Origin of the sequence: Natronobacterium haloterrestre (genome assembly GCF_900112205.1) — an archaeon.
Classification (GTDB): Archaea; Halobacteriota; Halobacteria; order Halobacteriales; family Natrialbaceae; genus Natronobacterium; species Natronobacterium haloterrestre.
Genome location: NZ_FOKW01000001.1, coordinates 1 through 56,810, shown reverse-complemented (window position 1 = coordinate 56,810; position 56,810 = coordinate 1). Strand labels below are relative to the sequence as shown.

At 63.8% G+C, this 56,810-nt stretch carries 50 protein-coding genes, 4 tRNA genes, 1 other RNA gene and 5 pseudogenes (1 of these 60 running past the window's edge); 34 read left to right on the top strand and 26 right to left on the bottom strand.

Features of this window, described 5'->3' with window-relative positions:
• On the bottom strand, positions 1–268 hold the beginning of the coding sequence (locus BM113_RS00295) for a M24 family metallopeptidase (RefSeq protein WP_089784352.1). The gene continues 1,007 nt to the left of window position 1, outside the view; the window shows 268 of its 1,275 coding nt (coding positions 1–268); it begins with the start codon at positions 266–268; the stop codon falls past the left edge of the window.
• Between the two features lie 81 nt (positions 269–349).
• Here BM113_RS00295 and BM113_RS00290 point away from each other — a divergent pair, with 81 nt between their 5' ends.
• Together BM113_RS00290 and BM113_RS00285 are read left to right on the top strand one after the other, a co-directional pair.
• Positions 350–1,066: an EthD domain-containing protein gene (locus tag BM113_RS00290; RefSeq protein WP_089784350.1), complete on the top strand. Its 717-nt coding sequence runs from the start codon at positions 350–352 to the stop codon at positions 1,064–1,066.
• A 90-nt stretch (positions 1,067–1,156) separates the two neighbouring features.
• Entirely contained in the window at positions 1,157–1,924 is a 768-nt protein-coding gene (locus tag BM113_RS00285) for an IclR family transcriptional regulator (protein WP_089784348.1), read from the top strand.
• A 69-nt stretch (positions 1,925–1,993) separates the two neighbouring features.
• Here the strand turns inward: BM113_RS00285 and BM113_RS00280 are convergent, their stop codons facing one another.
• The 3 genes from BM113_RS00280 to BM113_RS00270 all read right to left on the bottom strand — a co-directional run bounded on the left by BM113_RS00280 (position 1,994) and on the right by BM113_RS00270 (position 5,105).
• Positions 1,994–2,881 carry an amidohydrolase family protein gene (locus BM113_RS00280; protein WP_089784346.1) on the bottom strand — a complete coding sequence of 296 codons (888 nt, stop codon included), beginning with the start codon at positions 2,879–2,881 and terminating at the stop codon, positions 1,994–1,996.
• Positions 2,882–3,377: 496 nt separating this feature from the next.
• On the bottom strand, positions 3,378–3,773 hold the full coding sequence (locus tag BM113_RS00275; RefSeq protein WP_089784344.1) for a PLD nuclease N-terminal domain-containing protein: 396 nt from the start codon (positions 3,771–3,773) through the stop codon (positions 3,378–3,380).
• Between the two features lie 195 nt (positions 3,774–3,968).
• Positions 3,969–5,105, bottom strand: coding sequence for a thiolase family protein (locus tag BM113_RS00270; RefSeq protein ID WP_089784342.1), 1,137 nt, complete (start codon positions 5,103–5,105; stop codon positions 3,969–3,971).
• Between the two features lie 150 nt (positions 5,106–5,255).
• Between BM113_RS00270 and BM113_RS00265 the strand changes: the two genes are divergently transcribed.
• Both BM113_RS00265 and BM113_RS21715 read left to right on the top strand, forming a co-directional pair.
• Complete coding sequence (locus BM113_RS00265; RefSeq protein WP_089784340.1) at positions 5,256–7,205, top strand: beta-propeller domain-containing protein; 1,950 nt, start codon at positions 5,256–5,258, stop codon at positions 7,203–7,205.
• A gap of 188 nt (positions 7,206–7,393) precedes the next feature.
• A pseudogene (locus tag BM113_RS21715) lies at positions 7,394–7,513 on the top strand (IS5/IS1182 family transposase); the annotation flags it as partial.
• A 668-nt stretch (positions 7,514–8,181) separates the two neighbouring features.
• Here the strand turns inward: BM113_RS21715 and BM113_RS22130 are convergent.
• The 4 genes and pseudogenes from BM113_RS22130 to BM113_RS21700 all read right to left on the bottom strand — a co-directional run.
• Positions 8,182–9,336, bottom strand: coding sequence for a hypothetical protein (locus BM113_RS22130; RefSeq protein ID WP_177209066.1), 1,155 nt, complete (start codon positions 9,334–9,336; stop codon positions 8,182–8,184).
• A 163-nt stretch (positions 9,337–9,499) separates the two neighbouring features.
• Positions 9,500–9,811 (bottom strand): P-loop NTPase family protein, encoded by a 312-nt coding sequence (locus BM113_RS00255; RefSeq protein ID WP_143095788.1) that lies wholly within the window; start codon positions 9,809–9,811, stop codon positions 9,500–9,502.
• Positions 9,812–10,108: 297 nt separating this feature from the next.
• Positions 10,109–10,906, bottom strand: coding sequence for a helix-turn-helix transcriptional regulator (locus tag BM113_RS21705; RefSeq protein ID WP_143095787.1), 798 nt, complete (start codon positions 10,904–10,906; stop codon positions 10,109–10,111).
• Positions 10,907–11,138: 232 nt separating this feature from the next.
• Positions 11,139–11,246: pseudogene (locus BM113_RS21700) on the bottom strand (IS110 family transposase); the annotation flags it as partial.
• 415 nt (positions 11,247–11,661) lie between these two features.
• Between BM113_RS21700 and BM113_RS00245 the strand changes: the two are divergent.
• Positions 11,662–12,354 (top strand): DUF5806 family protein, encoded by a 693-nt coding sequence (locus tag BM113_RS00245; RefSeq protein WP_089784336.1) that lies wholly within the window; start codon positions 11,662–11,664, stop codon positions 12,352–12,354.
• Between the two features lie 54 nt (positions 12,355–12,408).
• On the opposite strand, the gene BM113_RS00240 is transcribed toward BM113_RS00245, so the two are convergent.
• Together BM113_RS00240 and BM113_RS00235 are read right to left on the bottom strand one after the other, a co-directional pair.
• Positions 12,409–13,032, bottom strand: a complete 624-nt coding sequence (locus BM113_RS00240) for a DUF7529 family protein (protein WP_089784334.1) — start codon at positions 13,030–13,032, stop codon at positions 12,409–12,411.
• Between the two features lie 107 nt (positions 13,033–13,139).
• Positions 13,140–13,892 carry a lipoyl protein ligase domain-containing protein gene (locus tag BM113_RS00235; RefSeq protein WP_089784333.1) on the bottom strand — a complete coding sequence of 251 codons (753 nt, stop codon included), beginning with the start codon at positions 13,890–13,892 and terminating at the stop codon, positions 13,140–13,142.
• Between the two features lie 61 nt (positions 13,893–13,953).
• Between BM113_RS00235 and BM113_RS00230 the strand changes: the two genes are divergently transcribed.
• A complete protein-coding gene (locus BM113_RS00230; RefSeq protein WP_089784331.1) occupies positions 13,954–14,856 on the top strand; it encodes a DUF8155 domain-containing protein in 903 nt (300 codons plus the stop codon).
• 9 nt (positions 14,857–14,865) lie between these two features.
• Here the strand turns inward: BM113_RS00230 and BM113_RS00225 are convergent, their stop codons facing one another.
• Both BM113_RS00225 and BM113_RS00220 read right to left on the bottom strand, forming a co-directional pair.
• Positions 14,866–16,299 carry a serpin family protein gene (locus BM113_RS00225; protein ID WP_089784329.1) on the bottom strand — a complete coding sequence of 478 codons (1,434 nt, stop codon included), beginning with the start codon at positions 16,297–16,299 and terminating at the stop codon, positions 14,866–14,868.
• A 158-nt stretch (positions 16,300–16,457) separates the two neighbouring features.
• Positions 16,458–17,849: a cytochrome P450 gene (locus BM113_RS00220; RefSeq protein WP_089784327.1), complete on the bottom strand. Its 1,392-nt coding sequence runs from the start codon at positions 17,847–17,849 to the stop codon at positions 16,458–16,460.
• A gap of 169 nt (positions 17,850–18,018) precedes the next feature.
• On the opposite strand from BM113_RS00220, the gene BM113_RS00215 reads away from it, so the two are divergent.
• The 7 genes from BM113_RS00215 (at position 18,019) to BM113_RS00185 (ending at position 25,429) form a co-directional block, all read left to right on the top strand.
• Positions 18,019–18,516, top strand: a complete 498-nt coding sequence (locus BM113_RS00215) for a PaaI family thioesterase (RefSeq protein ID WP_089784325.1) — start codon at positions 18,019–18,021, stop codon at positions 18,514–18,516.
• Between the two features lie 224 nt (positions 18,517–18,740).
• On the top strand, positions 18,741–20,666 hold the full coding sequence (gene nosZ / locus BM113_RS00210) for a TAT-dependent nitrous-oxide reductase (protein ID WP_089784324.1): 1,926 nt from the start codon (positions 18,741–18,743) through the stop codon (positions 20,664–20,666).
• Positions 20,667–20,673: 7 nt separating this feature from the next.
• Positions 20,674–21,588: a hypothetical protein gene (locus BM113_RS00205; protein ID WP_089784322.1), complete on the top strand. Its 915-nt coding sequence runs from the start codon at positions 20,674–20,676 to the stop codon at positions 21,586–21,588.
• On the top strand, positions 21,585–22,964 hold the full coding sequence (nosD, locus tag BM113_RS00200; RefSeq protein ID WP_089784320.1) for a nitrous oxide reductase family maturation protein NosD: 1,380 nt from the start codon (positions 21,585–21,587) through the stop codon (positions 22,962–22,964). Before BM113_RS00205 ends, nosD begins: the two co-directional genes overlap by 4 nt.
• Positions 22,945–23,925: an ABC transporter ATP-binding protein gene (locus BM113_RS00195; protein ID WP_089784318.1), complete on the top strand. Its 981-nt coding sequence runs from the start codon at positions 22,945–22,947 to the stop codon at positions 23,923–23,925. The genes nosD and BM113_RS00195 overlap by 20 nt, the downstream gene beginning before the upstream one ends.
• Positions 23,922–24,839 carry an ABC transporter permease gene (locus BM113_RS00190; RefSeq protein WP_089784317.1) on the top strand — a complete coding sequence of 306 codons (918 nt, stop codon included), beginning with the start codon at positions 23,922–23,924 and terminating at the stop codon, positions 24,837–24,839. The genes BM113_RS00195 and BM113_RS00190 overlap by 4 nt, the downstream gene beginning before the upstream one ends.
• Positions 24,836–25,429, top strand: a complete 594-nt coding sequence (locus tag BM113_RS00185) for a nitrous oxide reductase accessory protein NosL (protein ID WP_089784315.1) — start codon at positions 24,836–24,838, stop codon at positions 25,427–25,429. The genes BM113_RS00190 and BM113_RS00185 overlap by 4 nt, the downstream gene beginning before the upstream one ends.
• A gap of 48 nt (positions 25,430–25,477) precedes the next feature.
• Here BM113_RS00185 and BM113_RS00180 read toward each other — a convergent pair whose 3' ends face one another.
• The 4 genes and pseudogenes from BM113_RS00180 to BM113_RS21695 all read right to left on the bottom strand — a co-directional run bounded on the left by BM113_RS00180 (position 25,478) and on the right by BM113_RS21695 (position 28,725).
• Positions 25,478–25,723, bottom strand: a complete 246-nt coding sequence (locus BM113_RS00180; protein WP_089784313.1) for a hypothetical protein — start codon at positions 25,721–25,723, stop codon at positions 25,478–25,480.
• Between the two features lie 68 nt (positions 25,724–25,791).
• Entirely contained in the window at positions 25,792–25,959 is a 168-nt protein-coding gene (locus tag BM113_RS22125; protein WP_177209065.1) for a hypothetical protein, read from the bottom strand.
• A 340-nt stretch (positions 25,960–26,299) separates the two neighbouring features.
• A pseudogene (locus BM113_RS22555) lies at positions 26,300–26,714 on the bottom strand (ISH3 family transposase); the annotation flags it as partial.
• 679 nt (positions 26,715–27,393) lie between these two features.
• Entirely contained in the window at positions 27,394–28,725 is a 1,332-nt protein-coding gene (locus tag BM113_RS21695) for a chymotrypsin family serine protease (RefSeq protein WP_143095786.1), read from the bottom strand.
• A 147-nt stretch (positions 28,726–28,872) separates the two neighbouring features.
• Between BM113_RS21695 and BM113_RS00165 the strand changes: the two are divergent.
• The 5 genes and pseudogenes from BM113_RS00165 to BM113_RS00145 form a co-directional block, all read left to right on the top strand.
• Positions 28,873–29,476, top strand: a pseudogene (locus BM113_RS00165) (IS5/IS1182 family transposase); the annotation flags it as partial.
• Between the two features lie 95 nt (positions 29,477–29,571).
• On the top strand, positions 29,572–30,072 hold the full coding sequence (locus tag BM113_RS22120) for a hypothetical protein (protein ID WP_177209064.1): 501 nt from the start codon (positions 29,572–29,574) through the stop codon (positions 30,070–30,072).
• Between the two features lie 740 nt (positions 30,073–30,812).
• Positions 30,813–31,766, top strand: a complete 954-nt coding sequence (locus tag BM113_RS00155; RefSeq protein ID WP_089784310.1) for an extracellular solute-binding protein — start codon at positions 30,813–30,815, stop codon at positions 31,764–31,766.
• Positions 31,763–32,581, top strand: coding sequence for an ABC transporter permease (locus BM113_RS00150; RefSeq protein ID WP_089784308.1), 819 nt, complete (start codon positions 31,763–31,765; stop codon positions 32,579–32,581). Before BM113_RS00155 ends, BM113_RS00150 begins: the two co-directional genes overlap by 4 nt.
• A complete protein-coding gene (locus BM113_RS00145) occupies positions 32,578–33,660 on the top strand; it encodes an ABC transporter ATP-binding protein (protein WP_089784306.1) in 1,083 nt (360 codons plus the stop codon). Before BM113_RS00150 ends, BM113_RS00145 begins: the two co-directional genes overlap by 4 nt.
• 95 nt (positions 33,661–33,755) lie before the next feature.
• Here BM113_RS00145 and BM113_RS00140 read toward each other — a convergent pair whose 3' ends face one another.
• Positions 33,756–34,334, bottom strand: coding sequence for a cysteine hydrolase family protein (locus tag BM113_RS00140; protein WP_089784304.1), 579 nt, complete (start codon positions 34,332–34,334; stop codon positions 33,756–33,758).
• Positions 34,335–34,442: 108 nt separating this feature from the next.
• Here BM113_RS00140 and BM113_RS00135 point away from each other — a divergent pair, with 108 nt between their 5' ends.
• Positions 34,443–36,275 (top strand): Hvo_1808 family surface protein, encoded by a 1,833-nt coding sequence (locus tag BM113_RS00135; RefSeq protein ID WP_245757943.1) that lies wholly within the window; start codon positions 34,443–34,445, stop codon positions 36,273–36,275.
• A 59-nt stretch (positions 36,276–36,334) separates the two neighbouring features.
• Positions 36,335–37,492 carry a nicotinate phosphoribosyltransferase gene (locus BM113_RS00130; RefSeq protein WP_089784302.1) on the top strand — a complete coding sequence of 386 codons (1,158 nt, stop codon included), beginning with the start codon at positions 36,335–36,337 and terminating at the stop codon, positions 37,490–37,492.
• A 275-nt stretch (positions 37,493–37,767) separates the two neighbouring features.
• Here BM113_RS00130 and BM113_RS00125 read toward each other — a convergent pair whose 3' ends face one another.
• The gene (locus tag BM113_RS00125) at positions 37,768–38,367 is read right to left on the bottom strand and encodes a TIGR00296 family protein (protein WP_007140945.1); all 600 of its coding nucleotides are present in this window, start codon (positions 38,365–38,367) and stop codon (positions 37,768–37,770) included.
• A gap of 222 nt (positions 38,368–38,589) precedes the next feature.
• Here BM113_RS00125 and rnpB point away from each other — a divergent pair.
• Positions 38,590–39,050, top strand: an RNA gene (gene rnpB / locus BM113_RS00120) — RNase P RNA component.
• Positions 39,051–39,073: 23 nt separating this feature from the next.
• Here rnpB and BM113_RS00115 read toward each other — a convergent pair.
• Together BM113_RS00115 and BM113_RS00105 are read right to left on the bottom strand one after the other, a co-directional pair.
• The gene (locus tag BM113_RS00115) at positions 39,074–40,054 is read right to left on the bottom strand and encodes an alpha/beta hydrolase family protein (RefSeq protein ID WP_089784300.1); all 981 of its coding nucleotides are present in this window, start codon (positions 40,052–40,054) and stop codon (positions 39,074–39,076) included.
• 411 nt (positions 40,055–40,465) lie between these two features.
• Positions 40,466–40,538, bottom strand: a tRNA-Arg gene (locus BM113_RS00105).
• Between the two features lie 338 nt (positions 40,539–40,876).
• Here BM113_RS00105 and BM113_RS00100 point away from each other — a divergent pair.
• From BM113_RS00100 to BM113_RS00090, 3 genes are all read left to right on the top strand, one after another.
• Entirely contained in the window at positions 40,877–42,328 is a 1,452-nt protein-coding gene (locus BM113_RS00100) for a single-stranded DNA binding protein (protein WP_089784298.1), read from the top strand.
• A gap of 64 nt (positions 42,329–42,392) precedes the next feature.
• Complete coding sequence (locus tag BM113_RS00095; protein ID WP_089784296.1) at positions 42,393–42,824, top strand: histone; 432 nt, start codon at positions 42,393–42,395, stop codon at positions 42,822–42,824.
• Between the two features lies 1 nt (position 42,825).
• The gene (locus BM113_RS00090; protein WP_089784295.1) at positions 42,826–43,869 is read left to right on the top strand and encodes a histone deacetylase family protein; all 1,044 of its coding nucleotides are present in this window, start codon (positions 42,826–42,828) and stop codon (positions 43,867–43,869) included.
• A gap of 1 nt (position 43,870) precedes the next feature.
• Here the strand turns inward: BM113_RS00090 and cca are convergent, their stop codons facing one another.
• The gene (cca, locus tag BM113_RS00085; protein WP_089784293.1) at positions 43,871–45,307 is read right to left on the bottom strand and encodes a CCA tRNA nucleotidyltransferase; all 1,437 of its coding nucleotides are present in this window, start codon (positions 45,305–45,307) and stop codon (positions 43,871–43,873) included.
• A 150-nt stretch (positions 45,308–45,457) separates the two neighbouring features.
• Between cca and BM113_RS00080 the strand changes: the two genes are divergently transcribed.
• Positions 45,458–45,530 (top strand) — tRNA-Asn (locus tag BM113_RS00080).
• On the opposite strand, the gene BM113_RS00075 is transcribed toward BM113_RS00080, so the two are convergent.
• Both BM113_RS00075 and BM113_RS00070 read right to left on the bottom strand, forming a co-directional pair.
• A complete protein-coding gene (locus BM113_RS00075; protein WP_245757966.1) occupies positions 45,492–46,517 on the bottom strand; it encodes an NAD-dependent epimerase/dehydratase family protein in 1,026 nt (341 codons plus the stop codon). The genes BM113_RS00080 and BM113_RS00075 overlap by 39 nt on opposite strands.
• A complete protein-coding gene (locus tag BM113_RS00070; RefSeq protein ID WP_089784291.1) occupies positions 46,510–47,685 on the bottom strand; it encodes an SDR family NAD(P)-dependent oxidoreductase in 1,176 nt (391 codons plus the stop codon). Before BM113_RS00070 ends, BM113_RS00075 begins: the two co-directional genes overlap by 8 nt.
• 306 nt (positions 47,686–47,991) lie before the next feature.
• Between BM113_RS00070 and BM113_RS00065 the strand changes: the two genes are divergently transcribed.
• The 6 genes from BM113_RS00065 (at position 47,992) to BM113_RS00040 (ending at position 53,342) form a co-directional block, all read left to right on the top strand.
• Positions 47,992–48,960 carry a glycosyltransferase gene (locus BM113_RS00065; RefSeq protein WP_089784289.1) on the top strand — a complete coding sequence of 323 codons (969 nt, stop codon included), beginning with the start codon at positions 47,992–47,994 and terminating at the stop codon, positions 48,958–48,960.
• Positions 48,961–49,047: 87 nt separating this feature from the next.
• Positions 49,048–50,355 carry a CobW family GTP-binding protein gene (locus BM113_RS00060; RefSeq protein ID WP_089784287.1) on the top strand — a complete coding sequence of 436 codons (1,308 nt, stop codon included), beginning with the start codon at positions 49,048–49,050 and terminating at the stop codon, positions 50,353–50,355.
• A 58-nt stretch (positions 50,356–50,413) separates the two neighbouring features.
• Positions 50,414–51,007, top strand: coding sequence for a MogA/MoaB family molybdenum cofactor biosynthesis protein (locus BM113_RS00055; protein WP_089784286.1), 594 nt, complete (start codon positions 50,414–50,416; stop codon positions 51,005–51,007).
• Between the two features lie 129 nt (positions 51,008–51,136).
• Complete coding sequence (locus tag BM113_RS00050; RefSeq protein WP_089784284.1) at positions 51,137–52,066, top strand: replication factor A; 930 nt, start codon at positions 51,137–51,139, stop codon at positions 52,064–52,066.
• 1 nt (position 52,067) lies between these two features.
• Positions 52,068–52,697, top strand: a complete 630-nt coding sequence (locus BM113_RS00045) for an RPA family protein (RefSeq protein ID WP_089784282.1) — start codon at positions 52,068–52,070, stop codon at positions 52,695–52,697.
• 225 nt (positions 52,698–52,922) lie between these two features.
• Positions 52,923–53,342 carry a DUF8146 domain-containing protein gene (locus BM113_RS00040; protein ID WP_089784280.1) on the top strand — a complete coding sequence of 140 codons (420 nt, stop codon included), beginning with the start codon at positions 52,923–52,925 and terminating at the stop codon, positions 53,340–53,342.
• A gap of 57 nt (positions 53,343–53,399) precedes the next feature.
• Here the strand turns inward: BM113_RS00040 and BM113_RS00035 are convergent, their stop codons facing one another.
• Positions 53,400–53,855 carry a DUF5814 domain-containing protein gene (locus BM113_RS00035; protein WP_089784278.1) on the bottom strand — a complete coding sequence of 152 codons (456 nt, stop codon included), beginning with the start codon at positions 53,853–53,855 and terminating at the stop codon, positions 53,400–53,402.
• Positions 53,856–54,049: 194 nt separating this feature from the next.
• Between BM113_RS00035 and BM113_RS00030 the strand changes: the two genes are divergently transcribed.
• A tRNA-His gene (locus BM113_RS00030) sits at positions 54,050–54,121 on the top strand.
• Between the two features lie 338 nt (positions 54,122–54,459).
• Positions 54,460–55,038: a carboxymuconolactone decarboxylase family protein gene (locus BM113_RS00020; protein WP_089784274.1), complete on the top strand. Its 579-nt coding sequence runs from the start codon at positions 54,460–54,462 to the stop codon at positions 55,036–55,038.
• 8 nt (positions 55,039–55,046) lie between these two features.
• Here BM113_RS00020 and BM113_RS22990 read toward each other — a convergent pair.
• Positions 55,047–55,200: pseudogene (locus BM113_RS22990) on the bottom strand (cupin domain-containing protein); the annotation flags it as partial.
• A gap of 193 nt (positions 55,201–55,393) precedes the next feature.
• On the opposite strand from BM113_RS22990, the gene BM113_RS00010 reads away from it, so the two are divergent.
• On the top strand, positions 55,394–56,128 hold the full coding sequence (locus BM113_RS00010; RefSeq protein WP_089784272.1) for a potassium channel family protein: 735 nt from the start codon (positions 55,394–55,396) through the stop codon (positions 56,126–56,128).
• 317 nt (positions 56,129–56,445) lie between these two features.
• Here BM113_RS00010 and BM113_RS00005 read toward each other — a convergent pair.
• Positions 56,446–56,519 (bottom strand) — tRNA-Phe (locus BM113_RS00005).
• Between the last annotated feature and the right edge of the window lie 291 nt (positions 56,520–56,810).

Genomic DNA, 56,810 nt, shown 5'->3' with positions numbered 1-56,810 from the left:
CGGCGGTGTCCCAGTGGACGACGTCGCCCGCCTCGGTCAACAGGGTGTAATGGTCGGCCCCGCTGCCGCCGGTCATCGCCAGCCCCGTCACGTACCGGATGTTTGGGTCCGAGAGCAGGAGCATCGCGCCCAGATCGGTGTCCCGGAGTCGCTCGAGGGCCCGTTCCTTGCGCTCCCTGCGGAGCCGCTGTGTGTCGATCCGCTGTTCCCAGTCGACGGCCTGGGTCCCGCGGGTGCCCTCCATGAACGAACGGTCGTCGAACGTCATGCGTACTCCTACCAAACCGACGATCATAAATTGTGGTCCCGCCCCCGACGTTTATTATACTGTGAACGATATTCGCTTGTTATGTACAAGCACGTCGCACTCCTGGTCCGCCAGGACGGCATGTCCCACGGGGAGTTCGTCGACTACTGGCAGACCGAACACACGCCGATCGCGAGGGAGATCGAAGGCGTCGTTCGCTACCAGCAGGTGCTCCCCACCGAGCCGGAACACGCCGAGTTCGACGGGCTTGCGGAGCTGTACTTCGAGGACCTCGAGGACCTCCACGCCGCGCTGGGCAGCCCCGGCTCGCGGGACTACGACCCGACGAAGGATGTCGCCGCCCGAGCACGAGAGGACGTCGACAACTTCCTGGCGATCGACGAGCGCCCGCGGTTCATCGGCGAGGAGATCGTCCAGAAAGACGAGGTCGACGGCGATACCGACGGCCTCTACAAGCACTCGGCGTTTCTCGTCCGCCAGGAGGGGATGAGCCACGAGGAGTTCGTCGACTACTGGCAGGAGAACCACACCCCCATCGCCCGAGAGATCGAGGGCGTCGTGAAGTACAACACGATCCTGCCGACCGACCCCGAGAACACCGAGTTCGACGGCGTCGCCGAACTGTACTTCGAGGACCTCGATAAACTGTACGACGCGCTCGGCAGCGAGGGATCCCGCGACTACGACCCCGACAAGGGCAAGGCGAAGGAGGCCCGCGAGGACGTCGACAACTTCCTGGCGATCGACGAACGGCCGCGGTTCATCGGCCGGGAACGGCTGGTGAAAGACGAGCCCTGAACGAGTCGACCGGGGGAGTGAACCGGCCACCCGGCGCTGCGTTCGAGTAGCGGGAACAGGCTTTTGTAACGACGAGATGATCGGTACCGTATGGCAAACGAGTCGACCCATCGACCGGTCGAAACCGTCGAGACCGCGTTCGACCTCGTCGACGCGCTCAAGGAGCGCGACGGCGCGGGCGTCTCCGCGCTCGCCGACGACCTCGGGCTCGCCAAGAGCACGGTTCACCGGCACCTGCGGACCCTCGAGGAGCGCGGGTTACTCGTCCGCGAGGGGGACGACTACCGGCTCAGTACGTGGTTCCTGGATTACGGCGTCCACGCGCGGAACCGCCGGCCGGTCGTCGAGGTCGCCAGGCCGAAGGTGGACGAACTCGCCGCGGAGACGAACGAGAAGGTCTGGTTCGTGCTCGAGGAGCACGGGCTGGGCGTCCACGTCTACGGTGCGGAGGGGAAACACTCCGTCAAGACCCACGCCCGGATCGGTCGACGGACGCCGTTGCACCAGTTCGCCGCCGGGAAGGCGATCCTGGCGTTCCTCCGGGAGGAGCGCGTCGCCGAAATCCTCGACGAGCACGGATTGGCGGGCCAGACTCACAGGACGATCACCGACCGCGACGAACTGCTCGAGCAACTCGAGGCGATCCGCGAGCGCGGCTACGCGTTCAACCGCGAGGAGTCGGTCGCCGGCGTTCACGCGGTCGGCGCGCCGGTCAGGGAGGAGGACGGGACGGCGGTCGGCGCGATCAGCGTCGCCGGGCCCGCCAACCGCCTGCGGGGTGAACTGTTGACCGACGAACTCCCGGACCTCCTGCTCGGGGCGGCCAACGAGATCGAGATCAACCTCGCCCACTCGTAGGACGAGGTTTGGGCCGGGGTCGGGGCCGGAGACAGGGTCAGGGTGGGTCTCGAACGAGACGAACGACCGTCAGTCGATCGAGATCCCGCATTCCGCGAAGAACTCGTGGGCGTTCTCCCAGAGGATCTTCCGCTGAACCTCCTCGTCGAAGTCCAGTTCGGCGAACTGCTCGAGCCATGGTCCGGGCTCGAGCATCGGGTAGTCGGTGCCGAACATGACCGTGTCCGACAGCAGCGTCTTCGCGTAGTGAAGCACCTGATCGTCGATGTAGCGGGGCATCCACCCCGAGAGGTCCATGTAGACGTTACCCTTCTGCTGACAGATGGCGAGTTGTTCTTTCTCCCAGGGGTAGGCGGGGTGGGCGATGAGAATCCGCAACTCGGGGTAGTTCGCCGCCACGTCGTCGATCAGCATGGGGTTGCCGTACTTGATCTTCAGGCCGCGACCGCCGGGCGAACACGCCCCGAGCGTCGAGTTGCCGCCGTGGAAGACGACGGGAACGCCCAGATCCTCGATGGTCGACCACAGGTTCTCGTGTTCGGGATCGGAGGGGTCGAACCCCTGAGCGATCTGCTGGAACTTGAACCCCGAGAGGTCCAGATCCTCGACGCAGCGGATCGCCTCCTCGACGCAGTCGTCTTTCAGCGGGTCGACGGAGCCGAACCCGACGAAGAAGTCGTCGTACTCGTCGCGTACCTCGGCGACGTAGTCGTTCGGGACGGGCGGGTTCCCGGTGTTCGTCTCGGCGTCCCACCCGAGCAGGACGGCCCGGTCGACCCCCGCGGCGCGGTACTCCTCGAGCATGTTCTCGTAGGTGTCGGTCTCGAGTTCCGTGCCGAACCTGTCGGCAGCGTCGCGCATCATCTGCCCGCCGGCGTCGTGGAGGAACTCGCTGGTCGGCTGGTGAGCGTGCATGTCGATGGCCCGCGGCTCCTCGAGCACTGAAGGCGAACCCATGGGCCGGGTTACGATACGCTGATATATGTATGTTCACTGTTCGCACGGGACTGGGGACTGGGGACTGATATCGGGAATACGACATCCACAGAATATCATATAATGAACTATTAGACAAATATCACAGAATACAGTTATATTATTAGAAGTGAATCCTCATCGAGACCACTATATACAAAACCACCTCAAAACCCCTATTGAAGGCTTTTCCAGCAATTTTGATCTTTAGACACTCGATCGACTTTTCCCACCACTTTCGTGGATTGTTTGCCGTTCTTAGGGACTAAGCGATCCACATACCAGGACCTACTGAATCGAGGTCTCTTCTCTACCCCCGAATATATGACCGTACGAATATAGGTATTTGATTTCGATGTTTCTACACACCCACCGATCGATAACTCGCTGATGGGCCACCGATCGACTGGTCGCGCAGCGCTCGAGCCCGCAGCTACCGACCTCGAAAGCACGGGAGCGCCAATGCACCGAAAGAACGCTATCTGGGGTCGGTCGACTCGCTCCTCTCCCCGTCTCGAGGGCCACGCTCGCGCCCGTCGGTCCCGTCCCGTTCCTGCTCCCGCTCTTCCGTCATCTCGTCTTCCGGCGACAACCGATCGTCACCGCGGGACGGAAGTGGCGCGTCGTCGGCCCGCGAGGGATGGATGTTGAAGTTCTTCCCCCGGTAGGGATCGGTCTCCGGATCGTAGGACAGCTCGCTGCGCTCGAACAGGTAAATGAAAAAGCCGAACAGCGGGACGAGAAAGGCGATCACGGCCCACTTCGCGCGGGGCTCGAGGCCGACTCTCCCGGCGTCGTAGTAGGTGAACGCCGTCAGGCCGAGGTGCCAGGCGGCCGGGATCCCGACGATGACGGCCAACAGGAGCCTGCTCATACGCCCGCTACGGCTCGAGGGTACTAAACGACCGGCCAAACTGGGGGTAGTGGACCTCGAACTCGATCGCCGCACCCTGCCGCGATCACCTTTTGTCTCGGCCGCTCTGCTCGCTCTGCTCGCTCCGCTCACTTCGCTCACTTCGCTCCCGAGCGGGCTCGCAAAACCTGGACCAAAAGGCCCCGAACGGCCGCCTCAGTTGACCTCGAACTCGATCGCCGCACCCTGTCCGAAGCCGACACACAGCGTCGCCAGACCGAGGCCGCCGCCACGCTTCTGAAGCTCGTGGATCAGCGTGACGGGGAGGCGCGCGCCGGACGCCCCGAGCGGGTGACCGATCGCGATCGCACCGCCGTTGACGTTGAAGATCTCGGGATCGATGCCGAGTTCGTCACGGGAGTAGATCGACTGGCTCGCGAAGGCCTCGTTCAGTTCGACGAGGTCGTACTCGTCGATGTCGCGGCCGTTGCGCTCGAGCAGGCCCCGCGTCGCGGGCACCGGACCGATGCCCATGATCGTCGGGTCGACGCCGGCGACGTTGTTCATCCCGACCTCGGCGAGGATCTCGAGGCCGTGCTCCTCGGCGAAGGCCTCGCTGGTGACCAGCAGGGCGGACGCGCCGTCGGAGATCTGGGAGGCGTTGCCGGGCGTGACGGTGCCGTCGGACTTGAAGACGGTCGGCAATTCGGCGAGTTTCTCGGGGGTCGTGCCGGGACGGATGCCCTCGTCCTTGGAGACGATGCCATCGTCGGTCTCGATCGGGACGATTTCGTCGTCGAACCGACCCTCCTCGGTCGCCTCGACGGCGCGCTGCTGGCTCCGGGCCGCGTACTCGTCCTGCTGCTCGCGGCTGATGTCGAACTCCTCGGCGACGTTCTCGGCGGTCATCCCCATCTGGAGTTCGCCCATGTTGTAGAGTTCGGCCATCTTGGGGTGGACGTTGTGGGTGTTCTCCCCCATCGAGACGCGGCTCATGTTCTCGACCCCGCCGGCGATGATGGCGTCGCGGTTGCCGGCCGCGATGGCGTCCGCCGCCGAGATGACCGCCTGCATCGACGAGGCACACCAGCGGTTGATCGTCGTCGCGGGGACGCTCTCGCCGAGTTCCGAGAGGAGCGAAATGACCCGCGCCACGTTGTTGCCCTGCTCGCCGCGCTGCTGGGCACAGCCCCACATCAGGTCGTCGATCTCCTCGCCGGAGAGCCCCGTTTCGGCGAGGATTTCGTCGATCAGCGGCACCGAGAGGTCCTCGCTTCGGAGGTCCGCGAACGCGCCGTCTTCTTTGCCCTGTGGCGTTCGAACCGCCTTCGCGACGACTGGCGTCTGTGTCATATACTACCGAACATCCTTCACGGACTTAAATTCGGTCGAACTCGAGGTGATGCGTCGAGAGTTTACGGCCAACCCCACGCCTCGAGGTTGCCTGAAACGCACGTTTCACCTTGCGCTACCGTATTAGTTCGGCGTATCGTCCCCGGAGATATGAGCGACAGAACGACGTTGATCGCCATCGCCTTCGCGGCGCTGCTCGTGGGGTCGGTCGTCGGTGCCGGCCTCGCGGGGCTGGCTGCCGACGCGAACGCCGCCGACTCGACGACAGCCGGACCGCTCGGCGACTCGAGCGAGCCGGAACTGACGACGTTCGAGTCCGAATCGGAGTTCGAACAGTACTTCCGGCAGGACCGATCGCGGGCCGTCACGCTCGGCGGTCCGCCGATCGTCCGCGGGAGCGACGACGTGGCCGACGACGTCGAAGTCGAGGAGGACGCAGCCGCCGGTGGTGCCCCCGACGACGCCGCCGACGAGGCGTACACCACCTCGAGCAGGGAGACGACCGACGAACGCCGCCACTCCGAGACGAACGTCCAGGAGGAAGCCCTCGACGAACCGGACGTCCTGAAGACCGACGGGCAGTCGGTCTACTACGCCGACTACCGGTACACCTCGCGCTGGAGCGAGACGAGCGTCGTCGACGTCAGTGACCCCGCCGACCCCGAACCCGTTGCGTCGATCCCGCTGTCCGGCGACCTGTTGCTCGTCGAAGACACACTCGTCGTCCTCGGCGACGATGCGGCCGCCGGCTACGACGTAAGCGATCCGGCAGATCCCGACCGCCTGTGGCGCGAAGACCTCGGCGCGGAGATCGAGACGGCGCGGCTCTACGACGGCGACCTCTACCTCGTGCTCGTCGATCGTCCGGGTAGCGATCCGTGTCCGATCGAACCCTACGGCGACCGCGCCGTCGAGTGTACTGACGTCGTGCGGCCCGACGCACCCGCGAACGCGGACGCGGTCTACACCGCGGCCCGGGTCGATCCCGAGACGGGAAGCCTCGAGAGCCAGGAGAGCGTCGTCGGCTCCCGCGGGTTGTCGGCGACCTACGTCTCCGAGAACGCGATCTACCTCTCGTACACTCGCACGACCTCCCAGTACGAACTGCTGCAGTCGTACGTGACGAGCGAGAACGGCTCCGCCCTGGTCGACGCCGAGACCCGCGAACGGGCGGCCGCGCTCGAGGACCTCGACATCTCCGAGCGCGCGAAGGAGATCGAGATGCGCGAGATCATCGACGACTGGTTCGACCGGATGGACGAGAAGGAACGGGAGAAACTCCAGCGCGAGTTCGACGACGGCCTCGAAGCCCACGTCGAGGCCCATCACCGGGAACTGACGACGACTGGCATCGTCCGCATCGGGATCGACGGCGACCTGCGCGCCGAGGAACACGGCGAGGTGCCGGGAACGCCGCTGAACCAGTTCTCGATGGACGAACACGACGATCACGTCCGCATCGCGACCACCATTCCGCGAAGCCACGGCATCGACTCCGAGAACGACGTCTACGTCCTCGACTCGGATCTCGAGATTACGGGCGAAGTGACCGGTCTGGGGGTCGACGAGCGGATCTACTCCGTGCGCTTCGAGGGCGACGAGGGCCACGTCGTCACCTTCCGCGAGATCGATCCGTTCTACACGCTCGATCTCTCGGACCCGACCGATCCCGTCGTCGAGGGCGAACTCAAACTGCCGGGCTTCTCGGAGTACCTCCACCCGCTCTCCGACGACCTCGTGCTCGGCGTCGGCCAGGAGGACCGCCAGCCGAAGGTGACGCTGTTCGACGTCAGCGACCGCGACGACCCGGTCGAACTCGACTCGCGGATCCTCGAGGACGAACGCTACAGCGACGTGAGTCGAACGCACACCGCCTTCCTGCAGGACGAGGCCCACGACGTCTTCTTCGTCCCGGGTAGCGACGACAGCTACGTGTTCGGCTACGAGGGCGGCGAACTCGAGGAGGTCGCCCGCGTCGACGTCGGCGGCCACGGGGCCCGCGCGATGTACGTCGACGACTACCTCTACGTCTTCGGCGAGGACGAGGTCGTCGTCCTCGACGAACGAACCTGGGAGGAACACCGACGGCTCGAGCTCTAACACGGACGACTGTCCGTCGTTTCCGGTGCAATTGCGGGGCGGTCGTGGTTGGACCTGATGCGTCATCGAGCGACGATCAGTAGAGATGCGGACTGACACGGGTTTTATATCATCTATCGAGGGTGTCGGTAGAGCAGTAATGAATACACAGCGCAAATGCTGTGCGAGATCCAATTCAATTTGTAGCGGTAGTGAGCGGGATCAAGCGCACGCTCGGCGACGCGATACGTGCGCGAAGCTGGTACTGAGAGTGCCGTGAAATCGTTCTAATATCTGCCGTTTATAATATCAAGCATGTCGTGAGCTAGCCAAATCCAACTCCATATGGCGATTCACCACAGACAAAGAATTCAATCTTTGACGATCTGTTCACGATATGTTGAAATTATCAATTGGTGATGGTTTTTGTAGCATGAACAATGTTGTGCGAGAAATGGCTTAAGGTGGGATTAGTGCAAAGGTATGCTTGTAGGCATGATAACCCCTGAGACACCCGGAAAGGATGAACTCGGTAGCGAAGAGCTGCTACGAACGATTTGTTCAGTTAATAGTACTGAGAATGTGATTATTGTGGGAGAAAGTTCCGATCCCGAAACCGAATCGTAGTTCCCGATGACCTTTTACCCCTCCAACCACAATGGTTATAAACGAAACAAATACACATGAATTATTTGAAACCTACAGGGATGGTAGTTTTCGGAATTATAGTTGTATATTTAGGATTTTCAATTGCTTACCCTAAATATTCATTTATAGATAGTACGCTGGGTGTTACTGGGATATCGATTGTCACTATATTGCTTATAACTGGACTTTTCATTATCATTAACGGATTCTTTTTAGGTATTGAATCAGCAATCAACTCTGGAGACGAATAATCTGATTAAAATAATCACCGAGAATTGGGATTTTTGCTGAGAATTAAGGGAATAGAGTTTTCAAAGAGGGAAAAACAAATGAAAGTGTATGCTATCTTTTACTCATCTAGATCCCATCGGCGGATGTTTTCCGAGAGCGTCTCTGAATTAGGCCAGTCACCGGCTCCTTCAGAAAATGCACAGGTGAGAGATACATCACAGATAGTAGTATTGTCAGGGTCTGTTATAAATACAGCAGAGTTCCCTAGTTTTTGCACCGTGTCTTCGTCTGCTCCTTCGATCTCATAAAGGGTCTTGATCGGGCCGTCATCTGCGAAGTTTGTTTCGTCGTACTGAGCACTTACATCTGTTGAACTAGGAGAGATAGTGACCTCTCCGTAAGGTCCTCCAGCGTCTGCACCAAAGGAAATCTCATCTACACTAACATTACCAATATACGTTGTGTTGTCTTCGTCTGGCCCCCAATCCGTTATGGTGGGAAGATCAGATGGTCCGTAAGGTGAAATCTCGCATTCCGTTTCGTAGCTGCTACCATCATAATTGCTGTTATCCATGTCGGATCCAGGTACCTGGGTACAGCCGATTGTACAGCCATATTCCTGGTTTTCTTCGTTTGTCTCTCTTCCTCCATATAGGGCAAATTCACCATTGAACTTTCCATAGTAGTCAAAGGGGAAAGCAATGCCCTCATCTTCGTCGCCAGATCCAACATCAGCTTCATCGACTGCGAAGAAAAGGGGATCTCCCCAACCGGGATCTGCGTCGACGACATCACCACTGTCGACCGTTACAATATTCTGTTCAAGTTCACTTAGAGCATCCCGAATATACCTCTGTCGCGCCTCTTCTGATGCATTAGATGGAATCCTAAACTTCCGCTCCCGTGGATACCCATTCTCAAATTGAAGAGAATATCCTACCAGAGAACTTCTGGTAGGTGATTCAGCAGTCATTGAGGCCTCTGCCGAACTGAGTAATAGGTACTCGGATCCTCCTGAGGACATGACACCGGGATCGTCACGAGAAACAAACTCGCTAACTGCTTTTTGCCGAGTTTGTTCGATATGTTCGGGTAGAAGTTCTTTAATACCGATAGCGGCGACGAAAATGCCCCCGTCAATATCATAGTACCTGACAGGGGGTTCTTCGGCATCAACTTCTCGGCTACTTGCTGATACAGATGAGCTTAGAGTTCCTCCAACCAAGGCAATTCCACTTGTCTTCAATATGGACCGTCGGTGTGTTCGCTTCATACTACGTACCATACTAAAAATTCAAATATTATTTACTTTATCGACCGGAATAATATTCAGAAGAAGATCATTTTCACACTCTGTGCCATTTCTCTCAATAGTTGGAGCCTGATTCTGCTGTATATTTCCAATAGTGGGGACGACGAGACAATTTTCGGTTAAGTCATTTACGTCGCTCGTGTCGGGTATCTATCATATTCTTTTCAAGACTCCAAGGCCGGTAACCAAATTTGTCTGCTTCATTGTCGGTCATTTGGAGGATGTACTGTCCCGAAAAATCTTCTTCCTCGTCTTGGTCGAAGTGCATCAGCCTTCCAGCTCGCTTAATCTCCTGCCGGCAGGATTTACCCAAGAAGTCATATTCGACCGTCCAGTCAATGTTTGATAATGATAAGCCTTCGTCGCCGACCCGCAACATGAGTGTAACCGTATTATCAAGGGTGTTATAGGAATCTTCACACAGTATTGATTCCACTCGCTCTTTTAGTGATTTGATAGCCAAACAGGTCTGCAAACTGAGTTTTGATTGACGACTATCCTACCGGTCAGTCGTCTTTCTCACGAATACCGTATGAGGTGAGGTTAGTTACCAATCCCAATATAATCAGGACGGTAATATCCCGGTAATCTCAGAACCTCCCAAGGCGTCATCAGTTGAGTCAGTCTGAACCATGATTTCCGCTGTAAATCCAAGCAATCGGTCTGGGCTGGTTCAAACGGGCCCAATACAACATTCACATATGACACACATTCAGTTTGTTTTTTTTTTTTATTAACTGGTGTTGAAGTCGGCAACTGTAAGTTCTTGAGTCGCCATACCTTTGTACTCACTGTAGATTTCTTCTACCCACTGGACACTAGACTGTCGATTATTAATCAAAACTCCGATGATTCCTCCCCGTGAGTGAACAGTGATACCAGAGTGTTTACCTGAGGGGCCATCAGTTAGCCAAACCGACTCTGGTATTTCGCATTCAGCAGCTAAGATGGTCGTGTTTTCGTGCAAGAGGAGTTCTGAAATGGGATCCTCATTGATTTGATATAGCGATTCAATAAGTTCGGCATTGGTGACAATCTCGAGTTCTAAGTCGTTTTCCTTCACTTCACTCAGTAGGATTTCTGGATAAGATGAAAACCAAACTCCTACCAGTCCACGAAATTCATCTGAACCACTAATGATCTCATTGCTTTTCGATAGAGCTAATTCTGGAACACCGTCTTCCGCCTCTAACGTTTTAACACCCTTCAAGAACTCATAGCCCAGTTCGAATTGGGGGGAAATCGCATTGATGATGTCATCTGAATTCGAGAGAGTGCCCATCCTATCCTTGAATTCTTGGTGGGTTCGAAGTGCTAGGTTTCCGGTTTGGGTGACGCAATAAGCTCCGTCCTCGGTCCTTTTGACACAGTGATTTTCTGTGAGTGAATCGATGGCTCTGTTAATTGTAGATCGTGACTTACCGATTGTTGAGACGAGTTCTGGTTTGGTCTTAGGACTGTTAAAAAGCGACGCGAGAATTTCATCCCGTTTGGAAACTACTTCTCGAAATTCGCTGTTGGATGCGTTCATATCCATTAATAATTTCTCATAGTATATAAATTTATTCTATTTCTACTATATTTTTAATTATAATATATAAGTATTATAATATATACGTTAAGATATTTATCGTACAAATGGAACGGTCAGTTAATTTCCACGGCATTATCTAGCGAGATACCGAATAGAGAGACACGAGTTCAATCTCCACTATCTTAAACATACGGCCGCTGACCACGGCGAGCCCAGCTATTTCTGGCCCGTCGAAGAGGTTCGCGTTCTCGGCGCGAACTTCTTCAACGATCTTTCCAGCGTCACCCATTACTGCCACCTGTGCGTACCGTTTATGGACATCAATTCCGAGGTACATGGTCTGTTCACCCAGGACGCCAGCGCATGAAACAGAGATCCATCTATTCGGGCTTTCCCGGATGCCGCGAGATGCGGTACCCGGGCTGTACCGCCCATGACTCGGCTTCGTTCGTACACGGACCAGTCAGTACGACGTGTTCTGAGGCACGGAATACAGGTCGGCTCTTGCGCCCCATGTTGGTTTAACCCACATGGAGTAGCAGCGTTTCCATCGAGTCAGCACAGTGCTCTTGATAGCTGTCAGTGAATTCAACTGTTACCTTTCCCTGCTGGCCCTGTACTGATCTTCTTCGAATTTCATATGACGGGTTCTGTGATACACTTAGCCGTATCGACAAACCGTTACAAGGTCCCACAAGTTTCACCCGCCGGGGAGGGGAATCCTTTTGCCGTCCGTTTGGCAATGGCCCTCCATGGACGGGAACGAGACGACGGATCGGTCCAATGCCGACAACCCGGGACCGGCGGATGCCGACGACTCGGGCGACGTAGACGATGAGTCGGCAGCTACGAACCCGGACGCGACCGAATCGGCAACCGAGAGCAGCAATGATTCGATGCCCGGCGTACCGGACCCCGAACCGCAGGACGACGACGTGCCGGAAGACGTTCGGAAGTACGCCCGCTTCAAGAAGATGGACGGGGCCCAGTACGACCGGGTCAACGAGTTCCTCCGGGACCGCACGTACATCACGGCCCGCGAGTGGGCCATCGCTCGCCTCTGTTCGGACTTCCGGACCGAGACGGGCGTCGAGATGACCAAGATCGGCGAGAACCTGCCCGAACTCGTGCCCTTCATGACCGACACCTATACCCCGCAGGCAGTCAACCAGGCGCGGGCCTCCTTCGAGGAGAAGGTCCGGAAGGCCGGCGCGACTTTCCTCTACGGCGCGATGTGTGACTTCTTCACCGCCGAGGAACTCGACGACGTCATGTACGAGTCGACCGAGGTCGCCAAGTTCCTGCTCGAGGTCGAGGGCGTCGACCTCTCCGTCGAGGAGGAACTCGAGGCCGAAGAGCGCATCTCGAGCGTGATGCGCGAGGTCCGCGAAGCGAGCGAGGAGTTGCGGGAGGAAGAGGAAGAAGAGGAAGAAGAAGAGAGCTAACCGTCGCCCGCCGGTCGATCCCGGTTTCGGGCGAAACGGCCTCGAAGGACGACGTCACTCCTCGTTTCGCCATCGTCGCACGTCCGCCTCCTCGAGGAACAGCGACGGATCCTCGTGGGAGAACGTGACCCACCGGTTCTCCTCGTCCGTCTCGGCGCGCACCCGGATCAGCAGTTCCTCGTCGACGAGCGCACGCTCGAGGACCGGCCGCGCCTCGCCGATCGAGTAGGCCAGCGGGAGACAGACCGCGGTCTCGCTTTCGCCGTCGCGTTCGACGACGATGGCGAACCGGCGGTCCTCGAGGTCGGTTTCGTCGCTCGCGTCTCCCCCGGTCGACTCCGCCGGCCGGTAGTACACCTCCGCGTCGCCGAACGTCACGTCGTCGGCGTCGACCAGCCCCTCGAGCGGCTCGTACTCCTCGCGCGAGACCCGCGCCTCGAGGCCGGGTTGGGACTCGCCCCGCGGAGCGGAGTCGGGTCCACCCTCGACGCCGTCGACGTCGGGTTGCGGTTCCGCCTCCGCGTTCGGCACCGGATCCGCCGCGATCGGCTCGAGGACGAGCGCGTCCCAGCCGTTCTCGCGGTAGCGGTCGGCGATGCCGATGGCGTCCGCGCGCAGTTCGTCCCAGCGCGGATCCGACGCGGGCCGGCCGTTCTCGCGGTCGTCTCGGTCCGTCATCGCTCCCCCTCCAGCAGGTCGGCGGCGCTTCCCACGGGACTGTCTCCAGGCACCTCGCTCGCGTCCATGCGTGAGCCAACCACGGCGACCCTCGAAAACGTTGGTCCTTACGAGCCCTCGGTCTCGCCCGCGTCGAGCAGCGCGCCAACTGGTTCGACCGACGGCTCGCGGTCGCCGACGAGTTCCGCCTCGAGCGCCGCCCGGACGACGTCGGGCTCTGCAGGGCTGCCAGCCGCGGCGATCGAACCCACCGAGTCGGAATCGAACGGGACCCCGAGCGCGCCGTAGACGGACTCGAGGACGGCCGCGAGCGGCTCCCGGCCGTCGACGTGGAGGATGCCGGCCGCGATCGCGGCGTCCTGTCGGACCCGCTGGGCGATGCCGGCGACCTTCGCGAGCGCGGTCGGGTCGGCACTCGCGTCGTCGACCGTCGACAGCGAGTGCGACCCCGGACAGAACGCGTCCGCGGGCTCGTCCCGAACCAGGCGCTCGCGATCGAGCTCCGGGAGGCCCGCCAGCGCGCGCTCGAGGTCGTCGGTCAGCCGCTCGTACCGCTCGTCGGTCCCCCGCCGGAAGTCCTCGATCGGCTCGGCGCGGGCGAACGCTATCGTCGTCTCGCCGTCGTAGGCGACCGCCCGGCCGCCGACGTCGCGCTCCACCGGCGGAAACCCGGCCTCGCGCGCGACCGCTCGAGCCCGGTCGTACCCGTCGCGTCGGCGGTCACGCCTGCCGAAGGCCAGCTGTCGGTGCGGCGTCCAGACCCGGACGGCGCGCTCGCCGCCGGTCGCGACCTCGAGCAAACGTGCACTCGCCTCCCGGTCGGCCTCGATCGTCGGCCCGCGGCCCCGAAATACCCGCATGCGATGGGGTTGGGGTCGACGGGACTAAACGCTCCCGACCCCGAGTCGCACGCGAACGCAGATGGACGCAGGCGTCACGCTCCCCGCGGAAGTGTTGTCCCGGTACGCGCGGTTGTCGCTGTACAACTCGCCGTATCGAGCCCACGAGGGCGGCCGCGCGATCGACCTCTACCCCGGCACGCTCCGGGACGGCCGGACGACCGAGGCGCCGAGCCCCGTCTCGGGAACCGTCCGCGGGACGAAGACCGTCCGCGCGCCGCCGAAGTCGTACGCCCCGGAACACGACCACCTGATCCTGATCGACTGCGAGGGACCGCCCCCGCTCGAGGGGCTCGTGGCTCGCGTACTACACGTCGATCCGGCGGTCGAGGCCGGCGACCGGGTCGAGGCCGGCGAATCGCTCGGCGAACTCGTCCGCACGGGCTTTTTCGCCCCCTGGGTCGACAACCACCTCCACGTCGGCGTCCGCCGGCCCGACCAGAACCTCCACCGGGCGTCGGGTTCGCTCCCGATCGAGATCGGGGACGACGTCGAACTACGGGCCCTCGAGTGGGACGGCACCGGAACGGTCGTCGCGACGGGGGAGACCTACGCCGTCCTCGATTCGCCGAGCCACCCCGCGCCGGGCGAGTGCTTCGTCGGCGTTCGTGCGGATAGCGCGGGACTACTCGACGGCGGCATTCCGCACTACGACGGCGGTGGGCTGCTCCGGGCCGGAAACGAGAGCGCGGGCGCGTCGGTCTCGCTGAACGGCGACCACCTCGGCACGGTCGGCGACGACGGGCGGACGATCGCCTGGGACGGGATCACGGTGACCGCGAACGGCGACCCCATCACCGGGCTGTCGACCTTCTGTGCTCGGGACGGCGACTTCGGCGCGAAACTGATCTGTCCCGACCGGCCGTTCGAGGTCGGCGATCGGGTCGCAGTGCGGGTTCGCTCGAGCGGGACGATCGACCGCTGATATTCTGCCTTACCCCTCTTGCAACGTCTCGCCGTCGACCACCCGGCCGACGAACAGCGGCGTCTCGGTCGGCCGGTCCCGAACGTAGAACAGGAACGGCCGGTCGACGGTCATCTCCACCCGATCCGGCGGACCCGACTCCCCCATGAGGACGGCCGTCGCGGCCGCGGCCTCGGTCCCCTCCTCGTCGACTTCGACGAAACTCTGGTGGACGATGTCGTCGACGAACAGCCCGCCGTCGCCCTCGAGCATCCCGCCGAAATCGGCCTCGGGGCCGAAGGCGCGTTCCATCCCCAACCGCTCGAGCGTCTCGACGAGGCTGAACTTCGATTCGATCCCGAACTTCGGCATCGTGAGGTCGACCTCGGAACGGGAGGCCTCCTCGAGCAGCGTGGCGAGTCGGTCGACGGTGAACGAACGCTCGAACGACTCGAACTCGCCCTCGCCGGGGAGGACGACGATCATGCTCGTATCCCCGTTTGCGTAGGGGAGTTCGACGAGCTGGTGGCCGTCGATCTCGGCGTAGCGCAGTTCCGCGCTCTGGGACATCAGTTCGACCTCGGTCTCGGTCCCGTCGATCCCGGTGAAGGGTCCGGGCTCGGTCGCCTCGGGATCGAAGTCGTGCTTCCAGGCCGCGAGGAAGTAGACCGCGTTGGTGAGCACGAGCCGCGTCGCCGGGGTCACCGACCTCTCCGGGAGCAGGTCCTCGATCCGATCGTTCGTCCGGTCCTCGACCCACGCGTTGATCTCCTCGCGGGCTCCCTCGGGGTTGCCCGAGAAGTCGACCGCGTGCTCGCCCGCATCGTAGTAGGTCTCGAGCAGGTCGAAGTACGCCTCGTCGAAGGGGTAGCCCTCGTCGGCCCAGACGGCGTTGGCGCTCGAGAGCTGGAACCCGAGGTCGCCGTCCTCCTCGCCCTGGGCCCACTCCTGAGTCGCGACCTCGGCACCGTCCTCGTTGCGGCGCTCGAACTCGTCCTCGAGCGCGCCGAAGGCGGCGTGGAGGTCGGCCCGCTCGTCGTCCCCGCTCCCGGCGAGTTCGTACCGCAGCGTCTCGGCCATCTCCGCGGCGGTCTCGCCGCGTGCGCCCGCGTAGGTCATCGCGAGCGCGACCGAGATGCTGTACGGCGAGAAGAAGAGGTTCGCCTCCGGTTCGGCCGCGCGGAGTTCGTCCAGCGCGGCAAGCGAGAAGGCGACGTTGCCCCGCACCTGCTCGGCGAGGACGTCCATCTCGAGGTCGATTTCGGGATCGGTGACCGGCTCGAGTTGCGGGAACTCGGGCGGCTCGTAGCCGTCGAAGCCGTCGTTCTCGGGGCCTGTACCGGGTTCGGTCCCGTCGCCGCCGTCCCGAGCGCTGTCGTCGCTCGTACAGCCGGCGGCCGCGGAGAGCACTGCACCGGTGAGCGCGAGGAACGTTCGTCGGCGGGCGGGGATGTCGGTCGACATCGGTTGAGTGAACCGACAGTCGACGCCTCTAAATGCTTTCTCCAGGGTGAAACGGACGTTTGACCGTTCCTGTCGCATCGTACGGACTGCTGTACGTCAGTTCCGACACGACCGCAGGAGATCGCGGTCGCGCCGGGAAACCGGGACGGCGATCCGTATCAGTCCCGCGGCTCGACTCGCATCTCGATCGGGTCGAGTGGCCGGGTGGTGATGCTCACCGAGAGGTCGACGTCCGGATCCGAGACGAGTTCCGGCCGGTACTGGCGGGCGAGCGTCGCGAGGATCAACGTTCCTTCCACGAGGGCGAACTGCTGGCCGATACAGCGCCGCGGACCGCCGCCGAACGGGAAGTACGCGAACTGCGGCCGGTCCCCGTCGTCGCCGGCGAACCGTTCCGGCTCGAACGACCGTGGCTCGTCCCAGAACCGCTCGTCGCGGTGGATCGTCCACTGCATCGGCGCGACGGTCGCCCCGGCCGGCAGCGCGTACGGGCCGAGCGTGAGGTCCTCGGTGGTCTCCCGTGGGATCGAGGGCACCGGCGGGTAGAGCCGCATCGACTCGCGCAACACCGCCTCCGTGTACTCGAGGTCCGGCAGGTCCGCGAACGTCGCGTACTCGTCCTCGAGGACGGCGTCGAGTTCCGCCGTGAGCCGGTCGAAGACCGACGGGTGCTGTGAGAGCAACAGCCAGGTGAAGGTGAGCGCGGTCGCCGTCGTCTCGTGGCCGGCGAAGAGAAACGTCATCAGTTCGTCCCGCAGAAGCCGTTCGGACATCGTCTCGCCGTCCTCGTCGGTGCCGGTCAGCAGCCGCGAGAGCAGGTCGTCGCGGTCCTCGAGGCCCTGCGCCCGGCGGCGTTCGACGAGGTCCTCGATGAGCGCCTCCATTTCGCGGATCCCGCGTTTGTACCGTCGCCACATCGGGATCGGGACCCACTTCGGGACCATCCTGGCGACCGGCTGCTTGGCCGGCTGGCCGGGTTCCTGGAGGTTCCGGACCGTCTCGGGGATCCCCCGCTCCTCGTAGGCGATCTCCGAGCCGAACATCGACTCCGCGAGGATCCGGAGCGTCAGCGCCTTCATCTCATCCTCGACGGAGACGACGGGCGAACCGGCCCAGTCCTCGGCGGCGTCACGGACCGCGGCGGTCATCGCGTCGGCGTAATCGGCGATCCGGTCCATGTAGAACGCCGGCTGGATCCGGCTGCGCTGTCGCTCCCAGAGGTCGCCCTCGCTGAGGACGAGCCCCTGTCCGAGCAGGTCGCCCAGGTCCTCCTGGCTCATCGTCGCCTTGCGGAAGCGGTCCCGATCCTCGACGAGGACCTGTTCGACCAGATCCGGGCGGTTCACCTGGTAGAAGTCGCCGATCCCCAGGAGCCGCAGACGGACGACGTCACCCCGGCGAGCGGCGGCCTCGAACAGGCCGTCCTGCTGGCGGACCAGCTGGTGGGTGTTGCCGATCACGGGCAACCCCTCGTACGTCGGTGGCTCCGTTTCGTGGACCGGCGCGCGCTCTCCCCCCGTCGTTCCCCCGGCTCGAGAGTGGTCGACCATACGAACGGTACGGCCGCAACCCCCTTCGGCGTTGTAGCTAGCCGTTGAGGTTCTTGAAGTACCGTCGGATCGAGGAGTTCGTTCGGACGGTCCACGAGGCCGGAAACGCTCGACAACCGGCTACTCGAGAAGCGCAGCGATAAAGACCCTCGCTGTCGGACGGGAGCGCATGACGGACGATCTGGAAGCGGCGATGGACGGCGGAACCGACGCCGGCCCCGAAGACGTCGCGGAGTTCCTCCAGTACTACATCGACGAACACCAGGAGTTCCTCTCGTGGATCGGGACGACGGTCCAGGACGTCGGCGCCGGGACGATGACGCTCGCAGTCCCCTACGACGAGAAATTGACGAACACGCGCCCGAACGGCGACGACGGCCGCCGTCCGGACATCCACGGGGGCATCGCCGCGACGCTGATCGACACGGTCGGCGGGCTCGCGCTCCGTACGGAACTCGAGGACCCGTTCGCCGGCGGCGTCGCGACGATCAACCTCAACGTCAACTACCTGCGACCCGCGACGGGCGACCTGGTGGCGCGAGCAGACGTGATCCGCGCGGGCTCGAGCGTCGGCGTCAGCGAGGTGACCGTCCGGAGCACGACGCCGGACGGCGAGACCCGCGAGGTCGCGACTGGACAGGGCGCGTACCGCATCTTCCGCGAGTAGCGAAGCGTCGCGTTCGACCGATCGCTCTTTTCGCTGCTTCCGCCCGGCGTTTCTGACCCCGCCTTCCGCACGAACCCTACATAAAAGGGGACATGAACGTATTCGGTCGGCTTACTGAAAAGTAGGAATTCGAGACGCCCCTAATATCACGGCTTATCAAGCAGAGCGTGTAACGAGCCGAGACTCGCGCAGCAATCAAAATCCAGACACATAATATATCAACGATGTCCGATACTACTCCGACCGACGACCGAGACGCGATCGATTCCGAGACTGCAGCCGAAAAGCGGGACCCGCTGTTCTCGCGGATCCCCCGCCGGGACTTCATGAAAGCGGGCGCGGCCGCCGGGGCGATGGGATCGCTGGCCGGCTGTACGGGCCTGTTGAGCGACGACGACGACGATCTCGCCGCAGCGGGCGACGTCGATTCCTACGTCCCGCCGGGCGAACACGACGACTACTACGCGTTCCTCTCGGGCGGCCACTCCGGGGAGATCCGCGTCTACGGGATCCCGTCGATGCGCCAGTTGATGCGTATCCCGGTATTCGGCCGGGAGAGCGCCCGCGGCTACGGCTACGACGACCGTACCAGCGAGATGTTAGAGGAGGCAGGCGGCTACTCGTGGGGTGACACCCACCACCCGCGCGTGAGCCAGACCGACAACGACTACGACGGCCGGTGGGCGTTCGTCAACGACAAGGCCAACGGCCGGATGGCCCGCATCGACCTCGAGTACTTCGAGACCGACGCCATCGTCGACATCCCGAACCAGCAGGGGACCCACGGTGCGTGTTGCCTGCTGCCGGACACGAAGTACGTCTTCGGCGTCGGCGAGTTCCGCGTCCCGATGCCCAACGACGGGCAGGACCTCGACGACCCGGAGAACTACACGTCGACCATCGCCGCGATCAACCCCGAGACGATGAACGTCGAGTGGGAAGTGCTGGTCGACGGCAACATGGACAACGGGGACGGCAGCAAGCAGGGGCGGTGGTTCTTCGCGACCGGTTACAACAGCGAGAGCGCCACCACCGAAAGCGGGATGTCCTCCTCGGACACCGACTGGGTGAAGGCCTTCGACGTCCCTGCCATCGAGGACGCCGTCGAGGCCGGCGAGTACGAGGAGATCAACGGCGTCCCCGTCGTCGACGGCACTCGCGACAGTGCTCTGAACTCCGGGGACCGACCGATCGTCCGCTACGTCGACGTCGCGAAGAGCCCACACGGCGTCAGCGTCACGCCGGACAACCAGTACGCGATCGCAAGCGGCAAACTCGACCCGACCGCGACGGTCATCGACATCGAGCAACTCGCGGAGGTCGACGACCCCAACGACGCCATCGTCGCCCGGCCGACTCTCGGGATGGGGCCGCTGCACACTGCCTACGACGGCCGCGGCCACGCCTACACGACGCTGTTCATCGACTCGCAGGTCGTCAAGTGGGACATCGAGGCCGCCGTCGACGCCTACCCCGACGACGAGCCCGAGGGCGGGGACCAGGAGTCGCCCGCCGTCGTCGAGAAGATCGACGTCCACTACAACCCCGGACACCTGATCGCCGCCGAGTCGTACACGGCAGACCCGCAGGGCGACTGGCTGATCTCGCTGAACAAGCTCTCGAAGGACCGGTTCCTCCCGGTCGGGCCGATGCACCCGGAAAACGATCAGCTGATCTACATCGGGGACGACGAGGAAGGGATGAAACTCGTCAAGGACACGCCGTCCTACGCCGAGCCCCACGACGCCTCGATCGTGAGCGCGGACAAACTCGATCCCGCGAAGGTCTACGATCCCGAGGACTACGACGAGGAGTACATCGAGCCGGACGCCTCCGATATCATCCGCGAGGACGGCCACGTCCACGTGAAGATGCACTCCCAGCGCAACGAGTTCGGCTTCCAGGAGGTGACCGTCCAGGAGGGCGACGAGGTCACGTTCACCGTCACGAACATCGAACAGACGCCCGACGTCCTCCACTCGCTGGCGATCCCGGAACACGACGTCAACATCAAGCTCGCGCCACAGGAGACGCGCGAGGTGACTTTCACCGCCGACGAACCTGGCGTCTACTGGATGTACTGTGCGTTCTTCTGTAGCGCGCTCCACCTCGAGATGCGCTCGCGACTGATCGTCGAACCCGCGGAGTAACCCACCCATGACCACGATCCGACCCACACTCAGGCGGCTGTCCGAACTCCGGCGCGCCCTGACGCTGACAGCGGCGGTGCTGTTCGTCCTCGCGCTGACGATGCCGGTGTGGCGAATCACGTTCGAGGCACCGCAGTACGTACAGACGCTCGTCGTCGAACTGTACGCCTACCCGCGGATCGGCGGCGACTACGTGGAGGTCCACTCGCTGAACAAGTACGTCGGGTTCTACTACCCCGACCCGGTGTACGTCGACCCTAACTACGACGTCCACGAGAAAGCGATCGCGGTTCCCGAGTGGGTCCTCGGCCCGGTCGCGTTCGTCGGGACGGCAGTGGTGGCTGCGGTCGTCTCCGTGCTCCCGGAAGAGAAGATCCAGCGGGGGTTGGCCGCCCTGTTCACCGGGACGGTCGTGGTCTTCGCGTCGATGGCAGTGATCATCCAGTACCGGCTCTACCAGGCCGGCCACACGCTCGATCCGGACGCGCCGCTCAACGGCGTCTCCGGCTTCACGCCGCCGCTTCTGGGAAGCTACGAGGTCGCCAACATCAGCGGGAACGCCTGGTTCGGCCCGGGCGGATACCTGCTGGTCGCCGCGGTCGTCCTGCTGGCCGCCGCGTTCCGACTGCGGGACTCGAGGGCGACGGTCGGGGACGTACCCGCGCTGCTTCGCGGTCGCTGGCGGCGGATCCGGGATCGGGTTCCCGGCGTCGGTAGCGGGGGCTCCGGGAACCGACCCGATCCCGATACCGACCCCGATCCGGACGACCGCCCCCACCTCGAGACCGACGGGGGCTCGCGCCGCGGATCCGGAGTCGACGCCGATCCGAACCGAACCCCACCGAACACGCCGCCGCACGCGACCGAGGACCCCGAGAACGAGCGCGATTCCCTGCCGAAACCGGACGGTGATCCGCCGTGAACGAACGCTACTTCGTCCTCGTCGCCGCGGTCGTGCTCGTCGTCGCGGTAGCCGGCGGCATCGTCGCCGCGAGCGACGACGGGGCCGACGACGAGACCGTCGACGACTGGCGGCCGGACGTGCCCGACGTCCGCGACGTCGAGGAACCCGCCGGCGACGGCGTCGCGACGGTCGACGGCCAGGAGTTCGACTCCGCACAGGCGGCCGTCGACGCCGCCGGAGCGGGCGATACGGTCGTCCTCGAGGGCCAGTTCCAGGAACGCGTCACCGTCGATACCCCCGGCGTCACGCTCGAGGCGGCCGAACGCGACGGCGCGGTGATCGACGGCGGCGAGGAGGGAACGGTCGTCGAGATTCGAGCCGACGACGTGACCCTCGAGAACGTCTGGATCAGAAACTCCGGCTACGACAAGAACGTCGACGACAGCGGCGTCCTCGTCAACGGGTCGGACGCGACGCTGTCCGCGCTGCGGCTGACCGACGTCGCCTTCGGCGTCTGGATCGGCGACGTCGACGGCGCGACCGTCGAGGACACGCTCATCGCCGGCCGCGAGGACGTCGAGACCTCCCAACGGGGCAACGGCATCCACCTCTGGGAGACGACCGACGCCGAACTGCGGAACAACTCGATCACGACCGTCCGCGACGGCATCTACTACCAGTGGGCCGAGGGCGTCCACGCCGAAGGCAACGCGATGTGGGACATGCGCTACGGCGTCCACTACATGTACTCGAACGACAACGTCCTCGAGGACAACGTCGCCTTCGACAACGACGTCGGCTACGCGCTGATGGTGTCGTACGAACTGACGATGCGGGACAACGTCGCGGCGAACAACGACGGCACGAGCGGCCACGGCATCCTGCTCAAGGACGTCGAGGACAGCACGGTCGTCGGCAACGAACTCGTCGGCAACGGCAACGGGCTGTACGTCTACAACGCCCAGGACAACCGCCTGGCCGACAACCTCGTGCTCGAGAACGACGTGGGCGTCCACATCACCGCCGGCAGCAGCGGCGAGGTGGTGACCGGCAACAGCTTCGTCGCCAACGACGAAGCGGCCTTCGCCGAGACCAACTCCCAGACGAGCTGGAACGACACCGACCGGGGCAACTACTGGGCCGACGCGCGCCCGGTCGACGTCGACGGCGACGGCCTCGGCGACACCCGATACCGCCCCGCCGGCACCGTCGAACGGCTCGTTCACGAACGCCCGCAGGCGGCCGCCTTCGCCGAGAGCCCGGCCTTCGACGCGGTACGGATGGCCGAAAGCTCGTTCCCGGTGCTCGAGTCGCCCGGCATCGTGGATCAACGACCGCTCGCCGAACCGGCCCACGACAACTGGAGGGACTACTATGAAGATCACGATCACTGACCTACGGAAGCGGTACGGCGACGTCGTCGCCCTCGACGGACCCTCGTTTACGATCCCGTCCGGGTCGACGTTCGGCGTCCTCGGAACGAACGGCGCGGGGAAGACCACCCTGTTCGAACTCCTGGTCGGCCACGACGAGCCCGACGACGGGACGATCGAGGTCGGCGACCTCGACGTCCGGGAGGCGGGCCACCGGGTGCGCGAACGGGTGGCGTTCCTGCCGGAACACGCCGGCTTCCCCGACGCGATGACCGGCCGCGAGGTGCTCGAAGTCCACGCCCGCATCCGCGGGCTCGGCGACCGGCAGCGCCGGATCGCCGACGCCCTCGAGACCGTCGGGCTGGCCGACGCCGCCGACCGCGCGGTCGAGGGCTACTCCAACGGGATGGGCCGCCGGCTCGGACTCGCGGCGACCCTGCTGCCCGAGCCGCCGGTGCTCGTGCTCGACGAGCCGACGGCCGGGCTCGACCCCCGCGGCGTCGCCACCTTCCACGAGATCATCGAGCGGATCGGCCGCGAGACCGACGCCACCGTCGTCCTCTCCTCGCACGTGCTCGGGGAGGTCGAACGCCTCTGTGACGAGGTCGCGATCCTTCAGGACGGCCAACTCCGGGCCGCCGGCCCGGTCGACGAGTTGCGGGCCGACGCGGGCGACGGCGTCACCGTTTCCATCCACCCGGCCACCGGCGCCCGGGAACGGCTCCTCGAGGCGGTCGGCGAGTGGGAGGAAGCGACAGTCACCGTAGCTGCAAACGGCACCGCCGGGGAAACCGTCGAGGTCGTCTGTGACCGCGAGACCGCCTTCGATCGCCTCTCGACGCTCGAGGGAGAGCTGATCGACCGGTTCGAGGTCCGGGAGCCGGGTCTCGAGGCGGCGTTCCACGACGCCATCGCGGGCGAGGGCGATGCAGCAATCGCGGACGACGGGGACCGATCGACTGCGGAGGTGACGGCGCGATGACCGACGCCAACCCCGATTCCGACCACGAGGTCCAGCCCGACGGCGGCTACGGCACGGCTCCCGCTGCCGCCCTCGAGAGCGAGGCGGGCCGGGAAACGGGCTCGGGCGTCTGGTACCGACAGCTGCTGGTCGTCGCCGAGACGGAGTACCGGCTCGCGGTCCGGGGCCGATGGGCGATCGCGCTGACCGCGATCTTCGCGGCCTTCGCGCTCGGCCTGACGACGTTCAGCGGCTCGAGCGTCAGCCCGCAGGGGTTCGAACGGACGGTCGCCAGCCTGGCCGTGCTCGCGGTGTATCTCGTCCCGCTTGTCGCGCTCGCGGTCAGCTACGACGCCGTCGTGGGCCGCGAGGAGAGCGGCTGGCTCCAGACGCTGTTCGCCCTGCCGGTCGACCGCGCCTGGCTCGTCGTCGGAACGGCACTCGGGCGGGCCGTGGTCCTCGCGAGCGCGACGATCATCGGCTTCGGCGTCGCGGGCGGGTTCCTCGTCCGCGAGCACGGGCTCGGCGGCGCGGACGCGTACGTGATCTTCCTGCTCGCGAGCGTCGGACTCGGGCTCGCATTCCTCGCGGTCGGCGTGCTCGTCTCGACACTGGCCCGTGAGAAGACCCACGCGCTCGGACTCTCGCTTCTGGTCTGGGCGTGGTTCGTCCTCGTCCACGACCTGCTCGGGCTGGGGCTGATCTCGGCGCTTGATCTCTCGGAAACGGCGGTCTCGGCGCTGTTGCTCGCCAATCCGACCGGCGTCTTCCGGGCGCTCGTGCTCGGCTCGCTGGGGGCAAGCGGCGACGCCGGCTTCGCGAGCGTTCTTGCACAGTCGGGGCTCTCGACGGGCGTACTCGCGGGCGCGCTCGCCGCCTGGATCGCCCTGCCGGTCGCCGTCGCGGCACTCGCGATCAGGAGGCGGCGGCTATGACGGCCGACGGCTGGTCCCGCCGACGGTTCCTCGCCGGCGGCGCGGTCGCGGCCGCCCTCGCCGGCTGCCTGGGGGACGACGACGGCGAGGAGGAGCTACCCGCCGAACCGATCGACCTGACCGAGGGCCAGGCCTGCGACGTCTGTGGCATGGTGATCGCCGACCACTACGGCCCCGCCGGACAGCTGTTTTACGCCGACGGGAAGCCCGACGACCGCGACGGCCCCGCCTGGTTCGATAGCGTTGCGGAACTGGTCGCCTCCCACGAGGGACGCAGAGAGCGCGGCTGGGAGCTTCGCGAGGGGTTCGTCACCGACTACTCGACGGTCGACTACGACCTGCTCGAGCGCGACGACGGGGGCGATGGGGGCGATGGCGAGAACGAAGGCGAGACGTACATCTCGAGTCACGCCTCCAGCGAGGCGTTCGCCGAGGTCACGGCCGTCGAGTACGTGGTCGGCAGCGACGTCGAGGGCGCGATGGGCGAGGATTACCTGCCCTTCTCCGACAGTGAAGAAGCGGCGGCGTTCGCCGAGGAACACGGCGGCGACGTGCTGTCGTGGGAGGAATTGCCGTCGCCGAACGCCTGACGGACGACGATTCTCGAGGGACGACGCTCGACTCTGGGTGCTCGCCGTTCAACTCGAATCCGGGTTCGGGTTCGGGTCCAGGTCCGGGTCCAGGTCCGGGTCCAGGTCCGGGTCCGGGTCCCGGTCAGGGTTCGGGTCCGAATCAGGGTTCGGAACCCCTTCGTCGCGGTCCCCGGATCCAGCACGAGCACCGAACCAGAGCCGTCCATGAACGAAACACCCGACCCCGGCGACGACGAAAAAGTAGAGGTAGATCGCCGTTTCCACGTGTGCGGGGACCGACTCCAGAGCCATATGGACGTCCACGGACGGAACGGCGATAGCCCCCCGGCTGTACGATTGTACGCCTGAAGTAGGCCGGGTCAGTCGGTCGTGACCATCCAGTACCGGATCCCCAGGTACACCAGGATCAGACCGAAGGTACCCGCATACAGCGTCGCGCCGCTCGAGGCTGCGGCGACCAGCGCGACGGCGTTCAACGCGATGCCGACGACGTACATGGTACGGAGCCGGCGAGAACTCGAGTTCATGCCGAACGGTTCGAACGCGAAGGTAAAAACCCTCGTTGCTCGGATTCGGATTCGGATTCAGTACCCCACCCCGGTGATCGTTCCGATCCCTCGTTCGGTCGTGGACTGATACGGTTTACTAGCTCTGGTGTACCGCATGACTGCGTAGACTTTGACCGTCAAAACTCAGTACCTCACAAATCAGCCTCAGCTAACTGGCACTGAAGCGTGATTTACCGACAAATCAGAGTCTACTCTACTCTCTGTAGATCCACCCGACGACAAGAGACGAGAGGCTGTCGCAGTCGGCAATCAGCCGCCGACGCGACGGTATTGCCACTGGTCGATGGGGCGTCCTCGGTCACCGGGGAAAGCAACCATTCGGTGGCCGGTTTGCGGGGTCAGCCCGACGCATCGCGAGGGCCGTCCACGCTGCCGAGTCACCATGTCAACCAACTCTTCGAACGGCCACCACCAGAGGCGACGTCCGCCTCGGCGAGGCGTCGCCATATACTCCCAGTGCAGACCTCAGACGTTCTGAATCAGCAGGCTGTGTACGACGAACAACAGATGTCTCGTGGGATCTTGCGTCCTCGAGATGATAGTCGCCCGGAGAGACGGTAGCTCGCCCCGATACCGAAACGTTTGCTATAGTGGGATCGGACCTGTCGTGGTTCATCGACAAACAGCGCGTCAACGGCGTAGCCGTGACGCGCCACCCAGTGCTTACTATACCGCCCGTTTTTGTAAGTACAACCAATTATTACTGGAAATTCTGCTCTGTTGAATATCGACCTACGCTCTTGTGTAGCACTTTGTTGATCGCTCTTCCGTAGGAGATTGTTGATACGTTACTCCGCCCAGAGAGCGAACAGCAATCACCGCGTAGAGGGGGAGACGGGTCGAGTCTTGGACTGTCGGTCAGACGGGAGAATCGCAAGAAGGCTCTCAGCAACAATGTGCTACACAAGAGCGTGACGAACAGTATCCCGACGAGCGATCACTCCGGATCGACTGGCATGAACTCGAGGCATGGGACGGCTCAGTCGCCGATGAGTTCCTCCGGAAGCCCGATCGAATGCGACAGTTTGCGGCGGCCGCGTTGAATTGACTTGACGAGGTGTCGATCGTCGGAGTCAACGTCCGCATCTACAACCTCCCCGATCGCCAGACCGCCCGCGTCGGGAAGTACTGAACACGGCAACTTGGGCACCTCCTCTCCGTTCGCGGTGAAGTCGTCGATATGGAGGGGGTAACGCCGTACGCGGAGGAAGCCGCGTTCGAATGTCCGCTCTGTGGAAAACTGACACGAATGCCACGGATGTAACACTCCAAGCCCGGATTCCGGTTCAATTGAAAGCAACCTGTATATGTACAGGCTACGTGTTAGATTTGAGGATAACCACAATTGTAATAGATATATATAAGTATTTTGAAAATCTTTAGACAGAGTTATTAGCTGATCATGACATTCAGCACTTTCTCAGCAGCCGCAGCAGCATACGCTATACTATCAATGCTGTCTTCAGGTCCGTAGTGAATTCCAGCAGCAAGGACTTGTCCATCGTTATCAGGATGATTAATAAAGTATGGACCACCAGAATCACCATTATCTGTTATGTGGTCGTCTGTCTGAAAGTAGGCCCGCTCTTCGTCAACTCGGGTATTGAAGTCATATATTGTGCTTGAACATCTTCCAGAGCGAGTTCCTTGTCGACAGATTTCTTTTTCGTCTTCGGCCATATCTTCTAATTGGTCAAGGGCTACTGTACCAACGACTGGTTCGTCGTATCCTCCATCCCCATCCGCAAGGCGATAATCGGTTCCTACGCTCCGTGCTACTGAGAATGAAGCTACGTCTATATAGAATCCATAATCATCATCAATAGAGAAATATGCTGCATCTGTGACATCTCCAACATAGTTTGAATATGACGGTTGATAAACTGGATCTCCTACCATATCTGAAGAATCATCATGGTCATCAGTTGCCATAATATGTGCAGAGGTCAAGAATCCCCAATCATCTGTGGATGAACCAGGGTCATAAATTCGGAACGCATTACTAGCATGAAGCGGGTCTCCTTTTTTGGCAATAGAGGTTCCTGCTGGGACTGGATTGGTTTGGTAAATGTCGTTATAGTGATCACGAGAACTCCGCTTAGCACATCTATGTCCCGACCTATCACACGCGTTTGGTTTCCTTCTTTCTGACTCATAAATCACTGGTATGTTTTCGATGCCTCTCTCAAAATTCAATTCGCTAGAACTAACAGTACCGTCAACAGCAGTAGGGAGTTCATTAAATACTTCCGATGCAGATAATACAGTATTTTCTTCATCAGGCAATTCCTCGGATCTTCTTTCTGCAATCCATTCGTCATATGTTACTTTTATAACTCTTTCACGATGATGGCCGTTTGTTCTATAGGATACTGTTGGACTTGCAACATTATGGGCTCCTATTTTTTCGAGGCGCTCTGCTACTTTATCAAGAGCATCGTTGGCGCTTTCAATACGAACCCATTTGTCTCGTGATATCGTATGATAAATTGTCGTCCGCTCTGGAGGTGAATCAGTCGGGTCTGGTTTATTAGGGTCTAATTCGTTGTGATCTTCCCGAACGTAGCCGGTTACTCGTGGCACCTCCTTAGTTGGATCATTAGTGAGCTTAGCTAGGGTATTTTGTGAAATTGTACTGACGACTCCACCTGAAAGACCGAGTCCGGCAAGTACTTTCGTGAATCGTCGACGGCCCATTCTCTGCAGTTTATCGCTACTAACCATATCCAAAGGAAATTTACTCAATCCGGCCATTTATATTTTTGTCTATTATAAAATTAGGTTTAAATAGGTCAGTAGGTACATACTATGGGCTAGAGGGGGTCATAGAAAGATTATCACACCAAAGAGCAGGGTGAACGCTGAGGTGGCATGTGCTCAGCGACCCTCCAAGATGATCCTTCGGTAGAGTCGTTCTTCAATGGGTAGAAACACTAACGTTATTTGAACATCTCTCCTTCGTGTCTCTCAGAGAGTTCGACGTGTTCGCCCCGGCGGAGACGGGCGAACACGAGACCACGAACCACCAGATCTGATACGTGGCTTTCTTCACTGCTACTACAAGGACATCTACGGGATTCGGCCCATTGAGCGAAAGATTCACAATACGGTTGTCTGGCTCAGTTGTGGCTTCGATCGACCGCCGTCGAGAGACGCGGTCGATCGGTTTCTCACCGATCTCGAACACGTTGTTGACGACCTCTTCGGCAGACCCGTCGAGCAGGCCGCGGCGCGCGGCCTGCTCGACTTGACCTACTGCATCGATTCGACCGATGTGAGAGCGATGCCTGCCGACCAAGATGCATCAAAATGCTACGGTCCCATAGTTGATGAGTACTACCAGAGCTACGGCTGTACGATCATCTCGACCGAACAAAAGATCCCGATTGCAGCCGAGTTCACCGAGAACAAATAAGCGCCAGAAGAGACGGCGATGCGCGTCACACGTGACGCGCTCGCCGTCGCCAAGCCGGTGTAGATCCTCGGTGACAGAACCTACGACACGCTCGACTAGCACGACCCCCTCTGGGCTACCCAAAGATTGATTCTTCAGGAGTTTAGATTGGCCATATGGAACGCCGGAAATTACTATTGGCATCTACGCCGAATCTACTAGTTCCAGTAACAGGATGCCTTAGTAACAGCAATAATAAGACAAAAACCAATAAAGATAATGATAAAAGCAAAAATGAAGAAATAAACAAGAAAGAAGATGACTTTCGGGCAGCAGTCTTTATCATTCAAGCAGTCATTCCTGTTCCAGATGACGCTACAATACTATCCATAAAGGAGACTGAGATGTTTGATCTAAATACCGTAAAAAATGGAATGTCTACCGCTGCTAAAAAGAGAGAAGAGTTCATTGAAGAATACTATGATGAAAGCCATGAGCATGATTATTGGATCCGTGACATACATGTAGTCCGAATCAAGAACTCTAACGAATACGACAACATAAGGAATGAATATGATAACTTGCCACGAAATGATGATAGCGAAGAAATGCCTACAGGAGTATATGTTCGATATGAGGATGAAGTATATGTGATTGAACTCGTAGAAGAGCACTAATTATAGAAACGCTCTTCTGTAGGAGATTGTTGATACTGTCCAGCTGCCGGTGTGGAATCGAAGAGAGCAAGGACACCGTGTTAGCGGTGTCCGTTAGGCATGATTCCGCTCGATGTGTTTGGATCGGAATCGGTCGCAGCGGACCTGTTCGAGCAGGTTCGCGGCGCGACGCTCCGAGACGAATGTCTTGAGTGGAATCATGCTTTCGTCGGGTGGCGCGGACGCGCCACCCTTGCCCGCTACGACTTTTAGCTACAGCTATGGGCTGACCAACAATTCTCTACCCATGAGCGTTCAGCAGACGACTTTTGCCATAGTTCGGATAGATCGTATCTACTTCGATCACTGCTTGCCCTGTATTGACCGTTCGGCGAGCAATCGGTGGGTGGGTGGGTATGCGAACTATTCTATGACAGCCTCAACTACTAGTATATCCTATGAGTCGCGATAGGTGCACTGGAGCAACGCCCGTCGGACGTGTCCCGTTACGAATCGGTAGAAACGAGTCGGCCCGTACACGTACCCAGACGGCACCCTGGAAACTCTCCCGTCGTACCACTGGTGGCCGAACCATCGCATAGCAGCAGAGGCACCATGTGAAGTAACGAGGGACGGTTACGATCCCCCGGCGTAGCGAAGAAATACGCCGGCCGCTCACAGATAGTCAATGGTTTTCAGTTGCTTTCTTAGGTGCCTGGAACCGGAGATGGTTATATTAGTGGAGAGACGGGAGTTACCCTATGCTCACTCCCCACGCGCCCGGAAACGGACAGCCGGGTCGTCGCGCCGTCCTTGCGACCGTCGGCAGCCTCGCGAGCATGGGAAGTCTAGCCGGCTGTCTCGGGAGTGACGCTGACGCGCTAACCGTCCTGTCGGCAGGGAGCCTCGTCACCACCTTCGAGGATCACGTCGGCCCGGCGTTCGAAGCAGAAACGGGCATCAGCCTCCACGGCGAATATTACGGGACGAACGCCGTAATGCGGATGGTCGAAGACCGAACGAAACACCCCGATGTGATCGTCAGCGCCGACTCGAGGCTGCTCCGTGATCGGTTATACGACGAGTTCACCGACTGGGACGTCGAATTTGCAGCAAACAGTGTCGGGATCGGGTACAACCCGGACACCGAGTTCGGACAGGGGCTGGATGCGAACGAGGCGTGGTACGACCTCGCTCCGGAGACTGACGAGGGAGATATCGCGATCGGCGATCCGGATCTCGATCCGCTCGGCTATCGTGCCGTCCAGGCGTTCGAACTGGCCGAAGCGGTACACGACCTCGAGGGGTTTCGAGAGGAGATGCTCCGGTTGGTCTACAAAGAGCCCGAAGAACCGCAACTACTGGCGGGCGTCGAAAGCGGATCGCGCGCGGCGGCCATCATCTACCGGAACATGGCCGTCGATCACGATATCCCCTTCCACGAGTTCCCGCCGGAGTACAATTTCGCCGATCCCGGGATGGCAGCCCAGTACGCGACTGCAGAGTACACGACGGACGAAGAGGAGTACACCGCAGAAGGCCGCCCGGTGCTGTACAATGCGACGGTCAACGACGAGGCGGACGAACCGGATGCAGGGCACCGACTCATCCAGTTTCTCATCGACAATCCGGAGTTGCTCGTCGAGGCAGGGTTGACCGTCGGAGACCGACTCCCGCGTCCTGCTGGAAACGTTCCCGAACGAATCGAGCTATGAGTGGTACCGACGCCCTTCCGATAAGCCGGCCCAACCGGACGGCGGAGTTACTGGTCCCGGCTCTCCTCGGCGGGCTGATTCTCGCGTACTTTGCGCTCCCGTTTGTCGCCTTCCTCTCGCGAACGGGGGCGGCAAACATCACCGCCGGACTCTCGACGCCCGAAACACAGCACGCAATTCGTAACTCGCTGATTACCGCGCCGATTGCGACGGCGATTTCGACCGTGCTGGGTGTTCCCCTCGCCTACGTACTCGCCCGGCGGTCGTTTCCCGGAAAGCGACTCGTCGAGGGCCTGGTGGTCCTTCCGCTCATCGTGCCACCCGTCGTCGGGGGAGCGATGATCATCACCGCCGTCGGACGCTTCACACCCATCGGTTCCGCTGCTGCCGCCGTCGGCGTCCCGCTTACTGACAGCCTGCTCGGCGTCGTGCTCGCACAGACGTTCGTCGCCGCACCGTTCGTCATTATTACTGCCAGAGCAGGGTTCGGAGCGATCGACGAGCGGTTGGAACAGGCGTCGCGCTCGCTGGGCTATGGGCCCCTTGCGACCTTCCGGAACGTCTCGCTTCCGCTCGCTCACGGCGCGATTCTTGCGGGCATCGTCCTGACGTTCGCGCGAGCGATCGGCGAGTTCGGCGCGACGATGATGGTCGCTTACAACCCACGAACGATGCCGACTCGCATCTGGGTGGACTTCATCGCCGGCGGGATCGACGCCATCGTGCCGCTCGCGTTAACGCTGCTCGGCATTACGCTGGTCGTACTGGCGGCCGTCCAGCGTCTCGCCCGCGTCCCGACGGTGATCGATCGATGACCCTCGAACTCGAGGGGGTTTCCCACCGATACGGCGACGAACTGGCCGTAAGCGACGTGTCGTTCGGGGCGGAGCCGGGCGAACTGGTCGGGCTCCTCGGCCCCAGTGGCTGTGGCAAAACCACGCTCGTGCAAGCGATCGCCGGCCACGTGCGACCGACTGCCGGTCGGATACTGCTGCGCGGTGACGACGTTACCGACACACCCCCCGAGCGGCGACACGTCAGCGTCGTCTTTCAACGACCGACGCTGTATCCACACATGACCGTCAGCGAAAACGTCGCGTACGGATTGGCGGCACGGGGAATGGACCGCGAAGAACGCGACGCTCGCACGAGGGACTATCTCGATCTGGTCGACCTGGAAGAGCAATGCGATTCGTATCCCACGGAGCTAAGCGGCGGTCAGCAGCGACGCGTCGAACTCGCACGGGCGTTGGCTCCCCAGCCGGACGTGTTGTTACTCGACGAGCCGCTGTCCGGACTCGATCCGACGCTCCGCGAACGGCTACGGGACGAAATCGCTCGCATCCAGCGCGAGACCGGGGTGACGACGCTGTTCGTAACCCACGATCAGGAGGATGCGATGGCGCTGGCCGATCGATTGGTCGTGATGAACGACGGACGAGTCGCCGGGAGCGGCCACCCGCGGCGGCTCTACGACTCCCCGCCGACGCCGTTCGTGGCCTCGTTTCTCGGCCGGTCGAACACCCTCTCGGGGACGGTCGTGAACCAGGACCCGTTAACGGTGGCCTTCGGGGACGCGGAACTGTCCCTCGACGGAACGAACCTGCGCCGTTCGGAGGGGGAAACCGTGCTGTGTCACGTCCGCCCGAAGGACCTCTCGTTTGCCCCCGCCGAGACGAACGGGGCGTCCGTTTCGGTGACGGGAGAGGTGAAGCGAATCGTCGACCTCGGGCGGCGATACGACGTTACGCTCGAGACCCGGACCGGGGACGAGGTCGTCGTGGAAGAACCTGCCCGGCCACCGTCCCGGGACGAGTCCGTTTCGGTGTCGGTTCCCGGAGACTGCGTCACCGTTTTCGACGGAGAGCAAAGCGACTCGTCACGCCTCTCTTGACGCCGGCCGGAAATCGTGGCTGACGGGGACTGTCCCAACGGGCCCGTGGGCCTCGTGAGCCTCGTACGGCTCCATTCGGAACGCCCGAACCGCTGTCAGGCCCACTCGAGGGCGTCGCTGGTCGCCACCTCGCCGAACAGCCAGTCGGCGTGATCCAGCGCGTACTCGCGGTGGTCCTCCTCGATGTAGCCGATACAGTCCTCGACGAGGATCGGCCGGAAGTCCCGCAGCCCCGCGCTGCCCGCGCTGTGGAGGACACAGACGTTCGCCAGCGTGCCACAGAACACGAGGTCCCTGATCCCGCGGGCGTTCAGCCATCCCTCGAACTCCGTCTTCTGGAAGGCGTCGTAGGTGTGTTTCTCGACGACGTGGTCCGCATCCTCGACGGGCAGTTCCTCGACGACCTCGGCCTCCCAGGAGCCCTCGAGGACGTGTTCACCCCACTGGTCGAACTCGTCGTAGTAGTAGGCGTCCTCGAACTGCTCGGGTGGGTGGACGTCCCGCGTGTAGACGACCGTCGCACCCCCCCGGTCGGCCCACTCGACGAGGTCGGCGATCGGCCCGATAACGTCCTCGCTGCCGGGCGCGTACAGCGAGCCGTCGGGGTGACAGAAGCCGTTTTGCATGTCGACGACGACGACCGCCGTTCGGTCGGGAACCAGTTCGATTGGCATACGTGACCGTATGAACCGGATCGTAAAAACGTTCCCGCGACCCTGCCAGAGGGGCCGACCGTCGTCCTTTTTACACTCGCTTGCTAACCGGGTGGTAACGCTCTCCCTATGGAATCGACCCGAACACGGTCCCTGCTCGTCGTTCTCGTGGTCGCCACGATCGCCCTTCTCGCCGTTGCGGCCGCCGGTCTCGTCCCCGGTCCGTTCGTCGGTGACGACGCATCCGACGGGGACGACTACGAATACGGAGACGGGCTCGGATACGAGGACGGAGAACGCCCCGAGAACCCCACGACCGCCGACACCGTCGGCTACGTCGAGGGCTACTGGTACGACGACGACCTCCCCGTCGACGACCGCGCCAACGCCACCCTCGAGGACGACGAACTCGAGGCGGTCGTCTACCGGTCGATGGCCCGCGTAGAGACCCTCCGCGAGCGGCCCTTCGAGGAGGAGGTCGACGTCGAGGTGATCGGTCGGGAAGAGTACCGCGAGCGCGACGACATCTTCGTGAACCTCTCCGTCGACGAACAGCTTCACGCGAGCGTCACCTACGAGGCCACGTTCCTCGTCGACCGCGAGACCGACGCCAACGCGGAGATCGAGACCCTCTATGGCGGCTCGGTCAACGGCTACTACGACCCCGGAACGGGACAGATCGTCGTCGTCTCCGACACCCCCGAGACGCCCGAACTCGACGAGGTCGTGCTCGGACACGAACTCCACCACGCGCTGCAGGACCAGCACTTCGACCTGACCAGCCTCGAGCGGGAGACGATCGACCAGGACAACGCCAAGAATGGCCTCGTCGAGGGGGCCGCCGTCTGGATCGACACCGAGTACGCCGACCGCTGCGGCGAGGAGTGGGACTGTGTGCTCCCCGCCGGGAGCCAGTCGGGCTCGACCGACCTGAACTGGGGTCTGTACCTCACCATCTACCAGCCCTACGACGACGGCCCCGACTACGTCGACTACCTCCTCGAGCAGGACGGCTGGGCGGCCGTCGACGAGGCCTACGACGACCCGCCGGCCAGTTCCTCGGAAGTGATCCGACCGGGCGAGGAGCGCGAACCGGCCGACGTCGCGGTCCCCGACCGTTCCGGCGACGGCTGGACCCAGTTCGAGATCGACGGCGAGCGCGCCGACGAGACCGTCGGCGAGGCCGGCATGGTCGCGATGTTCGCGGCCGGCGCGTTCGAGGCCGGTCAACCCGCGGTGATCGACCGCGACGAGTTCCTCTCGGCGGAGGTCGGCTACGACTACGACCAGCCGTACACGGACGGGTGGGCCGGCGACGAACTCGTCACCTACGTCGCCGCCGACGCCAGCGTCGACGATCCCGACCGTACCGAGGAGGCCCTCGAGGACACCGGCTTCGTCTGGCGGACCGAGTGGCTCTCCGAGCGCGACGCCGCAGCCTTCGCCGACGGCTACCTCGAGTTACTCGAGTTCTACGGCGCGGAGCCGGTCGAGGACCGGAAAGATACCTACGTGGTCGAGGACGAGGACGGCTACCCCGGCGCGTACTACCTCGAGCGCGGGCCGGACGGCGAGACCGTGACCGTCGTCCGCGCTCCCACGGTCGAGGACCTGCCGGAGATCGAGGAGGGTGCCGCACCCCGCGGCGAGGACGAACTCGAGGCCTGGGCCAGCGTCGGCGAGGACGGTCCCGACCCGGACGCGGACGACAGCGACGCGATCGGCGGCATCGCCGGTTCGACCGGCGGCTCGATGGCGATCGCCGCGGTCGTGGTCGTCGGCACCGGCGCGGTGCTGGTGGTCCTGCGACGAGGCGTCTCGCTCGGACCCGCATCCGTATCGCCGGCCTCGAGGCGGTATCCGGGCGGGCCCGATGGATCGAGCGTTCCTCCGGAGCAGTTCCCAGGACCCGAACCCGAACCCGGCGCGGACCGCCTCACAACCCCCTCGACCGAGCGGTGAGATCCACCGCGTCGACCGCAGACGAGTAGCTTTTTTGCTTCCCGACGGAATTCGACGATATGTCAAATCCGTTCGGAACCGTCCCTCCGGAGGCGATTCTCGCGGGGGACGCCACAGACGCCTACTTCGAGCGTACCCGTTCGACGCTCGAGGCCGCCGGGAAGAACCCCCACGTCGTCGCCGAGGTGACGGCCGACCAGTTCCCGACCGGCGAGTTCGACGTCTTCACCGGGGTCAAGGACGTCGCAACGCTGTTCGAAGGTCGCTCCGTCGACGTCGACGCCCTGCCGGACGGGCAACTGTTCGACGGCGGCCCCGTCATGCGGATCGAGGGCCCCTACCTCGAGTTCGCCGAACTCGAGACGTCGCTGCTGGGCTTTCTGTCCCAGCCCAGCGGCTTCGCGACGGCCGCGCTCGAAGCCCGCCGCGCGGCGCCCGAGTCGCTCGTTCTCTCCTTTGGCGCGCGCCACGTCCACCCCTCGATCGCCTCCGTCGTCGAACGTGCCTCGCTGCTTTCGGGGCTTGACGGGTTCTCCCACGTCGCTGCGGGAGAGATCCTCGGTCGCGAGGCCGGCGGTACGATGCCCCACGCACTGATGTTCTGCTTCGGCGAGGGCAACCAGGACGAGGCCTGGGAGGCCTTCGACGGGGCCGTCCCCGAGGACGTCCCGCGGATCGCGCTGACCGACACCTTCTGGGACGAGGTCAGCGAGAGCCTGCTCGCGGCCGAGACGCTCGGCGACCGCCTGGACGGCGTGCGTATCGACACCACGAGCTCCCGCCGGGGCAACTTCCGGCACATCATCCGGGAGGTCCGCTGGGAACTCGATGCACACGGCTACGAGGACGTCGACATCTTCTGTAGCGGCGGGATCGACCCCGAATCGATCGAAACCTTGCGTGACGTCGCCGACGGCTTCGGCGTCGGCAGCCACATCACGAGCGCCCCGAGCGTCGACTTCAGCCTCGACATCGTCGAGATGGAGGGCGAGCCGGTCTCCAAACGAGGCAAGCTCTCCGGCGTCAAAGAAGTCTATCGTACTCTCGACGGGGGCCACCACGTCGCGCTGGCCGACCGCGACGGTCCCGACGGCGAGGCCCTGCTCGAGCCGCTCGTCCGTGACGGCGAGATCGTCCGGGAGTTCGACCTCGAGGAGGCGAGCGAGCGGTGCCTGGCCGACGCCGAGGCGGTCGGCTTCCGGGAATCGGGGGACTGAGGAGCCGTTTTCACCCGTCGATTGAGGCGGTGGTCGTCGAGGATCGGACCGACGAGCCGTGAGTCTCGGTCTCGAGGGCGAGGGCGAGGGTGGGTGTTGAGTGACGGGTAGAACAGTGGAATGGGGTTGGGAAGGGGTCGGACGGACGACTCTGTGGACGCGGCGCGCCGAGAAAGCGGTCGGAGCCGTCCCCGATCTCGACGGGCGGCTTTCCGTAGCTTCGTGATCCGTGTGGGCTTCGTAATCGCCGCAATCCTCGCGGCGCTCGAGGGGGGTTACAGTTCCTCGATGCTCCCGTCAGCCTCCCGTTCGCGGAACACCTGCCCCTCGAACAGCGTGACGACGACGTCGTCGTCCTGCCAGGCACCCGGGGCGAGCTTCGCCTTGCGACAGGTGCGATCGAGGTACTCGTGTGCGCTCCACCCGTTCTCGACCGGCACCGTCGGGTAGAGCCAGCCACCCTCGCCGCCGTCGATCGCGACGCCGTGCGTGCCGAGCTCGAGGTCGGCGAGCGGGTCGTCGGTAAGGACGACGTTGTTGACCGCACAGATCGAGACGGTGAGGTTCGGCAGTTCGGAGGGAGTTACCTCCGAGCCGCAGGAATCCTCGCTCGCGGCTTCGATCGCCGCGTCGACGATCACGTGCCCGAGCTGGTCGTCCGAGCGGTAGCCGCCGGCACAGCCGCGCAGGCTCCCCCGGCCACGCGTAGACTCGAGGCGGACGAACGCGCCGGTGCGCTCGTAGAAGGCCTCGCGCATACTGCCCGGTTGTTCTCGTTGACCGTGTTGTACGTAGGATTCGACGGCTTCGCGCGCGAGTTCGACGGCGCGCGCCCCGTCTTCGTAGGAGAGGTCGACACCCTGTCCCTGGGACATACAGATGTACATGGGAAGGATCGTCCTAAAACGCTTCCATTCCGTTCGAGGGGGTGTCGCGGCGAACGCGAGCGAACGACCGCGGGACTTATTCGGCCGAGGGCCCTACGTCGAGTGGGAGAGCGAGCCCGGCTGCCGCGATGGTCGCGCCGGTGACGGCCCGACCACCGAACGTTGCCCGTCCCCCGGGACGCGCAACGCTCCAACGTGACCCATCCCCCCGGGATGTGTCACGCCCGCGAGGAAAGTCCCCCCACCTGTTCGGGCAGGTGACCGGGCGCAAGTCCGGAGCGGGAGACCGCTGGCTCTGGAACAGAAACGACACGTCTCGGCCCGACCGATGATGCGCGCGAACCCGACCGCAAGGAAGGGGAGTTGACCCGCAGAGGGAGCGATTCGAGTGCCAAACGGCACGCGAACCGCCGGCGGGCGATCGACACGACGTGGTTCGAATCCACGGATCGCGTACGCGGTTCGACGGCACGGCCGTCGAACGGCATCGACGCGATCGATCGCACGTCGACGGCCGAGGATCGATGGAACGGCGAACCCTCACCGGTGCAAGTCCGCGCCGTGGTAGCCCGAACGCCCCGCGGTCGCCGCGAACGGCGCGGCGATCGTGGACGGCGCGGACGCTCAGCCGAATGCCGGGACGAACAGAAGGGGGCTTACTCCTCTCACCCGTTTTCATACGTGAGTGGCGACGCTACTCGAAATCGGCCACGATACGTGGCACACAGCCCACGTCGGGCTTCCCGTAGGCGCAGTGATCGTCGACCGCGTCGGTCACGTCCACGTCGGTGTAGTTACTCGGCCTCGCGCCGTCGTCGTCACCGAACCAGCCGTCGCCGCAGTCGGCCCCGGCGCAGCCGAGGCCGCTCGAGAGCGACTGGAGATCGTAGCCGTAGCAGACGCTGTCGTCGTTTTCGGAGTGGTAGTTGAACACCTCGTTCGCGGCAGCGTCGATACCGTAGGCGTACCGCCCGTTCGTACAGACCGAATCGTCGTCGACGGCGGTACCGAGGAGGGCAACGGACTCGAGCGGACCGTCGCCATCGTTTCCGTCGTCGGTCGCCAACCCCAGCAGCGTCTCGAGACACACCCGACCGCCGAGCGAGTGGCCAACGAGGCGGATCGTCGGGCCGGATTCGTCGTCGTTGTCGCCGCCCGTACCCGGAACTGCATCGGACTCGAGCCACGATGCGAGCCGCCGGCCGGCCGTTTCCGCGGCGCTCTCGGCTCGCCAGTAGTTCGGCGTGTCCGCGCTCCACGAGGCCGCGACGACGGGTCGGTCGTAGTCAGTGTCCGCGAGCGCCTGCGCGAGGGTGTGGGCCTGATCGGTGCTGGTCTCGAGGCCGAGCCAGCCGTGGACGTAGATGACGAGTTCCGAGCGCTCGTCGCCTTCGTCGCCGTCATCGTCGTTCTCAGCCACGCCCTCGAGACCGTCGAGGTTCGATGCCGTCGGATTCCCGCTCGTGAGATCGACCTCCGGATACTCCGCCGGCGCGTCCAGCCAGTCGTCACAGCCGGTGACGTCGGTCGCGGACGCCGACCGGGAATTGGCGCCGATCCCGCCGACTCCGACGGTCACACCCGCCGCGGATCCGAGCAGTCGCCGTCGACTGACGGTGGTCGGTTCGTCGCCGCTTCGCGTCTCGCTGTCGGTGTGCTGGCGTCGTTCGGTCACAACTGTCTCGCTCGAGTGACGTATCGCACCAGACACGGGTACGCCACGTGCAGGCAGATTCCGGCACGGATCGTCGGAAACCCGGATTCGTTTCGCTACTCTCCCCATACAGAGGGCGAATCCGGCTGCGATACCCACTCGAGTCCTGACGGAGTCCAACGCGAGCGACAGCGAGCGTTGGGCACGTCAGGACCGAACGCGAGAGCGGGTGCTGAGCAATACGAAGCACCCGCGAGAAGTGAGCGTCCTGACGGAGAGTTTCGCCGACACCAGCCGCTCGCTACGCTCGCAGTTTGGTGTCGGCAGAAACGTCCTGACGGAGTCCAACGCGAGCGACAGCGAGCGTTGGGCACGTCAGGACCGAACGCGAGAGCGAGTGCTGAGCAATGCGAAGCACTCGCGAGAAGTGAGCGTCCTGACGGAGATTTGAACTCCGGTCCCTGGCTCCGCAAGCCAAGAGGATAGTCCACTACCCTATCAGGACTCATCTCTTCGTAGCCGGCGGACTATTAAAGCACTTTCGAAACGACCGGCTCCCTGGTGTGAGTCCACGTAGCAGTTCCCGGGACGAAGCCCGGCCCCGGACGGGAACTCGAACACTCGTTCGACCGCGGACCGCGAGTTTAAGTATCGGGACGCGACCAGGCCGGGTATGCGTGGGAGGACCATCGTGTTCGATCCCCGGTCACCGGGCGTGGCCGCCGGATCGCTCGAGGACGGCCGGGAATGCGGACCGGCGGGCGCGTTCGGATCGAGAGACGGCTCGACGAACACGCCGAATGGACAACGCTTATGCGCGGCCTATGCATGCACGAGTATAGAATGAGCGACATCGAGGGTGTCTACGAGGATCTCGAGGCCGACGTCTCTCTCGAGGAGTTTCGCGAGGCCGTCGAGGCGAAAGTCGAGCAGATGGGGGGACTGGCGGACGAGGAGACGGCGGCGATGCTCGTCGCTCACGAGGTCGGCGAGAGCGAGGTCGGCGGCATCGCCGACATCGAGCCCGGGATGGAGGAAGCGAAGTTCGTCGCGAAGGTGATCTCCATCGGCGACGTTCGCACGTTCGAACGTGACGGGGAAGACGAGGACGGCCGCGTCGTCAACGTCGAAGTCGCGGACGAGACCGGCTCCGTACGCGCCGCCTTCTGGGACGAGCACGCCGAAGCGGCGACCGAAGAACTCGAGGAGGGCGACGTGTTGCGGATCAAGGGCCGGCCCAAGGACGGCTTCTCGGGCGTCGAGGTCAGCGTCGACGAGGCCGAACCGGACGAGGACACCGAGGTCGACGTCCAGGTCTCTGACACGTACGACGTCGAGGACCTCTCGCTCGGGCTGTCGAACGTCAACCTCGTCGGACTCGTGCTGGACACAGACAGCGTTCGCACGTTCGATCGCGACGACGGCTCCGAGGGGAAGGTCTCGAACGTCACGCTGGGCGATTCGACGGGACGGATCCGCGTCACGCTGTGGGACGAACAGGCCGAGACCGCCGAGGAACTCGAGGCCGGAACGACCGTCGAGGTCGTCGACGGCTACGTCCGCGAACGCGACGGCAATCTCGAACTCCACGTCGGCAACCGCGGCGCGATCGAGGAGGTCGACGAGGAGGTCGAGTACGTCCCCGACAGCACGCCGATCGAGGACGTCGAGATCGGCCAGACGGTCGACCTCGCGGGCGTCGTCCGCTCCGCGGACCCGAAACGGACCTTCGACCGCGACGACGGCTCGGAGGGACAGGTCCGGAACGTCCGCATCCAGGACGCGACCGGCGACATCCGCGTCGCCCTGTGGGGCGAGAAGGCCGACCTCGACGTCGGACCCGGCGACGAGATCGCCCTGGGCGACGTCGAGATCCAGGACGGCTGGCAGGACGACCTCGAGGCCTCCGCGGGCTGGCAGTCGACGATTACGGTTCTGGACTCGGACTCCGCCTCGGAAACGGGCTCGAGCGGCGGGGCCGACGCGGCGACCGAGAACAACGCCGGTCTGTCGGCCTTTGCGGACGACGGTGACGAGAGCGACGGGCCGTCTGCGGACACTGCAGGGACGGAAGCTGACGGTGACGGTTCCGATGCGTCCGGCGACGGCGATCCCAGCGACGGCGAGGAACTCGAGTTTACCGGCGTGGTCGTCCAGGCCGGCGACCCCGTCGTCCTGGACGACGGCGAGACGACGATGAGCGTCGCCACCGACGTCGACGTCGGCCTCGGCGAGGAGGTCACCGCACGCGGGGTCGTCCGCGACGGCCGTCTCGAGGCGAACGACGTGTTCTGAGCGGAGGAAACCCGCTCGTGCGGCGAGGAAAAGCGTTAAGGGGGTTAGTTCCGCGTATCATGATATGAACGTCGAACTCCCGTTCGCCCCGGTTGATACGATCATCCGGCGGAACGCGGGCGATCTTCGGGTGAGCGCCGACGCGTCGAAGGAACTTGCAAAGCGGATCCAGGAACACGGGAGCGAGTTGGCGATCGACGCCGCCGAACGCGCGACGGAAGACGGGCGCAAGACGCTGATGGCCGAGGACTTCGGCGTCGAAACCGTCGTCGACAAGGACGACCTCGAGTTGCCGGTCGCGCCGGTCGATCGCATCGCCCGACTGGAGATCGACAACCGATACCGCGTCTCGATGGACGCCAGGGTCGCGCTCGCGGACATCCTCGAGGATTACGCCGACAACGTTGCCGGGGCCGCGGCGATCCTCGCCCGCCACGCCGACCGCCGGACCATCACGGACGACGACATCGAGACGTACTTCTCGCTGTTCGAGTGAGATGCAGTTCGGCTACAGCGAGGTCTGTCTCGCGCACGATCCCGGGCCGCGTCACCCGGAAACGCCGGACCGTCTGCGGGCGATCAGGGAGCGACTGAAGCGGAAACACGGGGTCGAGTACGTCGAGGCCGACCCAGTCGACGTCGACGAGATCGCGTCGGTTCACGATCGGTCGTACGTCGAAGAAATCGAAGAGTTCTGTGCCCAGGGCGGCGGCAACTGGGACCCGGACACGACCGCCGTCGAGGAGACCTGGGACGCGATCCGGTGTAGCGCCGGGCAGGCCCGCTGGGCCGTCGAGCGCGCGCTCGAGGGGGACGACGGCCGAAAGACGCCGTTCTCGATCGGTCGGCCGCCCGGACACCACGCGATCGTCGACGACGCGATGGGGTTTTGCTTCGTGAACAACGTCGCCGTGGCCGCACAGTGGGCCATAGAGAGCGACGCCCACGACGTCGACCGCGTGGCGATCGTCGACTGGGACGTCCACCACGGCAACGGAACACAGGACATCTTCTACGACCGGGAGGACGTGTTCTTCGTCTCGATCCACGAGAAGGGGCTCTACCCCGGCACCGGCGAGATCGACGAGAGCGGTGAAGGCGACGGCGAAGGGACGACGATGAACCTCCCGATGCCGGCGGGGACCGACGACGTCGACTACCTCGCTGCTTTCGACGGACCGATCGGGACCGCGCTCGAGGAGTACGGGCCCGACCTGGTGATCGTCAGCGCCGGGTTCGACGCCCACCGCCACGATCCGATCTCGCGGATCCGGCTCTCGACGGAGGCCTACGCGTTGCTGACGGACAGGCTCCGGGGGCTGACCGACCGGGTCGGGGCCGCGTTCGCGTTCGTCCTCGAGGGAGGGTACAGCCTGGACGTCCTGGCCGACAGCGTCGCGATCGTCCACGAGACCTTCGACGGCCGTGAGCCGATCGAACCGGACGACGAGGAGATCAGCGACGGCGCGCGGACGGTGATCGAGGACGTGATCGAGGAACACGGCCTCGAGTACGATCTCGACGACGAACGCGACGAGTAGACTACGGAGTCGGCTCGAAGTACACCCTCAACTCGGTTCCGAACTCCTCGAGCAGCCCCGTCAGTTCCTCCCCGACGAGGACCTCGTACCCCTCCTCGAGTGCCGTCTCGACGTGTGCACCGAGGCCGACGTCGAAGAGTCGCTCGCTCTCGAGGAACTCCCGGGCAGTGGTGAACTCGCGTTCGCGCTCCGTGACGTAGCGGTCGCTCTCGATGAACGGGCCGTAGACGTCCGGGTCGGCGTCGTAGGCCTCGTAGAACCCCGCCGCGTGACCCTGAACGTGGACCGGCGGCCCCTCGTGGCGTTCGACGGCGGGCCGTTCGTCGACGGCGAGTTCGACGAGCAACACGCCCGCGCCGTCGGCCATCGCCGTCGCCCGGAAAACGTCGAACCCGCGGTCGTCCAACCCCGTGGTGACCCCGTCGAGCGACTTCCGGAGCTGGGGGTAGAGCTGGTCCTCGACCAGGTCGGGCGCGTCGAACCGGACCGCGACGGGGGTCGTTCCCCGCCGCTCGAGGTGGGCGCGGAACTCCTCGGGCGACAGCGGCTCCGGCGCCGCGGGCTCGAAGTACTCGACGGCGGGTTCGGCCAGGAACTCGCGGGCGTAGTGCTGGAAGCGTGCGACGTTCGCGGCCGAGCAGACCGCGGCGACGTTGCGCTCGGGGTCCGTCGGGTCGATGACGACCAGCGGGTCGTCGAACGATGCCTGCCCGTGGGATTCGGGGTCGAGTTCGACCTGCGGATGCCAGTCGCGGGCAGCCTCGAGCAACGGGCGGAAACCGCCGTACTCACAGACCAGCAGTTCGGTGAGGAAGCCGCTGAACCCGCGGGTCCGCAGGTCGCTGCCGTATGCGCCGATCCCCTTGAGGAACTGTTTGGTGACGCGGACGTCCGCGGCGAGGTCCTCGTCGAGGCGGGCCTCGAGGTAGCTGTTGTGAAACGGCGTCCGGTCGACGGCCGACCGGATGTCAGTCGCCGACTCGAGGCGGAAACAGGGGACGACGTCGACGTCGAACCCCTCGACGGTTCCCTTGACGTAGGGGTGTTCGGCGTACTCCTCGTGACCCTCCGGGAGAGTGGCGTGACCGACCGCGAGGCCGTACTCCTCGAGCGTGTCGCGGTCGAGTTCCGGCGGGAAGCGAACGAAGAGGTCGATATCGCGGTCGCCGCTAATCCAGGTATCCCGCGCGGTCGAGCCGACCTGGACGACGTCGGCGTCGGGACAGCGGTCGGTCGCGGCCGACTCGGCGCGCTCGGCGAGGCGGTCGGCGACCTCGCGGAGTCGCTCGCGCTCGTCGGGATCGGGATCGACGCGGTCGCGAACGGTCTCGAGGACCTGCCGGTACTCGCGTTCGCCGTCGGCCGGCCCGCCCTCGGTTCCGTCGCCGTTCCCGTCGCGCCGATCGTCGGTCTCTCCCTCGGCAGTCTCCTCGCTCATCGGTCGACGGTACACGGGCGGCGAGTGAAAGGGTATCGAACCGCCGCGGGCGAGCGACGGGGATTCGGCCTGTAAGTGCGTGACGGAGTGGCGAACCACCGGAAGCGAAAACGAAAGCCCTATCAAATGCAGTCGACTACTCGAGAGTGAGCCGAAGTAGCTCAGATGGTAGAGCACCTCGCTGTTAACGAGGTTGTCCCAGGTTCGAGTCCTGGCTTCGGCGCTTCTCGTTCCCTTCTTTCGCGGTCGCTGTCCCTGTCCTCGTCCCCCCAAGCCGCCGTTCCAGTTCCGTCCCGATCCACTCGCTGACGGTCCGTTCCGGATCGACGCCTAGCTCCGAGCGAAGCGGTTCGGGGTCGACGTCGAACCGTTCGACTGTCGGCTCGTCGGTCGAGGGCGGCGCCCGCAGTTCGATGCCCAGCGGCGAGCCCGTTCGCCGCCGGTAGCCGGCGGCGACCAGGCCGGCCACCTCGAGCACACTGTAGGACCGGCCGCGTCCGAGGACGTACGAGCGGGCTTCCGGTTCGCACTGGTCGCTCGAGAGCACCTCGACGGCCGGCGCGATCGCGGCGGCCACGTCCCGGACGTGGACGAGGTCCAGTTCCTGCGTTCCCGGCCGATGGACGGTCAGGGTCTCGTCGGCGGCCGCCCGCTCGAGGAAGAAATCGAGTACGGAGTTGCCGGCGGGAGCGCCCGGCTCGCGGCGGCCGTAAACGTTCGTCGCGCTGTAGGTGATCGACGGGACGCGCCCGTCCGTGACGGTCCGGACCGCACGCTCGCCGAGCAGCTTGGTCCGGCCGTAGGCAGTCCCCGGCCGCCGCTCGGTCGCGGCGGTGATCGGCCCGTCGTCGGGATCGGGAACGCCCACGGTCGCGACGCTCGAGAGGTGGACGAGCGGGACGTCGGCCCGGGTACACGCCCACGCGACGGTCGCCGCGCCGAGCCCGTTGATCTCGAGTGCTGCGGCCGGGTTCGCCTCGCAGGCATCGATCCCGACCAGGCCGGCGGCGTTGACCAGGGCGTCGACGTCGTCGACGAACGCCCGGACCGTCCCGCGTTCCCGGACGTCGACCGCGGGGAACTCCTCGTGGTCGGAGCCGGCGGCCGGCGTCACCTCGTAGCCGCGCTCCCGGAGCGCCGCGACCGCCGCGCGTCCGACGTACCCCGTCGCGCCGAGAACGCCGACGGTCTCGGGTTCGGTTTCACTCATCGCCGCCACGCGGGCCCGCACCCGTCCCCGACGACGCGGGTTCGGCCGCGGTCGTCTCGAGATCCGTCGGTTTCGCTTCGGTTTCCGTTTCGCTCCCGTCGCCAGCTTCGCTCGCGGCCGTAGCGGTCGCCGGATCGGCGTCCGCGTCCGGGGTCGGATCCCGGTCGGCGTCGCCGACCGTCCCGCGGACCATTTCGATGATCTCGTCTCCGGACATGTGTCGCGTGTTCGCGGAGGTGTACTCGCCCTCGAGGTCGTTCGAGACGTCGGGGGCCTCGGCCTGTGGATAGAGGACGTACCTGTCCTCACGTTCGTCGGCGTAACGGACCTCGTTCTCGGCGACCAGCTTTTCGTGGTACCGTTCGCCCGGCTTCGGGCCGATGTGGTCGATCCCGACCTCGCCGGGGTCGTGACCGAACCGGGGCGCGTAATGGTCGCGCATCGCCTCGGCGAGGTCGCCGACCCTCATCGCGGGCATCTTCTTGACGACCACCTCGCCGCCGTCCAGCTCGAGACACGCGTCGATGGCGAACCGGGCCGCCTCCTCGGGGCGCATGACGAACCGGGTCATGCTCGGGTCGGTGACAGTCAGCGGGCCGCCGGACCGGATTTGATCGTAAAAGAGCGGCACGACCGATCCCTTCGTCCCGACGACGTTGCCGAAGCGGACCGACCCGAGCGTGAGTTCGTCGGGAGGACGATGCTCGTCGAACGAGGTAATGAGCCGCTCGGCGATGAGCTTCGTCGAGCCCATCGTCGACGTGGGGTTCGCTGCCTTGTCCGTACTGACGCCGAGCAGGCGATCGACCTCGGCGTTCGCGGCCGCCTCGACGACGTTCCGCGTTCCAGTGACGTTCGTCCGGACGGCCCCGTAGGGGTTGTCCTCGGCCATCGGGACGTGTTTCATCGCCGCGACGTGGAAGACGACGTCCACGTCGTGCATCGCCACGGCGAGCTGACCCTCGTCGCGAATGTTCGCGAGGACACAGTCGATCGCCGACGCCGCGTCGCCGAACGATCCCCGGAAGGAGGCGAGGCGCTGCTCGCTATTGTCCACGATCCGGACGACGTTCGGATCGCGGGTCAGCAGTTCCGAGACGATTTCGGCGCCGATTGAGCCGCAGCCCCCGGTAACGAGTACGTTCTTCCCCGCGATCGGAGTCGACATGGAGCCCTCCTCCGTCCGGGCGGCCTTTGTAATTCGAACGCTACACGAACCCCGGGCCCGTTGGCTCTCATTACGGCGATTCTCGCGTCGCAGTGTCCCGCAACTCGGTCGCAACCGCATCGCCCCCGGCGGAACTCGAGCGAACCTCTCGAACGTGATCGGGACGGTTCGCTCTCGAGCGTCGCTCGTCACGGGGCGGCAGATCGACGCTGTTTACCCCGCTTAACGAGTGTCTCGCGGTGACCGTCACGTGAAGCGAACGAATTAACAATGTGTGTCAGCGGTCCAGGTCCAGCAACTCGACCGATGACAGCGAACGTCCTCGTGCTGACGACCTACGACGAGTCGCCGTTCATGAACGAGCAGATAGACGCGCTCGAGGACCGCGGCGTCTCCGTTCGGACCCTCCCGGTCTCGGGCCACGTTTCCCCGGGCGAGTCCCGAAGCGCGACGGACTACCTCCGGTTCTTCCCCGAAGTCCGCCGCGAGGTTCGACGCGGCGACTACGACCTCGTCCACGCCCACTACGGGCTGACCGCGCCGATGGCGCTGGCCCAGCGGAAACTCCCGGTCGTGCTCACGCTCTGGGGAACCGACCTCGAGGGCCCCGGCCGCCCGATCAGCAAGCTCTGTGCACCCCACTGCGAGGAGGTGATCGTCATGACCGAGGACATGCGCCGGGCGCTTGGCGCCGACTGTACGGTACTCCCGTTCGGCATCGACCTCGAGCTCTTCAGCCCGGAATCGACGAGTGCGGCACGGGAACGGGTCGGCTGGGCGCCGGACGAACACCACGTTCTCTTCCCCTACTCGCCCGAGCGGACCGTCAAGAACCACCCACGAGCGAAGCGGATCGCCGCGGCCGTCGACGACCGACTGGAGCGGCCGGTCAACTTCCAGGTCGTCCACGGCGTCGACTACGAGTCCGTCCCGACCTACATGAACGCGGCCGACGCGCTCCTGCTGACCTCCCACCACGAGGGGTCGCCGATGTCGGTCAAGGAGGCGATGGCCTGCAACCTGCCGGTCGTCTCGACCGACGTCGGCGACGTCCGGGAGCGACTCGAGGGCGTCGAACCCTCTGCAGTCGGAACGAGCGACGCGGAACTCGTTCGCGCACTCGAGGCCGTCCTCGAGCGCGGCGAGCGGTCGAACGGCCGCGAGGCGGCGAAGCGGGTGAGCCAGGAACGAGTGATCGACCGGCTGCTCTCGATCTACGAACTGACCGCGGATGGGGACCTCGGGCTCGAACGGGCCCCGCGGCCGACGGCCTGAGTTCTGGCAGGGAGAGGACAGCTGAACCGTCGACGCGACCCGTTCGAACCGGAAGACCGACGTGAACTCACGCTCTCGAGTCAGTACATGTCCGTTCCGGTCACCGTCCTCTGTGGGGAACTCGGCGCTGGGAAGACGACGTTGCTGTCGGGTCTGCTCGAGTCGCCCGATTCCGACCGCGAGATCGCCGTCCTGGTCAACGACGTCGGCGCGGTCAACGTCGACGCCGACCTCGTGGAAGCCCGTACCGACCTCGCGACGGGCGAGGAGGTCGTCGCCCTCGAGAACGGCTGTATCTGCTGTAGCCTCGGCGGCGAGCTCTCCCGGGCGGTAATCCAGCTCTGGAAGGAACACGAGTTCGACCACCTCGTCGTCGAGGCGTCGGGCGTCGGCGAACCCGAGCCGATCGCCCGCCAGTTCGTCCGTGGGCCCGCCGGCGGCCCCTACGACCTCGAGGCGGTCGTGACGGTCGTCGACGCCCGCCGGTTCCACGACCGGTTCGCGGACGTCGATCTCGCTGCCGACGAGGTACCCGCCATCCAGGGGGAACGCGACGGCGAAGACGGCGAGGGTGACGGCACGCGGCCGCTGGCCGATCTCGTCCTCGAGCAGGTCGAGTTCTGCGACCTGCTGGTCGTCAACAAGTGCGACCTCGTCGACCCCGACGAGCGCGAGCGGGTCGTCGCCCTGCTCGAGGCGCTCCAGCCGCGCGCGGACGTGGTAACGACCGAATACGGTGCGATCGACCCCGCCGACCTGCTCGGCGTCGAGCGGTTCGATCTCGAGGCGGCGAACGAGGCAGCGGGGTGGAAGCGGGCGATCGAGGCCGACGAGCACGGGGGAGCGAACGACGGTGACCATGCTGGCGCTCACGATCACGACCGCGACCACGAACACGACCACGATCACACCCATCCTCCCGAACGCTACGGCATCACCGTCCACGCCTACCACCGCCACCGTCCGTTCCATCCCGAACGCTTCGTCGCCCTCCTCGAGGACCTCCCGGACGGGCTCGTCCGCGCGAAAGGGCTCTGCTGGATCGCCGGCCGCGAGGACCAGGCCATCACGATGAGCTACGCCGGGACGGAGACGAGCCTCGAGGTCACGGGCCGCTGGATCGCCAGTTTCTCCGAAGAACGACAGGAGGCCTACCGGCAGGGCCAGCCCGACCTCGCCTGGGACGAGGAGTGGGGCGACCGCGAGACGCGGCTGGCGGTGATCGGTCGCGACCTCGAGTTTTCGGCCCTCGAGGCGAGACTCGACGACTGCCTGCTGACCGACGCCGAGATGGAAGGGGACTGGCACGCGTACGACAACCCTGCGCCGACCGGGATGGGCGAGAGTACGGTGATCGCGCTCTCGGGTTCCGCCGGGAGCGGGCGCGACGACTGACCGCCCCGACCGCTTCGGGGGAGCTATTATCGCCCTCCGGCCTGCACATTCGATCACCATGACGACCGACCGCAGCGACCGACGCGGCACCGACCACCACGGGCACGACATCATCGACCCCCTCTACGTGGGGATCGTCACCGTCTCGAGTTCGCGCGCACAGTCCGACGAGGAGGATCCCGACGATCCGGGCGGGGACACGATCCAGGAGTGTTTCGAGGCCGAAGGGCACGAAATCCAGGAACGGCTGCTCGTCCGTGACGACTACTCCTCGATCCGGACGGCGGTGCGGGGGCTCGTCGCCCGGCGGGACATCGACGCCGTCGTGACGACCGGCGGAACCGGCGTGACGGTCGACGACGTCTCGCCGGAGGCGACCGCGTCGCTGTTCGAACGCGAGTTACCCGGCTTCGGCGAACGCTTCCGCGCGCTCTCGTGGGAGGAGATCGGCACGCGAGCGATCGCCTCGCGTGCGACGGCCGGTATCGCCGTCGATACGCCGGTGTTCTGCATTCCCGGGAGCACTGGAGCGTGCCGGACTGCCTGCGAGGAACTGATCGTCCCCGAGGCACCCCACCTCGCGGGGCTGGCGACGAGCCATCGGAAAGAGACGACCGATCAGTCGCTGGCGGCCTACGGCGACGAGGAATAGCGGCCGAGCCAACGCCTGCCGTCGGTTTCGGCGGATCGTTCACTTCCGCTCCGGTGGCGGCAGTTTAAATATTATCGGGCGCGAACAGGGGTATGCCTCCCACCGAAACGAAAGAGGAGGCGTGACACAATGAGCGACGTACGAGAGCACGCGGACGACATCCACGAGCAGTTTTCAGACCACATAGACGTTAGCGTCGACGAGATAGAGGACCGGCTGACCACCCTCGTCGACGAGTACAAGGTACCGATCGACGAAGCCCGCCGCAGCGTCACCAACCACTACCTCGAGGAGGCCGACCTGGAGCGCGAGGAGCTTGCAGGCGGCTCCAGCGAGGACGTCCGGATCGAGGACGTCGACGAACCCGAGCAGTGGATCGACCTCACCGCGAAGGTCATCGAACTCTGGGATCCCCGGAGCGACGCCGTCGCGCAGGTCGGCCTGCTGGGCGACCCGACGGGCACGATCAAGTTCACGAAGTGGGCCAAGTCGGACCTGCCCGCGCTCGAGGAGGGCGGCGTCTACGAGCTTCGCAACGTCGTCACCGACGAGTACCAGGGCCGGTACTCGGTCAAGCTCAACTCGACGACGGTGATCGAGGAACTCGACGAGGACATCGAGGTCGGCAACGACACGAGCGTCGTCGAGGGCGCGCTCGTCGACATGCAAAGCGGCAGCGGGCTCATCAAGCGCTGTCCGAAGGAGGACTGTACCCGCGTCCTGCAGAACGGCCGCTGTAACGAACACGGCGAGGTCGAAGGCGAGTTCGACCTCCGGATCAAGGCCGTCGTCGACGACGGGATCGACGCCCACGAGGTCATCTTCGACAAGGAGGCCACCGAGGAACTGACGGGCCTGAGCCTCGAGGAGGCAAAGGAGATGGCGATGGACGCACTGGACACGACGATCGTCGCGGACGAGATCGCCGAGGACATCGTCGGCACCTACTACCGCATCGAGGGGCCGACCTTCGGCCGCTACGTGCTGGCCGACGACGTCGAGGAACTGGACGGGACGGTCGATGCTGAGGACCTGCTGATCAAAGCGAGGTCGATGTGATATGAGCCAGTCAGAACTCACCCGCGAAGTCGCGCGACGCGTCTTCGCCTCGGAATTCAACGACGCGACGTACTCGTTCAAGGAAAGCGACGACGAACGCGCGCCCAACTACGCGCTCCTGCCGACGGGCGACCGCGCGAACCGCGTGTTCATCGTCGGGACGCTGACCGAGACCGAGGACGTCGGCGAGGACAGCGAGTACTGGCGCGGCCGGGTCGTCGACCCGACCGGGACGTTCTTCGTCTACGCCGGCCAGTACCAGCCCGAAGCGGCCGCGACGCTGCGTGACACGGAGCCGCCGGCCTACGTCTCGGTCGTCGGGAAACCCCGCACCTACGAGACCGAAGACGGCACCGTCAACGTCTCGGTCCGCCCCGAGTCCATCGCGGTCGTCGACGAGGGGACCCGCGACCGCTGGGTCGCCGAGACCGCCGAGCGTACCCTAGAGCGCATCGAGGAGTTCCAGGAGTGGGAGGCCGAGCAAGAGGCCCCCGAGAGCGGCTCGACCGCGCCGACCAACGAGTACGCCCAGATGGCCCGCGAACGGTACGACTCGCCCGTCGAGAACTACCGGCGCGACGTCATCCAGGCCCTCGAGCAACTCGAGGTCGACGACGCGGAGACCGCCTGAACGAGGCACAATCGGCGATCGGTTCGCACCCGTTTTTTCGCCGGACCACCCGCGATAACTGGCGAGTAAGTGCTCGAGGACCGGAGGGATCAACGGCCCGAACGGCTGTCGTGACGCCGTGATCGCGATTCCCCCGCGAACGCGCTCGCTCCGAGGCGAGCGGGCGGACGGCCGTGGGGTCGTCTGACGAACCGTTAAGTGACACGAACCGACAGTAAGGGACGAATGGGCAACAAGAACAAGACGATCTCGTTTCGCGTCAACGAGGACGCGTTCGAGTCGCTCCAGGACATCGCCGAGGAGCGGGACATCTCGTTGTCCGCCGTCTTCCGGGACTACGTCGACCAGCTCGTCGAACACGACGGGCAGGTCGCGGTCGTCCCGGAGTCGGAACTCGAGTCGGGTCCCGGGTCCGAGAAGGGCGACGAGGACGGGGAACTCTCCTTCCCGCCGACCGTCGAAGTTCCCAAGAGCTTCATCCGCGAGCACGAACGGCTCGAACTCGAGGCCGACCACCTCCGGGAGCAACTCGACGAGTACAAATCGTACGTCAACGAGCTACAGGATCGACTCGAGGACGAACAGGACGAGGTGCTCCTGCTCGACGACTTAGACGAGGACGACGAGTCCTATCAGCTTCGGTAGCCCGAGTACGGGTTCGCTCGAGCCGACCGGGCCGACCGAGACCGAATCCGGACGCGACTACCGCGCGAGATCCTGCTTCGTCCGCCGGATCTCGTCCCGTTTCTCTCCCTCGCCGTCGACCCGCGCGAGTCCCTCCGCGGCCTCGAGGGTGCGTACGGCGTCGTCTAGGAACGAGAGGACGTCCCCGGGATAGGCGTAGACCATGTAGTCGTCGGTCATCACGTCGACGATCGCGTCCGGACCCAGCCCCTGGGCGCGCAGTTCCAGCAGGTACCGGATGAACTTCCGCTCCGGGCAGCCACAGTAGGGGTTGTTGTCACAGCCACAGTCGAGGAAATCGCTCGAGAAGTCGAGGACCCGCTCGCGGGTCGCGTCGTCGAGTTTCTCCAGGCCCTCGCCCTGGAAGAGCATGTCGAGCGTCGCGCCCTTGAACGCGCCCTTGGGGATGTTCGTCTCGAGCTGGGAGCTGAGCTGTCGGTGGTTCTTGACGTAGATCTTGTCGGTGATGGCCACGCGTTGTCGGTCCTACCGGCTCTCGGGCGAAAAACGTCTCGGTCGAGAGTAGTGGGGCCGATCCGACCGCCGACGAACTCGGTCGAGCAGACCGGCAAAACGTGGGCAAATCGTACGGTACGGAGTCCCACACACCCGTGCTCGAGTCGTAACGTATTTCAGTCGCACCCCTCGTAAATTGAGTTGCAAGCGCGTCCGGGTTGGGGTAGTGGTTATCCTTCAGCCTTGTGGAGGCTGAGACGCGGGTTCGATTCTCGCACCCGGACTTTTTCGCGACGAGTATAACGAGGGGCGGAAAAGCCGGAAGGCGAGAATCGAACCCTGCCAGTCGTAGCGGCCGAACCGATGAGAGCGATCCTCTGACTACGGTTCGATCCTCGTTGAACGCGACGGCGGCGATCAAATCCGAGAGCCACAGGAGTCGTCAGCGAATCGAACCGGGACGTTTTCTCGACGAACCGGGCTCTCGACGAACGAATCGAGGCGTCGAACGGCTACGCAAGGCATTGCTGGTCGAGATCGTCGTTCGCTCTTCGAGCAAGGGACGGAGGGTCGCGGAGACGGCCCCCTTACTGTATTTCCCCCTCGAGCACGACCGGTGAGCATGGCACGCATCGAGTACGCCGATCCCGAGAACCTCTCGCCGGAGAACCGTCCGCTGCTGGACACCCTCTCGGAGACCGACGACGAGCCCGCGGTCGACCACCGGCTCGAGGGTGGCACGCTGAACGTCTACCGAACGCTGGGCCGAAACGTCGAGCTACTCGAGGCCTTCCGGGAGTACGGCTCGGCGGTCTGGCACGAAGGCGGGCTCTCCGCCCGCCAGCGGGAGTTCGTCATCCTGGCGACGGCCTACCACGCGGACTCGGCCTACGAGTGGCAGCAACACGTCCGCGTCGCCCTGAACGAGGGCGTCACGCCGGCGGAAATCGTCGCCATCTCACGGGAGGAGCCGGACCGCCTCGAGCCCGAACTCGCCGCACTCGTCGAGTACATCGCCGCGTTCGTCGACGGCACGGTCGACGACGCCGACCACGCGGCGCTGACCGACCACTACGACGAGGCGACGGCCGTCGGGATCGCGATGCTCGCCGGCTGTTACCTCGGGCTTGCCCGCGTGCTACGGGCGTTCGAGGTGGAACTGGAGTCGCCGTTCGTCGGCTGGGAACTCGAGGACCTGTAAGAGCGGGTTCAGCCGTCCTCCTCGTCCAGCCAGTAGTCTACCGGGTCGTCCCGGCGGATCGCCGGCGGCCGTCCGCTCGCCCTCGTCGCCCGGCGGTGACCCGGCGAACACGCCGACCTTGTCGGAGTCGGGATAGACCGTGACGTCGGGCACGGGCAACGTGGGCCGTTCGACTCCGTCCGGTGTCAGGCTCGGAGACCCACTTCACTACTCGACGGTCGAGCCGCGACAGGGTCTGCCCGCAGTCACCCATGGACGCGGACGGGGCGCAAATCGACTGTCTAGCCACGTGTTCCCTATTCAGTGGGGGAGTGAGTTTTTGTCACTCTCGAACGAAGAACGGACGAGCCGAGGCATGGCCACCCCGCTGTCGAGCCGACCGATTCTGGGCCGCGCCGTTAGACCGATCCTCGCTCTCGTAACCGTCACCGCGATCGGAATCATCGGACACGTGCTGCTCGCGGGAGTCGGGCTGATGGAGGCGACGTTCTGGCTCGTCGATCTGACGAGCATCGAGTTGCACTTTCAGGACCACGACGGCCCCGAGCGGGCGACGAAAGCCTTCGCGGTCGCGGTGCGGATCGGGATTCTTCTCTCGAGCCTGTGGATCGGCGAGACGGTCCTGTCGGCGGCTTTCGGCGGCCAGATTACGGAGGAACTCAAACAGATGCAAACGGAACGACGGATCGACGACCTCTCGGACCACGTCATCATCTGCGGGTACGGGATCTTCGGGCGCACCCTCGCCGCACAACTGCGCGAAAACGGCCACGACGTTCTGGTGATCGAACTCGACCGAGCCGAATTCGACCGCATCGGCGAGGAGACGCTCGCTATTCGAGGTGACGCCCGGCGCGAGGACGTCCTCGAGCGGGCCAACGTCGAGAGGGCGTCGGCTATCATCGGAGCTATCGACGACTCGAACGCGAACATCCAGATCGCCATCATGGCGAGTCAACTCTCGCCGAACACGCGGGTAATCGTCCGTGTCGGTGACGAGATGTACGAGTCCGTCGCCCGCCGGGCGGGCGCCGACGAGGTCGTCATCCCCGAGGTTCTCAGCGGCGATACCGTCAGTGAGTGGCTCTGACGCCACGAACAGAAACAGGCGCTCCGGTGCCGGATTCGAACTACACGATCGTCGAACGGTAGTGAAACGTTCGCTACTGCAACCCCGCTCAGAAGGCACACCCGTGACTCACAGTGTAGCTCGCCACAGAAGTCCACCGTTCGGATGGATTCCTCCGGCTCACGATGTCGCTCACGAGTTGTTCGCGAGAGAAGTGCCGCCTCCCGGATTTGAACCACGCCGAGACGATCGCCTCGCTACGCTCGGCGCTGCGACTCGTCTAGTTCAAATCCGCTCTGATCCCATTTCCGTCGCTCACGAGTTGTTCGCGAGAGAAGTGCCGCCTCCCGGATTTGAACCGGGGACAGCTCGATCTTCAGTCGAGTGCTCTCCCAGTCTGAGCTAAGGCGGCTTACCTCTTTCTCCGTCCATGGTATAAAAAAGGATTTCGAATTGCGACGACTCCGATCGATTCGGTTACAGATCCGCCGAACCCTCGAGATCATCGGCCGAACCGTTCGAAATCGTCCCGTACGCATGAGATACAATAGTTTGACCTTCCTTAACCGTCGTTTGTTGGATATTCGGATATTCAAGACACCCTTTTCTGCTTTGTTGAATAGCTTCTGAATGGTAGTTAGAGAGGCTCACAGAGCTTTTCTATGTTGATGATGGCGAACATGAGGACAATTTCACGGAACTG

Coding starts and splice junctions, on each gene's coding strand:
- BM113_RS00290 (WP_089784350.1), top strand. CDS start 350: ATGTACAAGCACGTCGCACTCCTGGTCCGCCAGGACGGCATGTCCCAC.
- BM113_RS00285 (WP_089784348.1), top strand. CDS start 1,157: ATGGCAAACGAGTCGACCCATCGACCGGTCGAAACCGTCGAGACCGCG.
- BM113_RS00280 (WP_089784346.1), bottom strand. CDS start 2,881: ATGGGTTCGCCTTCAGTGCTCGAGGAGCCGCGGGCCATCGACATGCAC.
- BM113_RS00275 (WP_089784344.1), bottom strand. CDS start 3,773: ATGAGCAGGCTCCTGTTGGCCGTCATCGTCGGGATCCCGGCCGCCTGG.
- BM113_RS00270 (WP_089784342.1), bottom strand. CDS start 5,105: ATGACACAGACGCCAGTCGTCGCGAAGGCGGTTCGAACGCCACAGGGC.
- BM113_RS00265 (WP_089784340.1), top strand. CDS start 5,256: ATGAGCGACAGAACGACGTTGATCGCCATCGCCTTCGCGGCGCTGCTC.
- BM113_RS22130 (WP_177209066.1), bottom strand. CDS start 9,336: ATGAAGCGAACACACCGACGGTCCATATTGAAGACAAGTGGAATTGCC.
- BM113_RS21705 (WP_143095787.1), bottom strand. CDS start 10,906: ATGAACGCATCCAACAGCGAATTTCGAGAAGTAGTTTCCAAACGGGAT.
- BM113_RS00245 (WP_089784336.1), top strand. CDS start 11,662: ATGGACGGGAACGAGACGACGGATCGGTCCAATGCCGACAACCCGGGA.
- BM113_RS00240 (WP_089784334.1), bottom strand. CDS start 13,032: ATGACGGACCGAGACGACCGCGAGAACGGCCGGCCCGCGTCGGATCCG.
- BM113_RS00235 (WP_089784333.1), bottom strand. CDS start 13,892: ATGCGGGTATTTCGGGGCCGCGGGCCGACGATCGAGGCCGACCGGGAG.
- BM113_RS00230 (WP_089784331.1), top strand. CDS start 13,954: ATGGACGCAGGCGTCACGCTCCCCGCGGAAGTGTTGTCCCGGTACGCG.
- BM113_RS00225 (WP_089784329.1), bottom strand. CDS start 16,299: ATGTCGACCGACATCCCCGCCCGCCGACGAACGTTCCTCGCGCTCACC.
- BM113_RS00220 (WP_089784327.1), bottom strand. CDS start 17,849: ATGGTCGACCACTCTCGAGCCGGGGGAACGACGGGGGGAGAGCGCGCG.
- BM113_RS00215 (WP_089784325.1), top strand. CDS start 18,019: ATGACGGACGATCTGGAAGCGGCGATGGACGGCGGAACCGACGCCGGC.
- nosZ (WP_089784324.1), top strand. CDS start 18,741: ATGTCCGATACTACTCCGACCGACGACCGAGACGCGATCGATTCCGAG.
- BM113_RS00205 (WP_089784322.1), top strand. CDS start 20,674: ATGACCACGATCCGACCCACACTCAGGCGGCTGTCCGAACTCCGGCGC.
- BM113_RS00195 (WP_089784318.1), top strand. CDS start 22,945: ATGAAGATCACGATCACTGACCTACGGAAGCGGTACGGCGACGTCGTC.
- BM113_RS00190 (WP_089784317.1), top strand. CDS start 23,922: ATGACCGACGCCAACCCCGATTCCGACCACGAGGTCCAGCCCGACGGC.
- BM113_RS00185 (WP_089784315.1), top strand. CDS start 24,836: ATGACGGCCGACGGCTGGTCCCGCCGACGGTTCCTCGCCGGCGGCGCG.
- BM113_RS00180 (WP_089784313.1), bottom strand. CDS start 25,723: ATGGCTCTGGAGTCGGTCCCCGCACACGTGGAAACGGCGATCTACCTC.
- BM113_RS22125 (WP_177209065.1), bottom strand. CDS start 25,959: ATGAACTCGAGTTCTCGCCGGCTCCGTACCATGTACGTCGTCGGCATC.
- BM113_RS21695 (WP_143095786.1), bottom strand. CDS start 28,725: ATGGTTAGTAGCGATAAACTGCAGAGAATGGGCCGTCGACGATTCACG.
- BM113_RS22120 (WP_177209064.1), top strand. CDS start 29,572: ATGGAACGCCGGAAATTACTATTGGCATCTACGCCGAATCTACTAGTT.
- BM113_RS00155 (WP_089784310.1), top strand. CDS start 30,813: ATGCTCACTCCCCACGCGCCCGGAAACGGACAGCCGGGTCGTCGCGCC.
- BM113_RS00150 (WP_089784308.1), top strand. CDS start 31,763: ATGAGTGGTACCGACGCCCTTCCGATAAGCCGGCCCAACCGGACGGCG.
- BM113_RS00145 (WP_089784306.1), top strand. CDS start 32,578: ATGACCCTCGAACTCGAGGGGGTTTCCCACCGATACGGCGACGAACTG.
- BM113_RS00140 (WP_089784304.1), bottom strand. CDS start 34,334: ATGCCAATCGAACTGGTTCCCGACCGAACGGCGGTCGTCGTCGTCGAC.
- BM113_RS00135 (WP_245757943.1), top strand. CDS start 34,443: ATGGAATCGACCCGAACACGGTCCCTGCTCGTCGTTCTCGTGGTCGCC.
- BM113_RS00130 (WP_089784302.1), top strand. CDS start 36,335: ATGTCAAATCCGTTCGGAACCGTCCCTCCGGAGGCGATTCTCGCGGGG.
- BM113_RS00125 (WP_007140945.1), bottom strand. CDS start 38,367: ATGTCCCAGGGACAGGGTGTCGACCTCTCCTACGAAGACGGGGCGCGC.
- BM113_RS00100 (WP_089784298.1), top strand. CDS start 40,877: ATGAGCGACATCGAGGGTGTCTACGAGGATCTCGAGGCCGACGTCTCT.
- BM113_RS00095 (WP_089784296.1), top strand. CDS start 42,393: ATGAACGTCGAACTCCCGTTCGCCCCGGTTGATACGATCATCCGGCGG.
- BM113_RS00090 (WP_089784295.1), top strand. CDS start 42,826: ATGCAGTTCGGCTACAGCGAGGTCTGTCTCGCGCACGATCCCGGGCCG.
- cca (WP_089784293.1), bottom strand. CDS start 45,307: ATGAGCGAGGAGACTGCCGAGGGAGAGACCGACGATCGGCGCGACGGG.
- BM113_RS00075 (WP_245757966.1), bottom strand. CDS start 46,517: ATGAGTGAAACCGAACCCGAGACCGTCGGCGTTCTCGGCGCGACGGGG.
- BM113_RS00070 (WP_089784291.1), bottom strand. CDS start 47,685: ATGTCGACTCCGATCGCGGGGAAGAACGTACTCGTTACCGGGGGCTGC.
- BM113_RS00065 (WP_089784289.1), top strand. CDS start 47,992: ATGACAGCGAACGTCCTCGTGCTGACGACCTACGACGAGTCGCCGTTC.
- BM113_RS00060 (WP_089784287.1), top strand. CDS start 49,048: ATGTCCGTTCCGGTCACCGTCCTCTGTGGGGAACTCGGCGCTGGGAAG.
- BM113_RS00055 (WP_089784286.1), top strand. CDS start 50,414: ATGACGACCGACCGCAGCGACCGACGCGGCACCGACCACCACGGGCAC.
- BM113_RS00050 (WP_089784284.1), top strand. CDS start 51,137: ATGAGCGACGTACGAGAGCACGCGGACGACATCCACGAGCAGTTTTCA.
- BM113_RS00045 (WP_089784282.1), top strand. CDS start 52,068: ATGAGCCAGTCAGAACTCACCCGCGAAGTCGCGCGACGCGTCTTCGCC.
- BM113_RS00040 (WP_089784280.1), top strand. CDS start 52,923: ATGGGCAACAAGAACAAGACGATCTCGTTTCGCGTCAACGAGGACGCG.
- BM113_RS00020 (WP_089784274.1), top strand. CDS start 54,460: ATGGCACGCATCGAGTACGCCGATCCCGAGAACCTCTCGCCGGAGAAC.
- BM113_RS00010 (WP_089784272.1), top strand. CDS start 55,394: ATGGCCACCCCGCTGTCGAGCCGACCGATTCTGGGCCGCGCCGTTAGA.